This window comes from Sphingomonas albertensis (assembly GCF_014358075.1).
GTDB classification, from domain to species: domain Bacteria; phylum Pseudomonadota; class Alphaproteobacteria; order Sphingomonadales; family Sphingomonadaceae; genus Sphingomonas; species Sphingomonas albertensis.
In genome coordinates this window covers 1-56223 of record NZ_JACONT010000010.1, presented here as the reverse complement: position 1 = coordinate 56223, position 56223 = coordinate 1, and the positions used below count along the sequence as shown (strand labels likewise).

Below are 56223 nucleotides of genomic sequence, written 5' to 3'. Positions count from 1 at the left end.
ATCTTCTCGGCGCGCGCCACGATGGCAGGGTCCGCGACGTCGAGCACCGCAAGGATGGAGTCACCGGTAAAGCCGATCCGGCGCGTGCTGTATGCCCCCGCGACGGTAATCGGCTTCGGCAGATCATATTCGGCCATGAACGAATTAGGCGAGACGATCTTCTTCCATCCCCGCGTCCGCGCGAGCTGTTCATCGCCATCGATCGCCATGGCGAAGCGCATGTAACTGGGGACGTCCAGGCGGCAGCTAATGGCATCTATCTCGGAAACATCAGCAGGGTCGGTCTTCGCGGGGGTCTGCTGGAGCATCGCCGCGAGCATCAGGGCGTAGAGAATGAACATCGGCGGACGTTAGGGTCGCAGTCAGAATTTGCCAATGACATCGCCGCAGCAGGGCCGGTCGGCTTCCTACGGCAGCGGTTCTATGCGGCGACCACCAGCTTGACGAGCGTCCCGGCCTTCAGCGGCTCGTCAGCCGGAAGGCCATTGATGACAATAAAGCGTTCGCGCTTGCTGTCGCCTACTGCCATGCGCTGGCTCAACGTATCGATCGTGTCCCTTGCGCCAACAGTGACGATCCGGATGACCTTGCGACCCTCCTTGCCGTCGGCGTAAGGCAGGCCATCGAGCATGCGGAGGAAAGCCGTATCCTGGGTGGTTGCAAGCTCCGGCTTGCCGGTGGCCTTCGCCAGTGCCTCTGCGCGCTGCACACGATCGGCGCCATTCGGATGCGTCGATGCCCATGTCGGCGCAGACCGTGCGGTGCCGCTGGCCTGCGCCGTCAGCCCGGTCGATTCATCGAGCGCCGCCAGGATGTCGGCCGAGGCATAGGGCGAGTAGCCCGCAGCGGTAATGTAGCGGACGCCAAGAGCATCGGCCTGATATTCCTGATCGCGTCCGTATTTCAGCGTGTACAGCTGCGCGCCCGTCCCGGCGATCCGGGTCGCGAGATCGCTTCTCGTAGCCAGGCTGACGCCACGAGCGAGCAGACCGCCGATCGTCGCACGCGTGTTGCGCGAGGCGGCGTGGCGGGCGGCGACATGGCCTACCTCATGGCCCATCACGGAAGCGAGTTCCGCCTCCGAGGTCATCAGTGCGAGCAACTGACGGGTGACGTAGATGTACCCGCCCGGGATGGCGAAAGCGTTCTCGACCGGGGAGTCCAGCAGGGTGACGGTGAAGTCGCTGCCCGCATTCGACAGGCCGGACTGTACCGCCACACGCTTGCCGACGCGTTCGACAAATGTCGCCTGCGGCCCCTTATACGCATCACCGAACTGCGCGAGCAGTTGCGGATGAGCCTGAGTGCCCTGCGCCTTGTCGGTCGCCGAGATCGAGCGGACCGTGTTCTGGGCGGCGACAGGGGCAACGGGTGCAAGCACGAATGCGCTGGCTAGCAGTACGGTAATGTGACGGCGGATCATGAAGCTCTCCCGGTGACGACGGTATAAAGCGACCTTACACCGTTGTTCCGGAGAAGCATCGATACCGCTCTGCGCCGAACGCGCCCAGCCCCATTCCTGCCGATTAACGAAACTAATGGTGGCGCTACTCTCCGTCGTGCCTGTTAGCTGCCGTTGAAATATCGTTATGCTACAATTATTTAGGTATGCGGTGACAACGTTCCCACCCCAATACGGGGGTAGAAGTCCGGGACGGCCCGGCAGCTCCGATGGAGACTGCTGTGGCGTGGATTGCACTCGTTTTTGCCGGTTTGTTCGAGATTGTCTGGGCTTCGGCCATGAAGCAATCTCATGGGTTCACACGGTTCTGGCCAAGCATCATTACTGGGCTGGGCATGTTGGTCAGCTTTGGCCTTCTTGCGTCAGCGATGCGGGTTCTGCCGCTGGGAACAGCTTACACAATTTGGACCGGCATCGGCGCGGTTGGCGCGTTCGTGGTCGGCATCATGGTCTTTGGCGAGGCTATGACCGCGATGCGCCTTCTAGCCACCGGGCTCATTATCAGCGGCCTCGTCTTAATGAAGTTGTCCACGACTGGGTGATCTTGAACGTCCGCAAGGAGCGCTAGCGCCTGGCCCGATGTTCCTAAAAAGGAACGGCAGTCGAGCCGGTATCGGCGTTCTCGGAATCGATCGTTATAAAGAATCATCGGGAGGGGTACGATCGGTTTGGACGATGCATAAGTCTTCCAGACAACAGTATAAGGCTTACACGCCTTTTCAGCCGCCCCCTGTGAGCGGTCGGCAGGCCGTCTTGGAAAGCGTATAACTGGCGAAAGGCTTCTCAACAGATTTGCGGTCCCGCGTGACAATCTGCCAAGTGAGGTGGTCGCCTAATATGCGCCATCGGTTCACGTAGGCCTTGTCCGGATATTGGTAAGTAATATCGAACCCCTCTGCCTTGCTTTCGCCGCGCCCCGCTACCGCGGACGCCCCGCCAAAACTGTCCGCCCAATATCCGACGATAGGGCCAGCTCCGGTTTTGGAAGGCTTACCGGTTCCTCCAAAAACCAGGTGGGCCGCGTACTGGTCCTGCGGATCGACGAGCGCGCTGCTTGCGGCTTCGACAGCCAGCATCGCATCCTGGACGATCGGATAGGCGTTCACCGCAATAGCGACGGCTTTGCCCATCACCGTACCCTGCCCCTCCCAACACCCCCCAAGTGCGTTGACCGAAGTGGGCACAGGCGTGACACCCGATTCTAGAGCGCTGCCAGTGGATGACGCCGCAAGCATAACCATTGCGATGCAAGGCTTTCCAATCATCAGTCCCTCCGTCCCCCGTTCCTGTCCAAGTGTCTAGTCCAAGCATCTGGTGCATCGGCTTGGCGATGAACCGGTCTGACTCTGACGTCCAGATTTCGGCGATGTATTTGTAGGGTTATACTCCAGATCGTGTAGGCCCATATGCATTATCCGGACACAGTTTCCGCAAACAATCGATTCCGAGAACGCTTTCCCCATCTCAAACGTCGTTCGTTTTCGGAAGCCAACCAGACCGTTGCCGACCCGGGGCGGATCTTGCCGGCAGGTTATTGTCGAAGGCGTTTCTCCCGCACGGTGCCAAGCTGCACGAGTGGTTCGCCACAGTTTCGGGGAAGCTCCCGGGTGGTACCACGCGGCCTTCAGGGCTAATCTGATCGCGTTCGAGCATGCGTAAGCGAGCGCGGGGAAAGCAAGAATATGCGTCATCGACTTGGCACAGTCGCCATTGCCGGCATGATCGCCTTAGCGACCAGTGCGGCTGCACAGGGACTTGCAACCAGAGATCTGACGGGCGTCGGTCAGGCGGCTGCCACGGCGTTGGGCTCCGGCTTCGAGGCAAAAGAGGAACCGCAGCGGGTCACCTTGTTCTGCGCGGATTGTGTGGGCGCACCGGTCGTTGACGTTCTGATTGGTCGTCAGGCGGATGGAACGGAGGAACGGGTTCGGTCGGGCACGACAAGCATCGCCGATCTGCAACAGATCTGTCGCGCACGCAGCCCTCGATGCACCGTCACGGCACTGGAGGTGGCGCCGGCTGTGGGTTGGGTAAGCGGGTATCCGCTGGGCGACCGTGCGGGGGCCACGGCGATCATCATCCGCGATGGCGATCTACTGACCGTTCGCTCGCTTGCACAGGATCCCGCATCGGCCAGACAGGCGATCGATCGCTTGTTGCCGCTGATCCGATCCCGGATCATCGGACCCTGATCAGTGACCCGGACAAAAAAATCCGTGATACCATAAGGGGCGAGCGATCACGTGCCGGGTGCTGCCAACGAGCATGAGAAGCTTTCCCAAAACTCGATCGCTTCTGCGATGGCCGTAACATATACCAAGAGGTTCGACGCCGATGCGGAACACGATAGCAATCCTCGTCGTGATGTCGGCGGCAGGTGCAATCGCCGCGCCGAGGCTTCCGGCGGGGATGGAAGCCCAGCTCCCATTGGGCTACGAGGTACTCGCCAGCGCGCGTGTTTCAGCAGGAGAGCCAATCCGCAGTTTCGAGATCGTCGCAATCGGTCGCAAAGATGAGGAGGCGCTCGCGAAATCGGGTGATGCTCCGGCTCGGCCCCTTATGATCTACGAGCGCAGGAGCGGTCGGTTTTTTCCGGTCGGCCGCAACGATCAAGTCGTGCTCAAGGCGGACGAGGGTGGACAGTGCGATCCGTTCCTCGACGGCGACACGCCGATCGCCACCAAAGGGCGCTACTTTACCGTCCAGAACGGCGTCGCCTGCGGTCAGCACTGGACCGACTATATCACCTTCCGCCTCGACGATCGGACCGGCTTCGTCTTCGACAACGAGCGCACGGAATCATGGACGTTCAATCCTAGCAACGACCCCAATGCCGAGGCGCTTGTCCGCGACGGCCCGCCCCGCGTCTTCCGCGACCGTCCAGGCCATATTACTGCATTCTCCAAGTGGCGTCCCGTGCATTGATTTGGGCGCGTCGGCCACAAGCGACGCTATAGCGTTAGCGTGTTGGGCAACTCCTGTGCGGGTACGGTTAAGCTGCGGTGACCGTGGGGCGCTCGAAGCGTTCGCCGAATTTCAGCATGCGTGCATGATGACGGAAAGCTTGCGCGCAACCGCGATGGCGGCACGCTTGATGGTAGTACCAGGTCGACAAGGGGCCAGTCTTGAACACGACCCGGCTCACGTCCGGTGCGCGCTTGCGGATCACTTCCGTCAGCGCCCGAGGATCAGACGGGCATTTGCCGTGCCAGATCCGCCGCCCGTCATCGCGGACCGAGATGAATGTGTCTTTCAGTGAAACATCCAGACCGATATACTGCGCCACGGCTGTTCTCGGTTCGATGGTTGGGCCCTGCGTCTAGTCGTGAGCCCGTTTCGTCATCTTATCGGGGAACAGCCACTCCCGGAAATACGCAGCTTCTTGCAATGCCGATCAAATTCCAGGCGAATCGCTATCCCCGCGATTACGCATGTTTTCCGATCGTTTTCGAGAAAGGGGCCTCCGTATCGACGGGGCGGCTGGCTGGCGCGGCTAATCTATCGCATTGTCGGTTGATATGACCCGTTACTCTTCCTCAGGCGTCGCGACGCTGCTCGCGTTGGCGCCAGCGGCGCTGGCCGCGCCGCCCGCCGTCCACACGCCAGCTCCGGGAAGCCCGGAACGCACTGCGATCGTCAAGACGCTCCATGCGGGCGACGATAGCACGCGATCGCGTTTCACCTTCCGCGCGTTTCGGGTCCTTTGGGCGGGCCCGGGTGCGGTTGCCTATGTTCGCGCCGAAGGCCCGGTTGGCACCTTCCAGGCCATCCTGAAGCGCGACGGCCAAGCCGGATGGCGCAAAGTATGGGGCGAGGGCGATGGCGGCAGCAACAGCTGCGAAGTCGGCGCGCGGCATTATGCGTGGGCCTTGCAACTTCTTCGGACCTACACGGCCACCCCCGACGCGATCTTCCCGGGCATCGTCGCGCGGGCCGGGGACTTGCAACGCATGGCGAAAGCGGAGCCCGACGTGCAATGCGTCGGTGATTTAGACGGCGGCCCCAGCTGATGGCGGGACATTGATCCCCCACTTGGCGTTATTGATCGGACGCCGCTCTCGATGCCGCCTCCATCACGGCCGAAACCTGTTCCGCCATCTGCCTGCAGAGCGTGCGTTCGGACGACTTCTGCGCGCGGGCGTTGTCGGCCAGCGACATGGTCTGTCCTTCGCGAACCTCTTCGGGGCGGGCGTGGTTGCTCGAGTCCATTAGGCCGATCACCTGCGGCCCGACAATGTCGCCGCGTCGACCGACGGCTTGCTGGGCAAACGCCTTCGGGGTCACGGTCATGCCTGCGATCGTCGCGACGACCGACTTGCGCGTATTGGCGACGTCGACGGCAGTGGCGAACCCCTTGCCCATGCAATATTCCATCAGGCCTAGGTGATTGTATACCGAACCGAACGCGGTCTGCAGTTGTTGGTCGGTCGCCAGCTCCTGCGCCTGCAAAGGGCCAAGCGCCAACGCGCCGGCAAGAATGGCGGCGGTCGTACGCCCGGCGAGCGCGGTGCGAAATCCCTGCATTCGAGTCTCCTAAGCCGGTGAGAGAACACTTTCGATGTTAGGCCGCGGCAGTACCGGCGGCGTGCTGTCAATGTATGTCAGCCAGTGGAGCCAGATGGTGTATGTCCGCATGCGTGTAAGCCGTATCTGGCAATTCAGTGCCATGCTCCCTCGAATGCTGCCACCGATCCAGTTCTCATAGACCGCGCCGCATTCGGATGTTCGATAGGCCACCCATGACCGCTCGGCACGAACAAGCATCTGCTCCGATGCGGTTTCACGCTCTTCCCGAAGGCGCTTGATCGTGGCCTGATAATAGCGGTTCAGCTCGGCATCGGCCTCGTCGAAACGACTTGCCAGGCAAGCGTCGACTTCTTGCGTCGACGACCCGGGGCAATGGCCGGCACCGGGCACTGCTGCAGCGCCTAACGCCAAAGCAAAGATCGCTAACATCATAGGCCTCCAGTCGCGGATATCTGAGCGCCGATCCGGTGCCTGAAGGGGGCGGGCTTTGCAACGCACCCGCGCCGGTCCTGGAGCTTTGCGTCGCTTAACTGTTATAGGCCTACGGTAGAGTCGCGCGTGGGAGACGCAGCGATGACCACGGGATGACCGCCCAATCTGGCGCGTCGCACGGGCGCTGCGCTCTCGGGAAATATGCGCCGAGCCACAGGCCCTTTTCGGAAAGCGCCCATGCCGGAAAATCCCAGACTTCGGGATCAGAATAGTCGCATGCGTCGTCGTCGCCCTTACTCGGCGGTACCATCTCGTCTCGATGAAAGCGCTTTAGCAACGCGACAACGCCCGGCGCGAAGCGGTTGCTGCGATATTTGTACCACTCGTCGCTATCTTCTGCAGGAACTGATTCCGATCCGAAGGGGAGCACCGCATCCAGGACCAACTCTCTGCCAGTAGCCATGTCATAGCTATGGCCATCAGCGCCGAAATCCGGGTGCGCGGTACCCGCGCAGCTCCAGCTTGCCGTCCAGACATAGCTCATATGATCGACCCCGAGCCAGGGCTTGTCCGCCTCCGCAACATCGGTGCCGGGCTGGCCGTCCGATCCGGTGCACGCGAACCAGGTGGAGACGTTCTGCCATTGATTGCGGGCAAGAGTGTGGTTTACCGCGACCATCGCCGCGGTGGAGTAGCCGCTTTCGATCCGGAACAGCCGGATGCCGGAAAGCGGCTCCCGATACCACCGGATTGTCCTGCCGTGGATCGTCTCGGCCGGCTGCGAAGTAAAATGAAGACCGGCGAGACGCCAACGTTCATAAACGCTGAGTTCGGTCGGCAGGTCGGCCGGAAGCGCGGCCGGAACGGCTGCTGGGTGCACGCTTACGGCTAAGCGCCTGCCCTTTGCAGTTGTCAGCGTGCCGTTAAGGTTCGGTCCAATTCGCTTTAGAAGCAGGTGATCGCCGGTCGTTCGCGACTCCAGAGTCAGCGTTGTGCCCGTAGCAGTGCCGGAAAGATCAATGTCGAGCCGCGACGTCTGGTAGAAATAGTGACCATCGACCTCGCCCTTGTCCTCCGTCATCGCGACGACGATGCGCGCGGTACCGGCCACGCCTTCAAACACCGTTTCCGGCGCAGCCGAAGCGCTTGCTGGCAGCATCAGAACGCAGAACGCAGCGGCTAGAGCATGAAGTCGATGCATGGGAAGACGGATCCACAGGAGGGGCGCGAGCCCCGCGTTAAGGCATCTCTACGCCGACGGCGACCGCAGTTGCCATGTCGAGTGGGCTGCAAGTCGGGGCGGACCCGCGCCAACTAATGGTCTGCTCGGCGGCAAGCGGCATCGTATGCAGTGGCTTTTCAGCGCCACTGCAATCACAGGGCTCACCAACTGCACCTGTTGCGCGAAAACGCTCGGGTTATACGCGTTTGGCGTAGCAGGGGAGAAGCACGATCCTGTTGTTCCGCGTTGTAATTTTTACCGCCATCGTTGCCGCGGCTGCGTGGACACCCGTGCGCATTCACGCAGAACCCCGTGCTCAGGCGCGCGGGCGCCTTCTCCCGCTGAGCGATCAGGACGAACGGTCTACGCAGGAGACCGGGTGCACATCGACGTTCACCCTCGGCAGGTACGACTATCTGCAACTAGTCGGCACCGAACTTCTCCTCCGCGACCGGAATGAGCTGCATTCGTGCCGCTTTACGACGGTCGCCATCGAGGATCTGGAGACTGGGCGGGGCAACGTCTCTTGTGCAGGCTATCGGCTGCGGATTCGATCGTTCGGCAAAGCCACCTCGAACCTCGCGTCGGACAGCAGCAGCAGACGCGCCGTCCTGACGATCGACCGGGACGGCGTGGCAACCAGCATGCGCGGTATCTGGGGCGTGGCATGCTGAACGCGACATCTCGATCCTGCGTCCTGAAGACCATCGAGGCTGATCCTAGCTGGAACAGATACGCTCCCACCTCGACTTCGTCCGCGACGTGCGCTTCATTCCTGCCGGTGCGCCCAGCGACGCAACCTACTGCGACACATTTGCGTCCGAGCACCTCGCCACGGCGCTCTTCACCAAAGAGACTGTAACGATGACGTTGCGCTTTGCAGCCTCGACGATGATCCTTGGGGCGTTGGTGTCGCCTGTAGCTGACGGCTCGGCAGCAACAGCGCGAGCCATATCGACGATCGACTTATCAAAACCGTTTGCGACACGATCACCCTGGCGGTTCACCGCTACCCAGGGTGAGGACGTCGAGGGTTTATCGGGCGAGGAAGCACCAGGACCAGTCTCGCTGTGTATCAGCAACGATAACGGTCAATCTTGCCGCCCCGACGCCAACTACATCCTCACGCCAGAAGACGGGAAAGATGCGTTTTCCGAACCCCATGTTCTGGGCAACGTGGCATTGGTGCATCCCAGTGACGCAAGGACCCTGCTGCTCGTCGAGATCGGCAGTCTCTCGGCCATGAACGGCGATCGACGGGTCGCAACGCAGCTGTTCGGATATGATCGCGGGCGGGATGTGTTTACTCGGGTTTACGCGCACGTGACCCGCAGGAACAACAATCAGGAAATACGGTACATCGCCAAAGGCGTGCTTAGAGGATTCGTCATCTCGGCCGAACCAACCAGCGACGCACCGTTCGGTTTTTGGATCATCGTCAACCGGTCCGTCGCGTCGGGCGTCTACAAGCAGGTGTTGCGCTACCGCAGCGCGACGACGTACGGCGACGGAAACCGTCTGGCGGTGATCGACTCCGAGATGCCAGGTATCCAACGGCGACTCGGCTTGTGGAGGGTGGGACAGCCCTTGCCGCTGCCGCAGTCCGGCTGCGCCAATCCCCATATGCGGCATGGTGCATTGTGGTGTTAATGCCGTTGCAGTTTCCATCGCCTTTCGCCCGGTCGGATGGACGGTTGACCGCATTGCCTGATCAGAAATGCTAGGAGGAGAAAGATTGAGTAGGCTATCCCGTAGCGTAGTTGGGACGACTGCTTTGATCGGACCCATGGGGGTTGCAACAGCAGCCTCCGAACACTCGCGACACGGGGACGAGAGAAAGGGCTCTATCCGTGCCCCGACCGCGCACTCGACGCCGATGGACGCCCTTGCCGAAGCGATCCTTGCGTTTAGTCCTGAGGCCCGCTCGACCCGCTCTCCGACCATCGCGATGCTTCGGGCGAAGGCCTCTTAAGTCCGGTGGACGGATCCCCGTTCTCATACGGATAAAGACGGCCGGCAGGTCGGAACCTTGGCAGGCGGTACGGTGACAATTCCCCGGAAAGCGACCGTGCCGGAGATGACTTTCGAATGGTACGCGCCGGAGGGGCAGCCGCTGACCTTCAATCCCGTCCAAGCCTTCAGAAACGCGGGGTTCAAGGTACAGGCCTTGTACTGCGCACCGATGGTTTCTGACGGAACGAATTATTTCTTCGTGTCGGCACCTGGTAAGCGGCCAGGCCTCCTGTCGGTCTATGCATTCGACGCGCCGACGGCCACCTCGGTAGCAAGCTGGTCGATCAGCTACAGGCTGGACGGGTACATCCCGTCGCTTGCCGAGGTGCAGAGCGGTGGTGACCTGCTCGCGACCAGCGATTGTTCAACGGAAACCTTCGGGCGTGTCGAACAGATCAGTCATTCTGGCGCAGTCGCTTTGATGAAGAGCATGACATTGGGCTCTGGCACCAGGGCGCCGCGATGACGCGACGCCTGGCGAACAGAACCGATCGCATGGGAACTGGCTAGGCAGGATTAGTCCGCGACCCCCGACGATCTGATCGGCAATGACGCTTACCGCATGCGGTAAGTATGCTGTCAGGCGATCAATAGGATCGCCGCAACACGTCCCTTTTCAGCTGTCTACACACGGCGCCAGTTGCCAAGCGCCATGCGCTTGATCGAGGCACTTAGGAGTGTGCGTAAGCCCGTCCTGATTGTATCAGCCTCTGCCGGGAGGTGTTGCCCGGCACCGCGATGTGGGTGGCCGGGTCGTATTCCTTACCGATCCCGGGCGAGTCCGTCGGCACCCAAATCTCGACGACGGTGTTCGAATAACTGTTGGGCAAATAGCGAATCCAGTAGCCGTCGGGATGGTGGCTCCACCGCCCGGTAGGCACGCCGATGCTTCCCTCACCTAACGGCGCCATCCCAGCCAACACTGCGACCCGCTCCAGTTCACCGTAGCTGGTTCCTGGCGTCACCAACATACGGCGCAAGTCAGCCTCAGCCTGCATCACGGCGCGCACCTCTCGTGGAAGGTTGTCCGCGATCGGGCCGGTTGCCAGCATATCGAACACACCGCGGTTTAGTCCGGCGAGCTGGCGGGGGGGCAGCAATTGTGCTGCAGCGATCTTCTGCTCGCTCGATAGATCCTCAATCCTGGCGCGAGACAGGATTGCCCACAGCAGCGCTTGTATCGTGTGCTGATCGATCTCGGGATGCTGAACCGAGTTCCGAACGATCGTAATCACAGCATCCTTGGCGGCACCAAGCGTTGGCCCGTACAGGTAGCCATCGCCCTTTCCTGGACCGTGCGTCCCGGCATGCAGGCAATAGCTCTGACCGTTGAAGCTGAAATATCCCGGTTCTAGAACAAAACCGCCGTTTGGTGTATGTTGCAACCTGGACAACTCGCGCTTCGCCATACGTGGAACGAAGCTGTCTTGGCTGGGGTCGCCCCACCGGGCATCCGCCAGGCTGGTGGAGATAGGCTCCTTGCGAAGGCTTGGCATCGAGATGCCGGCTTTCTTCGCCAGACCTCCCAAAATACCGAACTGAGCATCGACTGGTGTGGCACTCACGGCGATCATTGAAATCGACGCTGCTGCTGCTACCCAAGCGGTACGTAAAGTCATTCGCCCCCAGTTCCCCAACCATAAGATCGCATTGTCGTAACGGCATCGAACTGACGTGGGAAGCCGGGGCATGCGACAGCAAGGCCTAAATTCATAAAATATTGGCCGATGGCGCAGGGCTAAGGGCAGGCAGAGCGATCGCTGTGAAGGCGAGTGTATTAACATCTGACGGCAAGGCCTATCGGATTTGTGCCGCATCTGGCCTATCAGCGGGAACCTCTTGGCCACCAGCCCCTATACTGCTGCAGAAAGCAATGTTGTTCCCACTACTCTTGCAGAAACCTTCTTAGCCCGACCAGCGTATCGGTCAGGTCGAGACCCGCGCAAAGCATTTTGCGTTGTCTCTCCCTTGAACTGCGAACCGGCAAAGCCCAGCGGGGCATATGTGCTGCACCGCTGGGCTTCGAACCTCATCGTCTCAAACGCGACCTTACGACTTGAGCGACTTGGCCATGTTAAGATGAGCGGCAACCGTCGGTGCCAAGCCCGAGGCGAACGTCTTCAGCTCGGGCACACCACCGGTTGCTGCATAACCCTTGAGCGTATCGAGGGTCTTCTGATGCCCTGCCACCTGAGCAGCCGCATACGCCGTGTCAAAGGCGGTGCCCTGCTTGGTCTTCAGGTCAGCAAGCTTCTGCTGCTGCTCAGCGTTGAGTGCCGGGTTGGGTGTCAAGGCTGGCGACAGCGTTGCCGTCAGTGCCTTCAGCTTCGCTGTCGAACCCTCATGAGCGGTGATCATCTGACCAGCGAACTTCTTCACTGCAGCAGATGCTCCGTTGGTTTCAGCCAGCTTCGAGCTCTCGATCTCGAACGCATCGCTTGCAGCCGCCATGTTTACGAAAGCCTGCCCACCCGAGGCGGGTACTGCCATGGTATCATTGGTATTAGCCGCGTTCACGTCCATGGCAGTCGTGTTGGCATAGGTGCCGTTATCGACGGCGGTCGAATCTTCGGCCTTCTTGCCGCATGCGGCCAATGACAGTGCCGCTACCGATACCAGTGCCAGGGTCTTGAAGTTCATCATCGTCTCCATCTGCTCGCATATTGCCGCTGCCCGCTCAACGCGTGCCTTCGAGGGACCGTTCCGGCCCAGCAACAAGCTCCGGACCGATCGTAACGCGCGTTCGTTCTGGATGTCTGCCGGCACAGCTGCCGGCCTTATTGGGATACGGCAATGAGCATCTTCAGCACGATCATGAACAAGGTTTTTCACCACAAGGCCGCGCCGGCTGCTGCGCCAGCTCAGTCTCCTGCAGCTGCACCGCAGGCTGCACCACAAGCCGCGCCAACCGCTACCGCTCAGCCCGTCCCAACGGCGCCTCAGCAGTCCGTCGATGTCGGCGCGGTCCTTTCCGAGATGGCGTCGATGAAGGATGGCGGCGGCAACTATCAGAGCTCGATTGTCGACCTTCTGAAGCTGCTGGACCTTGATTCCAGTCTGACGGCACGCAAGGAGCTCGCGAGCGAACTGAACGTCCACGCCGCAGCCGACGGCTCGGCTGAGCAAAACATCGCCCTTCACAAGGCCGTGATGCAGAAGCTCGCTGAGAACGGCGGTATCGTTCCAGACAGCCTGCGTAACTAACTCACACAATCCGGAGGGATCTGCACGCTGTGCGGTTCCCTCCGGACTTGGATCGACACGCTCCCGACATTAAGGGGCAGACCCCGTTTCCGGGGGCGCCGTAGCTACCGTTCCTTGCGCCGCTTGTGCTTGGAGTGTCTGACTACCTCGCGGCGGGCCGTTCGGTTCGTTCTGGACGCTCTTTGCGACCAGCCAGCAAATCGTCACGACGAGAACCACGATCATCGCGAAGATGATAATCGCCACAGGGCCGGCCCGCTTGTTTCCTCGTCTCCGCATCACATGCGTTCCCCGGTTAGGCTTCCAACGTCGGCGCTCTGTTGGAACCACCTTGCTGCGATGTTCCGGCTTTTTTAGACACGCCGGCTCGATCGGCCGCAGCCGTCTCGGACCGGACAGCCCTATCGCCGCTCGCCAAAGACGGAACCAAGAATACCTCCCAGACCGCCACCAAGACCGCCCCCGGGCGCCGTGTCAGCGGCTCCAGCACTGCCAAGGCTACCAAGTACAGATCCCAGGATCCCGCCTAGACCGCCCTGCTGCCCGCTGGAGCGCCCCGTGAGATGACCTGCTACGAGCATCACCAGGATCGGTAGCATCTGCTTCAGAAGCTCGGGCGTCAGGCCGCTGCCCTGCGCTGCGTTGTTGGCGACCTCACGGCTACCGTCCTTCGATCCGAAGATACCGCCGAGGATCTGATTACCGCGATCGATCGCGGTTGGCTCGTTGCCCAGCACATTAGTTGCGAGATCTGCGCCGCCGAGTGAGTTCACACGAGTATCCAACTGCTCCGCGTTGTTTCCCATGCCGCCTAGAACCGACGGCAGCAACGCCTCAGCGCCACGCTGGGCTTGGTCACGCGGTATGCCAAGTTGGGCAGCAAGTGCATCGATGCCACCATCCGGCAGTATGTCATTGAGGTTCATGTGGGGTTCCTTGTCGTGAAGCGTACCAACACATGCTAACGCCCATAGGTCCGATGGTCTCAAGGTGGGGTATGGCAACCGGATTGGCAGACGTTGGCAACCTGCGCGGTTTCGATCAGACAGCTCAGTTGCACGGGAGCTTTTCGGTAACCCTGGAAGCGGATTTAGCCCCCCCAATGGCAAGCAGCCCTGCCCATAATCGCCTTGTCACGGCGTCGAAGGCGGAGAACATTACCGCTGCTTCGGTTCGCGCGCAGAAAATGACCACGTAGGAATCGATCTCGCCAGTATGAGACCGATGCAAGGGTGCGCTGGGAACAAACGTTCCACGCATTCCGAGATGCAATAATTCTTAATCCATGTTACACCGAGATATTGCCGCCCCATTTCATGGCGTGACGGCAACCGAGGGCACTTGGAAAGTCTTCGCCTTTCGGAGATCTCAATGGAAAACGCAAAAGCGCTGCTTGCGCACCTTCAGGTTGCGCTCGACATAGCCGATACACAGGAAGATCATCTGATTAGCGCTCACCTGAGTTTGCCGATGCAGATTCTGGCTGACCGCATCGCACACGGGGAACCGCCAACCGAGCCCGACTGACCAAAGAACCACGCCTGATAACCTAGACTCTCTAACAACCGAACGGCTTGCGTAGCCAGCCAATTGTCCCAGACCGATAATAGGTCCTCACCGGTCCTTTTTACGATACCCCGTCGACATATCTACGAGTTGATTGAGATCACGGGTTAGAGCGTTATCATAAATGAATTCGAAAGATGTCTCACTTAGGAGCGGCCCCAAGGAATTAAAAATATTATGCGCGATTGGCTGTCTAGCTTAGTGCCGAATAAAAGGCGGCATTCGAGTGAACTTTTAATCGAGCAATACGCCACGTTACGTCGTCAGATTCCACTGATGTACGCGCTGATGTTCATCAATGTACTCTTCCTAGGGATCGATACCTTTCGCGACGTCCCGCTGGGAATGAGCTTTGGTATTCCAGTGGCGTTGTCGGCCGCGATCGTCGCTCGCGCCGTGATATGGGTACGCCGCAGAGCAATCGTTGCGACGCCTGAGGATGTTCAATCGTACCTTCGAGGTACTATAATAACTGCCGCTCTTTTGAGTATTATATTTGGGAGCTGGGGAGCGCTGCTTTTCTCCGAAGGCGATCCTATTCGCAGCGTATCAATCGCGCTTTACGTATTTGTCGGCGCAATCAGCTGTTGCTTCTGCCTGCAGGCCCTTCCCCTCGCCGGGTATTTCGTAGTCCTTTTTGGCATTATGCCCGTAACCCTCCGTCTATTATCTTCCCCGAGCTGGTCATTGACCAGCATCGGTATAAACTTTCTTATTGTAACACTGCTGATCTTACGAACTTTGTCGACGAGTCATGCCGGGTTTAAGCATGGCCTGCAGGCGCGATCCGACATGCGGTTTGAACAAGACCGAGCACGCTCTGCGGAACGCACGGCGCAGGAACTGGCATACCAAGACCCATTGACAGGTCTACAAAACCGTCGCGCGCTTATTGAGCAACTAGATATGTTGACGTCGCGACAGGAGCATGCCTCGAAGACGCACCTTCTACTGCTCGATCTTGATCGTTTCAAAGGTGTAAACGACGCCCATGGCCACGGCGCTGGGGACAAGCTTTTGCAGGGCGTCGCAGGCCGATTAAGGGCAATCGTCGGGCAGTCCGGCAGCGCTTTTCGGTTGGGCGGTGATGAATTCGCTGTGGTGTCGGAGATTGCGAATAACCGGGCCGCACGAGATCTGGCAGACCAACTGATACAGGCTATGTCCACGCCGTTTTCGATCGATGGATTCCTGCACCACATCAGCGCCAGTATCGGAATCTCCCAATTTCCGTTTGACGCTGACGGCCGAGAGAGCCTGATGCAGTACGCAGACATTGCCATGTACGACGCCAAATCGCGCGGCCGTTCCAGGTACAGCATCTTTGAACCGAGCATGGGGCAGTCGCTTGCTGATCGCGCTGCCCTTGAGAGTGACATGCGCATTGACCTGTGTAGCGATGCGTTTCGGCCATATTATCAACCGATAGTGAATCTTGCCTCCGGATGCATTGTAGGTTTCGAAATGTTGGCGAGGTGGGAGCGTGCCGACGGCAAAATCATCGGTCCAGGGCAGTTCATTCCGATCGTCGAAGAATGTGGCTTGATTGGCGAATTGATGCTGAAGCTTCTTGAGCAGGTATGCGTCGATGCTGCGAACTGGCCGTCTGAATTGACAATCGCGATCAATGTCTCCCCGGTACAATTCCGCGATCCATGGCTGTCAGAAAAGGTCCTTGCGGTACTTACACGACGCGGGTTTCCATCGCGTCGGATTAGTCTGGAAATAACCGAGAACGCGTTGATTTCTGATCCGGTCGCGGCACAACGAATAATCGAGTCATTAAAGAACCAGGGTATGTTGCTCGCGCTCGACGACTTTGGAACTGGTTACTCTTCGCTTCAGCATCTTGGCATGCTTCCGTTCGACAAGCTCAAGATCGATCAGTCATTTGTGCGCAACGTAGACACCGACGAGAACGCTTACCGTATGGTTATGGCCATGATCCGTCTTGCGGACAGCCTGCATTTGAGCGTGGTCGCTGAAGGCGTGGAAAGCCGTTCGGTCCTTGAGACACTACAGAAACTAGGGTGTCGGGATGCCCAAGGCTATTTCCTTGGAAAACCGATGAGCATGGCTGACACAACTATCCTGCTTCGCTCCAGTCAATCCAAGACCGATTGGCTAAAAGCCAGGCTTCGGTGAGCCAGTATAGCGTTGTGAGATCAATCAGGGCCTATGCAGTGGGTGCCGAACAGTCCGCGCTTTGAGTAATGAGACCGTCATTAGATAGAGATTTCAAGGTGCGATTAACGTGCACAGCCGTCAGGCCGACAGCGTCGCCTATCTGCTCTTGAGTCATGGGCAAGTTGTAGATTCCTCCATGATTAATACCAAGAGCGTCTGAACGGACGGCAAACTCGCACAGTATATGGGCAATTCGTGCCCGGGCGTCTCGCCACCCGTTATTCAGTATCCATTCCCTGTAAATGGATGCTTCCACCATACTTCTTATAATGAATGCCGCATATATTGGCGGTCTCGCGAATATCAGAGACCGTAAAGCTGATATTGGAATTAGGACTACACTGCATCTGGCAAGCGCTTGCAGGTTGTGATCCATTGCCTCGAGGAAAAGGCTTTGTAGGTTAATAACTTCCCCTGCAAGGTGAATGGATACTATCTGGCGCTTGCCATCCTTGCTGATTTTGTGGCGGAAGGCGAAGCCGGAAATAAGAACGATGCATTGCGTCGAATGATCGTTGTCACGGTTCATATAGCTGCCGGGTTCGAACGATCGCACCTTCTTGGCAGGTTCAACAAGACGGCACGATCATCATCGGTCAGCCTCGAGTGCGTCGCCAGCTTTTGTACCATTCGCGCTAGCGACACCGAATTATCATCTGGCATTAACGCCCCCTGCAAAATGCAGGGCAAAATTGCGCGCACTTCAAAGGATACTGTTTCAAGCATCCACTGCTAAGATATAGTGCGCGCCGATACGATAACAACTATCATAGGATATGGTTTAGTATTACGTTTTATACCAAGAGCTTACAAATATGTCTATGCATGGGATATACATAACAGATAGTCAAGCGCCTGAAATAAACACTTAATGCCTGTTGAAAAGGTGCGGTTCTTTACATCAGCATAAGTGACCTATTTTTCACCGCCAACAATATTGCGCGATTCATCAAGAAACGTTCGTAAATTCGTCAGGGCATCATTCGACAGAGCTACAACGTCGTTAGTCTGTCTTGGCTCAATTTGTCCTTCTTCAACTAGATGCGCTATCCATCTACTGCCCGATGCCGTGCTGACCTCAGCGCGGGTCATCAAGGCTTGCTCTGAAATTATCTCGTTTTTGACGTAACCGACGAACAAGATGAGCAGCATGCTCCACGCATGCTCGTCGAATATATCGCTTGGGAATAGACGTTTGCGTAGAGCGCAAACCGCCAAAATGTCTTCAGCGGCCAAGCCGCGGTCCTGATCGTTTTTCATGCCGATAGTACCGCATTAAACAACGCGGTTGGACCAAACATATGTTTCCAGATTTAGTGTTTCGTATAGAGCGAGATTGTTGCGCAAGAAAAATATAGCGCTTCCATAGCGTAATGGAAAAACCCGAAGATCAAGACGCGCTATCACTCTACGCAGCGATAGCGTGGGCGCTGCATTTGGCAAATGTGCGTGGAGAGAGCCTAATCGGTGCTTTTTTAGCCGACGCTCTTCATCTTGCTGAGCAGATAACTGGAATATAGCAGGCGGTACCAAGCGCCCGCGGTCCGCGAACAGTCGACCAGCCGCTTTTATGTGAGTAATCTAAATTAGGTTCCGGGTGTCCGGTTGGCCAAAACGTAGTATTGTCGAGATAGCACCAGCGGGCCGCCAGCTCTCCGTGTGCAGAAAAGTTATGGAACGCTCAAGTTAGCGCGAATGCGGCAGCGGTGGTGCCGTTCCGCTGGCGCGGCGGATCAGGAAGCGGCATGCGGATCAGTAATTCCGAGGCCGGTGCAAGCGCTTCCCGACGCATGGAGGCCCCGTCGATCGGACGCTCGATGGAAGGCTCCAATGCCAGTCCCATGTCGCTCAGCGCGTATTTTACCCGCTTCCTCAGGAGCAGGTGGTCCGCATCCTTCCCAGTATCGCTATTCCGCAGTCCGATGTGCGGAAAACCGGTCGTGATCACAGCTGTTCGACAAACAGGTGATTTCGGACGGCAGCCTCCTGATCGTCGCAAAACGCAGTCGCCAACCCCGATTGGCGACTATCGGGCGTTTTGCGCCGCCTGCGCAGACCGGGCGGCGCTTAGACATCAAAGCGCTCTGGATGGGTGTGTCGGGTTGCACTTGGACGGACACCCGCTCAAGCCGCATCGCGGAAGAAATCAATCCCCAGCTCCACGGCGATCACGATGCACTCCACGACGCGCTGTACCAAGCCGAGCTCTTTCGGTTGATGCGGAGCCGGGAATCTCGCCTCGGTCGCGCTTTGTAACCGAACCATCCCGAAACCCGCCGAGGCCCTGTCTTCCTGCGCCACACTACGCCGATCGCGGTTAAGAACTTCCATCGTCGCACGACATTCGCTTTCAGTCGCTGACAATCCCAACGATTGCGGAGTCGACCCATGGAAATGCCTGGAAAAGGGACGTTCACCCGGACCATCCGACGCCAACAACTCAGAGAAATGGTGCCGCTCGCCGACAGCACTATCTTCGGCATGGAACAGCGAGGCGAGTTTCCACGGCGGTTTGCGCTCTCGTCCCGGTGCGTGGTTTGGGACCTCGCCGAGGTGGAGGCTTGGCTCGCATCGAGGAGAGCTCGCCCGATCCATCGCGGCCAACAGGTTGACGTCCGCTATCGGCGGACCCGCCCAGTCAAAGGCTAGGATCGGGTTCGAGCAGCGGCATCGCCGGCGGTATGATAACCGGCGCATATTTTCGGCCATCGATCCAGGCGCCGACGGTGTTGGACCATTCCTGCATCATATGGCGGCGCTGCACTTCGTACTCAGCCTTATTGTAGACGCCCCGCGAGGATCGACCGTCCTCATGTGCCAGGCATTTCTCGATCCAGTCGCTGTTGAAGCCGAGTTCATTAAGTAGGGTCGATCCCGTGCGGCGAAGGTCGTGGACCGTGAAGGGGTCCAGCGGCAGCCCATCCTTCTTCGCCTGATCGACCACCGAGTACGTGACGCGGTTGAAGGTCGCACGGGACATGGGGGCGTCGGCGTCATAGCGCGATGGCAGGAGGTATTTCGAATTGCCGGCACAGGTCTTCAGCGCGATCAGGATGTCCAGCATCTGCGTCGATAGGTAGACGTTGTGCGCCTTCGAGCGTTTCATGCGCTCCTTCGGGATGGACCAGACCGCGTTCTCGAAGTCGACCTCGTCCCATACGGCGTCCTGCAGCTCGCTCTTACGCACCATCGAAAGCAGGAAAAACTTCATGCCGAGCCGGATCGTGGGCAGGGTCGCCACCTTCTCGATCATTTTGAAGAGGACGCGGATCTCCGAGGGAGACAGCGACCGGTCCTTTGGCGCGAAGGTTGCGATCGACGCCGGGCCGACCTCGTCGGCAGGGTTAGCGATCTTCTCGCCGTGCAGAATCGCAAAGCCGTAGATCTGTTTGACGATATCGCGGACGTGGATTGCGGTCGCGGGCGCGCCGCGATCCACGATGGCAAGGCAGTGAGCGCGGAGGTCGCCGGGGGTGATCTCCAACAGGAGCCGATTGCGCCACGCAGGCAGCAGCTCACGCTCGAAGATTGAGCGGCGCATCGCGCGGGTGCTGTCGGCCATAGGCGCCGCAGCCAGCCACTTCTCGCCGAATTGGCCAAAGCTCTTGGCCTCCTTGATCCGGCGCTTGTCCCTTTGCTTTTCAATCGAAGGCGATAGCCCTTCCTGGACCATGCGCTTGGCGTCGATGCACTTTTCTCTCGCACGGGCCAGCGACAGGCCAGAAGGCCCGTATTTTCCAATGGTCACGGTCTCGCGCCTGCCGTTCAGACGGTAATCCAGGCGGAAGGAAATGGTGCCATTCGTCCCAACGCGCACATACATGCCGTCACGGTCCGAAACCTTGTAGGCTTTCTCTTTCGGTTTCAGATGCTTGAGTGCTGCATCGGTCAACATTGCCAGGGCCTCCGATCATTTTTACCGTCACCCCTAAAACGCACCTCTCCCGATCCGAAAAGCGCACTGCTTCCAGTAGCTTAGGCGGAAAAGATGACCGTCAGGGGCTGTTGTATCCCTGACGGTAACGGCGATTTTGGCGATGGACAAGAGGAGGCGATACCGTCAGATCGCCTGACGCATTCGAATGCTACCCACCGAATGTCGTTGAATGTCGCTGCGATAAGAATAAGTTTTATCAGATACTTACGGTGTATTGTGGCGTAGTCTTGGCCCCCTCTGGAGGGGCCTAAATCATTCCCACTCGATCGTGCCGGGGGGCTTCGAGGTGTAGTCGTACGTCACACGGTTGATGCCCTTGACCTCGTTGATGATCCGGGTCGCGACGTGCGGCAGGAAGTCGCCGGGGAACTGGAACGCCTGCGCGGTCATGCCGTCGGTCGAAGTCACCGCGCGCAACGCCAGCACGTTGTCGTAGGTGCGGCCGTCGCCCATCACGCCGACGCTGCGCACCGGCAGCAGCACCGCGAACGCCTGCCAGATCGTGTCGTACAGCCCAGCCGCGCGGATTTCCTCGAGGTAGATCGCATCGGCCTTGCGCAGGATGTCGCAGCGTTCCTTGGTGACTTCGCCGGGGATGCGGATCGCGAGGCCGGGTCCGGGGAACGGGTGACGGCCGACGAAGATCTCGGGCAGCCCGAGCTCGCGGCCGAGCACGCGGACCTCGTCCTTGAACAGCTCGCGCAACGGCTCGACGAGCTTCATGTTCATGCGCTCGGGCAGGCCACCGACATTGTGGTGGCTCTTGATCGTCACCGACGGGCCGCCGGTGAAGCTGACGCTCTCGATCACATCCGGGTACAGCGTGCCCTGTGCAAGGAACTCCGCGCCGCCGAGCTTCTTCGCCTCGGTGTCGAACACGTCGATGAAGGTCTTGCCGATGAACTTGCGCTTCAACTCGGGGTCGGTGATCCCGGCCAAGCCACTGAGGAACAGCTCCTCGACGTTCACGTGGATCAGCGGGATGTTGTACGCGCCGCGGAACAGGCTGACGACCTGCTCACTCTCACCCGCGCGCATCAGGCCGTGGTCGACATAGACGCAGGTGAGCTGCTCGCCGATCGCCTCATGGATCAGCACCGCCGCGACCGCCGAGTCGACACCACCGGACAGACCGCAGATTACCCTACCCTTGCCGACCTGCGCCCGGATCTCGGCGATCTTGGTCTCGCGGAATTCGGCCATCGTCCAGTCGCCGCTGAGCCCGCAGACGTGGCGCGCGAAGTTCGCGATCAGCTTGCCGCCATCGGGGGTGTGGACGACTTCCGGATGGAACTGCACGCCGTAGAAGCGCCGCGCCTCATCGGCGACGATCGCATAGGGCGCGCCGGTCGAGGTGGCGACGGGGGTGAAGCCCGGCGGGATCGCGTCGACCTTGTCGCCGTGGCTCATCCACACCTGATGACGTTCGCCCTCGGCCCAGAGGCCGTCGAACAGCGCGCAGTTGGACTTGACCTCGATGAACGCGCTGCCGAACTCGCCGCCATCGCCCGAGACGATCACGTTGCCGCCGAGCTGCGCGGACATGACCTGCTGGCCGTAGCAGATGCCGAGGATCGGGATGCCCGCCTCGAAGAAGCGCTGCGGGACGCGCGGGGAGTTCTCGGTGGTGACCGAGGCGGGGCCGCCGGAGAGGATGATGCCCTTGGGCTGCATCCGGTCGAACGCGGCCTCGGCAGACTGGAAGGGGGCGATCTCGCTATAGACGCCGGCCTCGCGCACGCGGCGGGCGATCAGCTGGGTTACCTGGCTGCCGAAATCGACGATGAGAATGCTGTCTGGGTGCTCCATGTCGGGCGCATAGCCGGATGAGCCCCGTAACGAAAGAGGCCGCGCCTCCCGTATGGGAAACGCGGCCTCTGATCGGACTAAAATCTGATCCTCCCCCGCCAGGGGGAGGTGGCGCCGAAGGTGACGGAGGGGGAGGATATGCAACCGAGGTTGTCGCCGCCTCCCCCTCCGTCAGGCTGTGCCTGCCACCTCCCCCTTGCGGGGGAGGATTGGGAGGTCAGCGCTTCGGCGAAAACAGATTATGCCGCTTCGTTGTAATCCTCGTCGGACATCACCGGACCCGAATCCTGGCCCTTCGCCGAGACGTCGCGGTCGACGAACTCGATGACGGCCATCGGCGAGGCGTCCGACATGCGGATACCGGCCTTGATGACGCGGGTGTAGCCGCCGTTGCGATCCGCGTAACGGGTCGCGAGCGTGTCGAACAACTTGATCAGCTGCGCATCGTCGAGCAGCTTGCCGTGCGCGAGACGACGGTTGGACAGGCCACCCTTCTTCGCCAGCGTGATCAGCTTTTCGACGTAGGGACGCAGTTCCTTCGCCTTGGCGACGGTGGTGGTGATCTGCTCGTGCTTGATGAGCGCGGCGCTCATGTTGCGGAACAGAGCAAGACGGTGGGCCGAGGTCCGCTGAAGCTTACGGCCGCCTACGCGATGGCGCATGTTTAATACCTTTTCGTTCGTTCAGGGGCCGTATGAGGTACCCGGGAGCTGGTGGCATTTAGGGCTGCCACCGTCACCCTAGTTGTCTCCCCGCGAAGGCGGGGATCCAGTCTGGGCACCCGCCTTCGCGGGTGAACAAGAGGTCGGGGCCGATATTACTCAGCCCCGAACCACTTATCCCATTATCTCTTGTTCAAGCTTCTTGGCCATCTCTTCGATGTTCTCAGGTGGCCAGCCGGGGATTTCCATACCCAGGCGAAGACCCATCGACGACAGCACTTCCTTGATTTCGTTCAAGGACTTGCGGCCGAAGTTAGGCGTACGCAGCATCTCGGCTTCGGTCTTGCCGACCAGATCGCCGATGTAGATGATGTTGTCGTTCTTGAGGCAGTTCGCCGAGCGCACCGACAGTTCCAACTCGTCGACCTTCTTAAGAAGGTAGCGGTTGATCTGCTGGGTGTCGCCAGCCGGCTCCGCACCACCGGCAGCGGGTGCTGCCTGGCCGATCGGGGCCGACGAACGCGTAACCGACGAATCGTCGAAGTGGACGAACAGCGCGAGCTGGTCCTGGAGGATGCGCCCTGCGTAACCCACAGCGTCTTCCGGAGTGATCGTGCCGTCGGTTTCGATCGTCAGCGTCAGCTTGTCGTAATCCAGGTCCTGACCGACGCGGGTCGGGTCGACCTTGTACGAAACCTGACGTACCGGCGAGTACAGCGCATCGACCGGGATTAGACCGATCGGCGCATCGGCCGGGCGGTTTGCGGTCGCGGGCACGTAACCCTTCCCGATGTCGGCGGTCAGCTCCATGTTGAGCGTCGCACCCTCATCGAGGTGGCAGATCACGAGATCCTTGTTCATGATCTCGATGTCGCCCGAGACGGCGATGTCGCCGGCCTTGACTTCACCCGGACCCGTTGCCGAGAGCTGGAGGCGCTTGGGCCCCTCGCCCTGCATGCGGATCGCGATCTGCTTCACGTTGAGGACGATGTCGGTCACGTCCTCGCGGACGCCGGCCAAAGACGAGAACTCATGCAGCACGTTCTCGATCTTGATCGAGGTGACGGCCGCGCCCTGCAGCGACGAGAGCAACACGCGACGCAGCGCGTTGCCGAGCGTCAGGCCGAAGCCACGCTCGAGCGGCTCGGCGATGAAGGTCGCCTTGCGCTTGGTGTCGCCACCGGCCTTTTTCTCCAGGCCGCTGGGCTTCTTGAGTTCCTGCCAGTTCTTTGCGTTGACAGACACATGCTTCCCCTAATTTGGGGGCCGACGAAAAGGACTTCCGCCGGCCATTAAAATGCATCCGCGACGCGCGTTCGACCTGATCAGGGTCAACCGTGCGCGGACAACGTCGGAGAAATCAGACGCGACGACGCTTCGAAGGACGAACGCCGTTGTGCGGGATCGAGGTCACGTCGCGGATCGACGTGATCTGGAAACCGACTGCCTGAAGTGCGCGCAGTGCCGATTCGCGACCCGAGCCGGGGCCCTTGACCTCGACTTCGATCGTGCGGACGCCGTGCTCGGCGGCCTTCTTGCCGGCGTCTTCCGCTGCGACCTGGGCCGCATACGGAGTCGACTTGCGCGAGCCCTTGAAGCCCATTGCGCCGGCCGACGACCACGAGATCGCGTTGCCCTGGGCATCGGTGATCGTGATCATGGTGTTGTTGAAGCTGGCATTCACGTGAGCGACGCCAGAGGTGATGTTCTTGCGCTCGCGCCGCTTAATGCGCTGAGGTTCGCGTGCCATGGTGTATTTCCTGACCTGTATCTGCGTGACGCCGGGCGGTCGCTAAGGACCAGCGCCGGCGGAGTAATCCGTTGAAAAGCGGATTACTTCTTCTTGCCGGCGATCGGCTTGGCCTTGCCCTTGCGGGTACGCGCATTGGTATGCGTGCGCTGGCCGCGGACCGGGAGGCCCTTGCGATGACGCAGGCCGCGATAGCAGGCGAGATCCATCAGGCGCTTGATGTTCATCGAGGTCTGGCGGCGCAGATCGCCCTCGACGGTGTGATCGGCGTCGATCGTCTCGCGGATGTGCAGGACTTCCTGGTCGGTCAGGTCCTGAACGCGTGCGGTGTCGGCGATGCCGAGCTTCGCGACGATTTCCTTGGCCTTGGTCGAACCGATGCCGTGAATGTAAGTCAGCGCGATCACCACGCGCTTGTTGGTCGGGATATTAACACCCGCGATACGTGCCATGAACTTGGTTCTCCTGCTCCACGAGGTCCGGCATGGCTGCACGAACCTCATCTCTTAGCGATGAACCGAAACGCACGATAGCGACGAACGCAAACAAGCGCCGCCGGAACCGTCGTGTCGGGGAGAGTTCGAATAAGCGCGCGCCAACGCGCTGTCAAGCGAGCGGTTCCGCTTGGGGCGGCACGGCTTGGCGCATCTTGAGCCAGCGGCGGAACGAGACGACCGTCCAGATGATTTCGACCACCCCGAACGGCCACGCACCCTGGAGGAAACCGTAGATCGAGCCGAGCACGCACCCGAACGCGAAGCCGAGCGTCCACCAGTGCGAGCCGGCTTCCTTGGCGTAGCATAGCAGGGTGAAGGATACCGCGGCTAGGCCGAATAGGGAGAGGGAGTCCATGGGAAGGTCATGCCCTGCGCGTCGCAAAGGCGCTACCCCGGCACCGTGATCGTCGCGCAGAAACGCGATGATCGTGGGGCAAGGATCTTGAGGTCAACGGCCGTCTAAACGGATCATCGGCCGAAGGTCTCGCCAGAGCGCAAGCCGCACCGGCGCTGTCTGGCGGGGGCGGTGGCCAAGCGCTACCAGCACTGGAGAGCCGCACGCGCTTTCGGTCCGGACGGGTCTCCTACCAGCCATCGGAGCATGCATGATCGTCCGCTTTGGCATCCTTGCCGCAGTGCTGTCCGCGGCGCCTTCCACCGCTACCCCGCCCTCAGCCATCCCCGCGCTGCGCCACGCATGGCCGGGAGACGCCCTCGGACGGGTCGAAGGCCTTGCAGCGCTCCAGACCCTCGAGATCGAATTGCTCACCCGCGACAGCGCCACGCTGGCGCTCGACGACTGGTGCGCGGCCCATCGGATCGATGCGCCGGGCAGCAAGATCGTCGCGGATCGCGACTATTCGGTCACCAAGGCCCCGACCGCCGATCAGCGACGCCAATTGGGCGTTAGCGACCAGGAGCCGATCCGGTATCGCCGGGTACGCCTGCGATGCGGCAGCCATATCCTGTCGGAAGCCGACAATTGGTACGTGCCGTCGCGGCTCACCCCGGCGATGAATGCCGCGCTCGACCATAGCGACATCGCCTTCGGACGCGTCGTGCAGCCGCTCCACTTTCGCCGCCAGACGCTGTCGGCACGGCTATTATGGTCGCCCCTGCCGATCGGCTGGGATCGCGGCACGCCGATCGTGGGCGCGACTCCGACGCTGGAGATCCCTGAACACGTCATAGAGAACCGCGCGCTACTCGTAACGCCGACGGGAACGCCATTCAGCGAAGTGGTCGAAACCTACACGCGCACCGTGCTCGATTTCGCCCCGCCGACGCTGAAATGAAGGCTGGCGACACGCGAGGAATGCGACATCGTCCATTCCTGGATGTTAGCACCGCAGCGTCCGCCCGCTGGGCGTAAGCGGTCGCTCGTCCGCGCTCGACGCAAACCATAGGCGCTATTTCATCGGCTACTTCCGCCCGAACAGCTTCTCGATGTCGCCGTGTGCGAGCTTTACCCAGGTCGGGCGGCCATGGTTGCATTGGCCTGAGTGCGGCGTGACTTCCATTTCTCGGAGCAGCGCGTTCATTTCGGGCACGGACAATATGCGGCCGGCGCGGACGGAGCCGTGGCAGGCCATCGTGCCGGCTACTGCGTCCAGGCGCTCCTTCAACGACAGCGCTTCGTCGAAGGCGGCGAGTTCGTCGGCTAGGTCGGTGACCAGGCCTTTGGGGTCGCTTTGGCCGAGCAAGGCTGGGGTGGCGCGGACCAGCATGGCGTGGGGACCGAAGCGTTCGAGGTCTAGGCCGAATTCGGAGAGTTCTTCGGCGCGGGCTTCGAGGCGGTCGCAGGCGGATTCGTCGAGTTCGACGACTTCGGGGATCAGGAGGGCCTGGGACGCGATGGTACCGCCGATCAGGGCTGCGCGCATGCGTTCGAGGACGAGGCGTTCGTGCGCTGCGTGCTGGTCGACCAGGACTAGGCCGTCTTCGGCCTCGGCGACGATGTAGGTTTTTGCGACCTGGCCTCTGGCCACGCCCATGGGGAAGGCGGTGGTCTGAGGTGGAGGCGTCCAGGCGGGTTCGGCTCTTGCCTGTGGGGGTGACGCGAAGAAGGTTGGGCGGGAATCGTTTACCGCGCCGTAGTGGCGATTTTCCAAGGGGAGTCTTTGGGGCGCGCCCTCACCTTCCCATCCGCTTTGCGGACGGGCCCCTTCCTCTCCCCCGGGGGGAGAGGAGATGTTTTCCGGTTGCCACATCGAGAGGGCGGACTCGCTGGCGCGTTGGCTGCGGTGACCGGCGGCGTCCAGGGATCGGCGGAGGCCGGAGACTATGAGGCCTCTGACCATCGCGGGATCGCGGAAGCGGACTTCGGTCTTGGCGGGGTGGACGTTGACGTCGACCTGATCGGTGGGGATGTCGAGGAACAGTGCCACCACCGCGTGGCGATCACGCGGGAGCATCTCGGCATAGGCGCCGCGGATCGCGCCCATCAGCAGGCGGTCCTTCACGGGCCGTCCGTTGACGAAGAGATATTGGTGGTCGGCGATGCCGCGGTTGTAGGTCGGCAGGCTGGCGACGCCGCCCAGCACCAAGCCTTCGCGTTCGAGGTCGATCGCGACCGAATTGTCGGCGAGCGCGCGGTCGGTGAGCGTGGCCACCCTGCCCGGCCGGTCCTCCACCTGCGTCGCCGATAGCGCGCGGCGGCCGTCATGTTCGAGCGTGAAACCGATATCCGGGCGCGCCATCGCGAGGCGGCGGACGACGTCGAGGCAGGCGGCGTACTCGGCGCGAGGGGAACGGAGGAACTTGCGGCGGGCGGGGACGCGGGCGAAGAGGTCCTCGACCACCACCCGCGTACCGGGCGGCAGCGCGGCGGGGCCTTCGCGCTCGACGCGGCCGTTGTCGACCGTGCGCGCCCACCCTTCGGCGCCGCGAATCCGGCTCTCGATCGTCAGCCTGGCGACGCTCGCGATCGAGGGCAACGCCTCGCCGCGAAAGCCCAACGTCACGACCGATTCGATAAACTCGTCGGGCAGCTTCGAAGTGGCGTGGCGTTCGAGCGCGAGCGCCATGTCTGCAGGCGTCATTCCGCAGCCGTCGTCGGCGACTTCGATCCGCGAAGTGCCTCCTTCGACAAGGAGAATCGCGATGCGGCCGGCGCCTGCGTCGATCGCGTTTTCGACTAACTCCTTCAACGCGCTGGCGGGTCTTTCCACCACTTCACCGGCGGCGATGCGATTGACCAGATGCTCGGGGAGACGCCGTATTGACATGGGTTTGCGTCTAGACCAAGCGACGGCATCCCGCGACCCGCAAACGCCACTTAATATAGTATAGGCACCCGGTGCTCGAAACCACCGGCGGGCTCCGCGAGATGATGTGTGTGCGCATGTTTTGCTGGCGGTCCGCCCGTCCGGCGGACAGGATTACGGGACCCTGATTGAATGGCCTTCTACTCGCGTTTCTTCAAGTTCATGTCGCACGACATGGCGATCGACCTCGGCACCGCGAACACCGTCGTCTACGTCCGTGGCCGCGGCATCGTCCTGAACGAGCCGTCGGTGGTCGCGGTCGAGACGATCAACGGCATCAAGCGCGTGAAGGCAGTCGGCGACGACGCCAAGATGATGATGGGCAAGACGCCGGGCAACATCGAGGCGATCCGGCCGCTGCGCGACGGCGTGATCGCGGACATCGACGTCGCCGAGCAGATGATCAAGTATTTCATCCAGAAGGTGCATGGGCCGCGCAAGTTCGCGCGCTGGCCCGAGATCGTGATCTGCGTGCCCTCGGGCTCCACCAAGGTCGAGCGCCGCGCGATCCGCGATGCCGCGTCGAACGCCGGCGCGTCGCAGGTCTGGCTGATCGAGGAGCCGATGGCAGCCGCGATCGGTGCGGACATGCCGGTCACCGAGCCGATCGGTTCGATGGTCGTCGACATCGGCGGCGGCACCACCGAAGTCGCGGTGCTGAGCTTGCGCGGCCTCGCCTACACGACGTCGGTGCGCGTCGGCGGCGACAAGATGGACGAGGCGATCGTCTCGTACGTGCGCCGCAACCATAATTTGCTGATCGGCGAAGCGACGGCGGAGCGTATCAAGAAGGAGGTCGGCATCGCCAAGCCGCCGGTCGACGGCATCGGCATGATTATCCAGATCAAGGGCCGCGATCTGGTCAACGGCGTGCCGAAGGAGATCCAGATAAACCAGGGCCAGATCGCCGAGGCGCTGAGCGAGCCGGTCGCGACGATCGTCGAGGGCGTCCGCGTCGCGCTGGAGAACACCGCGCCGGAACTAGCCGCGGACATCGTCGACCAAGGCATCGTGCTGACCGGCGGCGGTGCGCTGCTGCAGGGTCTGGACGAGGTGCTGCGCGACGAGACCGGGCTGCCGGTGACGGTCGCCGAGGACCCGCTGACCTGCGTCGCGCTCGGCACCGGTCGCGCGCTCGAGGATCCGTTGTTCCGCGGCGTGCTGATGAGCGGCTAAGAGGTTGGTTTTGCTTTAAGACACGCGGACACGAAATCGCGTCGTCCGAGTCGCGGGGGATCTGGCCCCTGCGCTTCGGCGGCGCCCGAGACAGGGGGACAGGCGCATGGCGCCAGCCCGCGACCGGCGCACGGGGTTTTCCCGACGTCGGCAATATGGTGTGTTCATGGGCTATGTGCTCGCCGTCGCTGGTGCGGTGGTGGGCCTGGTGCTGCTCGTCGCGTCCACGTTCAATCCGCCGGCGTTTTCGGCGCTGCGCATGGGTGTCGCAGGGGTGACCACGCCGGTCTCGACGGGCCTTGCCAAGGTCGGATCGTCGATCTCGGGCATCCCCGATGCGACCGGCAACTACTTCTTCGTGAAGCAGGAGAACGTCGCGCTGCGGGCGGATCGCGCGCGGACCCGGGCGCTGCTGATGCGGGCGCGGACGATCGCGTATGACAATCGACGGCTGCGCAGCCTGCTGGCGATCCGCGACCGTTCGCCCGAGCCCGTCGTGACCGCGCGACTGGTGAGTTCGAGCGCGTCGAGCGGACGGCGCTTTGCGCTGCTCAACGCGGGCCGGTGGAGCGGCGTGAAGCCCGGCATGCCGGTGCGCGGTCCCGATGGCCTGATCGGACGCGTGGTCGAGACCGGGCCGAACGCGGCGCGCGTGCTGTTGCTGAGCGACGGCGACAGCATCGTCCCCGTCCGCCGCACCCGCGACGGTCTGCCCGCGATCGCGGCGGGGCGCGGCGACGGGATGATCGACATCCGCTCGGTCAACGCGACCAACGTGCGCTTCAATGCGGGCGACCTGTTCGTGACGACCGGCACCGGCGGCATCTACGGCCCCGGCGTACCGGTCGCCCGCGTGACCAGGGCCGGCTCGGATTCGGTGATGGCGCGTACCTTCGCCGATCCCGATACGCTCGACTTCGCGCTGGTCGAGAAGGTGTTCATGCCGGTCCCGCCGCCGCGCCCGATCGCGCAGCAATGAGCATGCCGCGATGAGCCGCCCCCGCGTCGTCGACAGCGTCGACTACAAGCCGTTCGAGACCAAGCTGCCCGCCAGCCGCGCACGGGCGATCCCCTGGGCGACGGTCATGGCCGGATCGCTGGTCACGATCATTCCGGTGGTCGCGACGATCCCCCTCCTTCCGCCGTTCGGGTTCGTCATGCTGCTGGCGTGGCGGCTGCTCGCGCGGTTCGCGTTCCGGCCCTGGGCGGCGGCCCCGCTCGGGCTGTTCGACGATCTGGTCAGTGGCCAGCCGCTCGGCAGCGCGGTGCTGATGTGGTCGCTCGCGTTCGTCGGGATCGACATGCTCGAACAGCGCCTGGCGTTCCGCGATTACTGGCAGGACTGGCTGATCGCGAGCGGCCTGATCGCGGCGTGCATCCTGGGCGGCCGGTTCATCGCGGTGCCGGTCGGCGCGCATGTCGATACCGTGCTGATCGCGCAGATCGTCGTCACGATGCTCTGCTTCCCGCTCGCCGCGCGGATCGTCGCGTTCATCCAGAACAAGCGGGGCGGCGAGTGAGGAATACCCCGCGGATCGTCACCGAGATGTCGCAGGCATACACCTTCTCCAGGCGCGCCTGGATGCTGGGCGCGGCGCAGGGCGCGGTCGGCCTTATGCTCGCCGGGCGGATGGCGTGGCTGTCGGTCGCGCAGAACGAGCGCTACACGATGTTGTCGGAGAGCAACCGCGTCAACATGACGCTGCTGCCGCCCCGCCGCGGCTGGATCGTCGACCGTCACGGCGTGCCGATCGCCAACAACCGCACCGATTTCCGCGTCGACATCATCCCCGATCGCCTCCGCGACAAGGAGCGCGTGCTGCCGCTGCTCGGCCGCATCCTCCAGTTGCCGCCCGAGGAAGTCGAGCGGATCGCGATCGACCTTGAGCACGCCGCGGGGTTCCAGCCGGTCCAGGTCGCGGAGAATCTCGACTGGGAGCGGTTCGCCGCGGTCAGCGTCCGCCTGCCCGAACTCCCCGGCGTCGCCCCCACCCGCGGGTTCGCGCGCAGCTACCCGGCGGGCGCCGCGGTCGCGCATCTGACCGGCTATGTCGGCGTGCCCAATGCCGAGCAGTACAAGAAGACGCGCGACCCGCTGCTCGTCACGCCCGGCTTCAAGCTCGGCAAGGACGGGCTGGAGAAGATGCTCGAGCCCGAACTGCGCGGCATCGCCGGGGCCAAGCGCGTCGAGGTCACCGCGCGCGGCAAGCTGGTCGCCGAACTCGCCACCAAGCCCGACGTGCCCGGGAAAACCGCGCGGCTGACGATCGATGTCGGCTTGCAGGAGTACGCGGCAAGGCGTCTCGGCACCAACTCCGGATCAGTCGTGGTGATCGACACACGTACCGGCGAGATGCTGGCGATGGTGTCGATGCCGGCCTATGATCCGAACAGCTTTTCGGACGGGATCAGCCATCTCGAATGGCAGATGCTGAGCGACGACGATCACGTGCCGCTGATGAACAAGGTCACGCAGGGGCTGTATCCGCCGGGATCGACCGTCAAGCCGATGAACGGCCTCGCGCTGATGAACGCCGGCGTCGATCCGTCGACCCGCATCAATTGTTCGGGCGCGATGCGGCTCGGGACCAGCGTGTTCCATTGCCACAAGAAGAGCGGCCATGGCCCGCTCGACCTCAAGAACGCGATCATGCAGAGCTGCGACATCTATTTCTACGAGATGGCGCGGCGGGTCGGCTACAACGCGATCGCGCCGGTCGCGCGCGTGCTGGGGCTCGGCCAGAAGTTCAACCTGCCCTTCTCGACGCAGCGCTACGGCACGGTCCCCGATCCGGCGTGGAAGCTGAAGAAATACAAGCACGACTGGACCGTGGCGGATTCGCTCAACGCGTCGATCGGCCAGGGCTATGTGCTCGCCAACCCGCTGCAGCTCGCGGTAATGGCGGCGCGGCTCGCATCGGGGCGAGCGTTGCAGCCAAGCATATTGGCGAACCACGTCCACCGCGACTCCCCTGCCCTCGCGATCGATTCCGAGCATCTCGCGCGCGTCCGCGACGCGATGTTCGGGGTGATCAACCAGGGCGGCACCGGCGGCGCGGCCAAGCTGCTCATTCCCGGCGTCGCGATCGCGGGCAAGACCGGCACCGCGCAGGTCCGCCGCATCACGATGGCGGAGCGGCGCTCGGGCGTGCTGAAGAACGGCCAGCTGCCGTTCAAGATGCGGGATCATGCGCTGTTCATCGGTTTCGCCCCCGCCGACAATCCGCGCTATGCGCTGGCGGTGGTGCTCGAGCATAACGGCCACACCGTGCGCAACCTCGACACACCGATGATCGCCCGCGACATCATGACCTATATGCTCGACCGCGAGCGTGCTCTGAAATCGCTCGCCGAGGTCGAACCGACCTGGGGCGGCGATATCCGCACCCGCATGGCGGCGACCGCGGAGACGTACCGCAAGGCGCAGTCCGCCCCGCCCGCGGCGATCGCCACCAAGACCGACGCGATCGTGCCCAGCGACGCTCCGGCGGTGGTCAATGCCACCGACATGGCCAACGCGACGCAAGAGGCGCTCACCACGCCCGGCAGCACGGTTGCCGAGGACGATACGCGGGACCGCCAGCAATGACTCCCGACCGAATGATCCCCATCAGGCGCACGCGATGAACCGTATCGTCCCCGAACCGCTCGCCAAGCTTCCCTGGCTGGTGATCATCCTGGTCATCGCGATCGGCTGTTTCGGGCAGATCGTGCTGTATTCGGCGGCGGGCGGCTCGCTGCGGCCCTGGGCGCTGTCGCAGGGCATCCGTTTCTTCGTGCTGCTCGCCGGCGCGATGGGGCTGTCCTACATCCCCGAGCGCACGTGGAAGGCCGCCGCGCTGCCCGCCTATGCGCTGATCGTGCTGTCGCTGATCGCGGTCGAGATCCTCGGCAAGGTATCGGGCGGGTCGCAGCGCTGGCTCGACCTCGGCTTCATCCGCCTCCAGCCGTCCGAATTCATGAAGCCCGCGATCGTGCTGGCGGCGGCGAAATTCTACGACATGCTCCCGCCCGGCGAGACGCGCCGGTTCGGCGGGATCTGGCCCGCCGCGCTGCTGATCGCCGTTCCCGCGGCGATCGTGATGAAACAGCCCGATCTCGGCACCGCGCTGATGATCTGCTCGGGCGGCGCGACCGTCATGTTCCTTGCGGGCGTTCCCCTGCGCCTGTTCGTTGGCGGCGCGATCGCCGCGGCGATCGCGATCCCGCTCTCGATCAACTTCCTGCTGCACGACTATCAGCGCAACCGCATCCTCATCTTCCTCGATCCCGAGAGCGATCCGCTCGGCACCGGCTATCACATCAGTCAGTCGAAGATCGCGATCGGCTCGGGCGGAATCTGGGGCAAGGGCTTCCTCCAGGGCACGCAGAGCCATCTCGACTACCTTCCCGAGGGCCATACCGACTTCGTCTTCGCGACGATGGCGGAGGAATGGGGGCTGGTCGGCGGCTGCCTGCTGATCCTCGCCTTCCTTCTGGTGATCCGCTGGGGGATCGAGGTCGGCCAGCGCGCCAACAGCCGCTTCGCCAGGCTGACCGCGGCCGGCCTCGCCACGACGATCTTCTTCTACGTCGCGATCAACCTGATGATGGTGATGGGCCTTGCGCCGGTCGTCGGCATCCCGTTGCCGCTGGTGAGCTTCGGCAGTTCGGCGCAGATGACCGTGCTGCTGTGCCTCGGCATCCTGATGTCGATCGACCGCCAGAACCGCAAGACGGTCGGCTGGTAGGCCGGATAATTCGGCTTATTTCGCGAAAAAGCGGCTGGATCGACGAAAACGGACTCGGATCGACGAAAAGGGGGTTGCGGCCCCCGATGAGTCTGCTAACAGCGCGCCTCCAGCAGCGGGGCGCCACACCAGGGCGCCACTCAAAACCGCCCCGGAATGGACGCATAGCTCAGTTGGTAGAGCAGCTGACTCTTAATCAGCGGGTCCTTGGTTCGAGCCCAAGTGCGTCCACCATTCTTTCTTTTGCGTATAAGGCATTTAGCTCGGTTCCACCTACACGTCTGGGGCCGAACGGGCTCGTACTGTGACCAGTTTTGTGACCTCGACCGGGGCCTTCTCTCTCGGGCGCAGCGTGACCCGATTTGCCTCCGAAAATCAGCAGGTCTGCATAAGGCTGCAAATGCTTCACCGACATGTGCGCGTAACGACGCACCATCGCCTCTGATTTCCCGCCACCCAGCGCCTGCAGCCCCCATGGGGGCACGTCATCCTGCCCGAGCCAGTTCGTCCAGCTATGCCGCAGGTCGTGCCAGCGAAGGCTTTGCCGACATCCGTAAGCCCCTCTTCGTTTCGCTACTTCGGGCACTCCTTCATATCCGCGCGAGAGCTGGCGTGTATGAGTGATCGGACACTATTTCAGCAGGCGAGCGGGATTGCCCGCGACGGTCACGCCATCGGGGACATCGCGTGTCACGACACTGCCTGCGCCGACGATCGCGTTGTCGCCGACGGTGACGCCGGGCAGGATCAGCGCGGCACCGCCTATCCAGACGTTTCGACCGATCGTGACCGACCGCCCGAACTCGAGCATCTGGCCACGCTGAGCCGGGTCGCGCGGATGATCGGCGGTGAGGATCTGCACGCCCGGACCGATCTGCGTGCCCGCACCGATCCGCACGGGCACGACATCGAGCACCGTGCACCCGAAATTGAGAAAAACGCCCTCACCGAGATGAATGTTATAGCCATAGTCGCAGTGGAACGGCGGTCGGATCGTCGCACCACGCCCCGCGTGACCAAGCCCTTCCACCAGCAGCGCATGACGCTCCGCCGCGGTTGCTGTCGACGCGCGATTGTAGCGGTCGAGCCACTCAGCGGCGCGCGCCGCGTCCGCGACGAGTTCCGGGTCGTCGGCGACGTAGAGCTGGCCCGCCAGCATCCGTTCCTTCTGCGTCATCGCGATCAACTCAGGTCGTGGAGGTCCTTGCCCAACGGCGCGGTGATGCTCAGGTCGGAGAAATGCACCTCCAGTCCGGCACGTTCGGGCGTGCAGGCCATCGGTCCGACCTGATAGGCGGAGGCGATCGGAAAGGGCGCCAGTCTGACCAGCGGCCAGGTCTTGCCGTCCGCCGAGACCTGCAACCGCAGGACGCCCTTTGCCACGGTCGCACGCATCCAGAAGTCCTGCGCATCATGCTCGTAGGGGCCGGTTGCCCAATCGGACTTGCCGTCGGTCAGCACGCTGCTCAGCATGGCGCGCCCGTCGGACAATTCGATCCCCGCCTTGACCCAGCGTCGTTCGTCGACCCGCACCATGATCCCGGCCTGATCGTAGAGTTTCTGATACTGGCCGCGAATGCGCAGTTGGGCGGTAAACGCGGCAGGTGCTGTGAAGCCGAGAAAATGGCCGCTGTCCCGGGTGAAGCCGTAATGCGTCTCGCGCCAGAAATCGCTGCCCTTGTCGGTGACGAGCGTCAGGTCTCCGCCGGGTGCGACCTTCCAGGCTTTGGGCGCATTCAGCCAGCGACCGTCCCGGCGGCCAAGTGCCGCGGTTCCCGAGCCCTGCGCGGCCGCGACGCTGGCATTGCCCGCGATGGCAAGCGCCGCCACACCACCGATCACCGTCCGCCTGCTCACCCGATCCTCCGTCATGGCCGCTACCTTCCAATCATCCGCTATGTTATGTACATATGTACACATGCCGAGATCTAGGTAAAGAGGCGATGACCCAACAGTCCCGGCGCAACGATCCCGCTCGGCGGCAGCGCATCATCGATGCGACGCTTTCGGTCATTGCGGATCACGGAACCGCGGCAACGACCCATCGCCGCATCGCCGAGGCTGCGCAGGTGCCGCTCGGGTCGGTCACCTATTATTTTGCGACGCTGGAGGAGTTGCTCACGGCGGCCTTCCTGCAATTGGCCGCGGAATCCTCCGCTGCCTTTCGCGCCCGCCTGGAGGTCGCGACGGACCGCGCGACGGCGCGTACGGCCGTCATCGACATCATCGCGAACCAGGTCTGGGCGGAACCGCGCACGCTGTTGTTGAGCTACGAACTATACGCCTTTGCCGCGCGTCATCCGGCAGTCGGCGCCGTCATGCAGCAATGGATGGACAGCAGCCGCGATGCGCTGGGCCGTTTCTTCGATCCGCTCACGGCGCGCGCGCTCGACGCGCTGATCGAGGGTATCGGCATCCACAATTCGATCGATCGCGCGCCCCTCGACCGCGATGCAGTCAAGATCATCGTCGAGCGGATTGCCGGGCGTTAGCCGGGCCGATCCATCAGACTGCCCCAGCAAAACGGCACGACGGTCAGGATCAAGACCATGCCGAAAGCATCATTGCCGCATGATCGCGATCGGCCGCTGTTCCACGGTCTATCGGTCCTATGCCAGACCAAAGCAGCGCGCAGGGATTTAGCGGCATGTTTCGACACGAGCCATCAGAACACGATCTCGCCCCCCGAAGGACGCAGGTTACCCGCACATTGCCATAGCGCGGCTAAAGACTAAAATGTCGTAACATCGGTCACTTACTTGGCAGAGCGGTGCATATGCTCGCCAAAGGAAGCATCGGCGGCATAGCGTCCGCGTTTCACTGGGAAAAGCTACCAAAGGCTTAATGCTATTGATAATCTATCGCAGATATATAAGAGCGCCCACAGCGGAATGAGACGAAGGGGCGGAATATGGGGAAGTTGATTGTCGTGGCCGGTATGGCGAGCGTGCTGGCCAGTTCTGCGGCCTGGGCGCAGGATGCCGAGCCGGTTTCGCCGGAGAATGAAATCGTGGTGACCGGCGCCATTGCCGGCACGAAGACCGAAACCCCGCTGATCGAGTTGCCGCAGCCGCTGACCATCATCCCGGCGGACCAGTATCTGTCGCAGGGCGCAATCAACATCAGCGACACGGTAAAGTATGCCGCCGGCGTCCTCGCCAATCCCTATGGCCGCGATACGCGGGTCGATGGCTTCAACGTGCGCGGCATCAGCGCGCTGCAGTTCCGCGACGGCATGCGCGACATCTTCTCCTATTATGCCAGCATCCCCTCGGACCCGTATAATTTCTCGCGGGTCGAGATCGTACGTGGCCCGGCATCGGTGCTGTTCGGGCAGGGCTCGATCGGCGGTCTCGTCAACCTCGTTTCCAAGACGCCCGAGTTCCGCACCGGCGGCGAGTTGAACCTCGTCTATGGCAGCTATGACCGCAAGGAGGCGCTGGGGGATGTCAACCTGGCGCTCGGCGACACGCTGGCGATCCGTGCGGTCGGGCGCGTGCGGGACGCCGATACCTTCATCGATCATGTTCCCGACGACCGCGTGATGTTCGCGCCGTCGATCCGCTGGCAGCCGACGCCGGATACCGACCTGATCCTGACCGGCCTGTACCAGAAGGACGATACCGGCTCGACCTCGCAGTTCCTGCCGATCGTCGGCACCTTCGCGCCCAATCCCGACAATCCGGGCGGGCGGCTCGATCCCTACACCTTCGTCGGCAAGGCCGGCTGGGACCGGTATGCCGGCCGCTCGCTCCAGGGTGGCGGGTCGCTGGTCCACCGCTTCTCCGACAATCTCCGTATCAGCCTGAAGGCACGATACATCGACAGCGACCTCGAATATTTCACCCATTACGCCGACAGCTATACCAACCCGACCAATCCGTTCGCGGTCTATGGCACCGATGGTCGCACCATCGGGCTGTACGCCGAGGCCAGCGATGCGCGGATGAACGTCTTCTCGACCGACAACAACGTCCAGCTCAAGTTCAACACAGGCGCGAACATCGAGCACACGCTGCTGGCCGGCCTCGACTATAGCTGGAACAAGGTCGGCAAGCGGTTCGCGACCACGGCGCTGGAGACGGTCGATCTCTACGACATCGATTATGATTCGCTGCGGACCTACGACCCCAGCGGCCCGTTCGCCTATGATTCGCAGAAGCAGCTCGGCGTCTACGTACAGGACCAGATCCGCCTCTTCGACCGCGTGTCGGTGATCGTCGGCGCCCGCCGCGACCATGTGACCAACTCGTCGGGTCAGGAGGACAACGCCACCACCTTCCGCGCCGGCATCATCGGAGAGGTCGGCGCAGGCTTCTCGCCCTTCTTCAGCTACACCGAGAGTTTCCTGCCGATCGCCGGCCGGCTGACGGGCCCTGGCGGCGTCCCGACCGACCCCTTCAAACCGCAGTTGGGCACGCAATATGAGGCCGGGGTGAAGTGGCAGCCCGATCTCCGGACGCTGGTCACCGTGACCGGTTTCAAGATCAAGGAGCGCAACCGCGTCCTCTATCTGGCGAACAACGTGACCACCCAGTCCGGCGAATTGTCCACCAAGGGCGTCGAGTTCGAGGCGAGCCGCGTCCTGCCGGGCAATTTCGAGCTGCTGGTCAACTATGGCTACAGCCAGCTCGATTCCGAGGTGAACACCAGTCTCGACTATATGCCGCGCCACACCGCGTCGATCTGGTCGACCAAGACCTTTGGCGACACCAGCGGACCGCAGCTGAGGCTCGGCGCGGGCGTAGTCTATAGCGGCGAAAGCAAGTCGACCGGAGCGCTCGATCCCTATGGTCTCAACGCCGCGATCGCTCCCGGCACGCTGTACACGGTCGTCACCCCGTCGCGCACGACGGTCGATGCGCTTGCGGAGATCAGCTGGGACAAGTGGCGCCTGGCGATCAACGCGACCAACCTGCTGGACAACCGTGGTTTCGCCTCCTGCCTCGCGCGTGGGGACTGCTTCATGGCCGCCCCGCGCAACGTCATGGCGACGCTGGGCTTTCGGTTCTAGCAGGCGACGGCGTGGCATCACTGTTCGGGGGCATCACCGTTCGGCGGCATGGATGCCCGCCGGGCCGTCCGCCTCAGCCAACCTTGCTCCAGTGGTGCAGGGCCATGGCGTTGTAGCGGACCATCGCGTTCACGAGCGTGCCGCGCAGCTCCGTATCGACGAAATCGGCGGGCAGCAGCGGGTCCGAGTTGATCGCGCGGATGACGGATTGCCCGAGCAGGAAGGTTTCGCGCGCCGCCTCGGTGACCGGCATCCGCGCGGTCCTGGCCTGGCTGGCTTCCAGCTCGCCGATCCAGAAGCGATAGCCGTCCTCGAGCAGGTCGGGTGACCACAAGGCGCGGAACCGTGCATCGTCCGCCGACTGCGCGACGCATCCGGCGAGGATGGTCGCCTGCGCGTCGAGCCCCAGCCCCGCGAGTTCGCCGGCCAGCGACGCCGTATCGCGCCGCAGATTGTCCGGCCGCACCCAGGCGCCGGTATCCGCCTCGACAAAGCCGGTAAGCCGCAACGCCCGCTCGCCCGCCTGGAGCCGCGGCCGGTTGATGCGGCCCAGATGGTGCGTCAGCACGACGATCCACGCTCCGTCCCACGGACGCACGCCATCCTCGACGCGCGACCACTGGCGCGCCTTTGCATGCAGCGCGGCCGCGTTCGGGCCCAGCGAATAGACGCCTCTCTCGGCCTGGTCGGCGAGGCCCTCCCGCACCAGCCGCCCCAGCGCGACGCGCACCGCAGCGGGCTCGATGTCGATGATGCGGGCACGATCGATCAGCGTCCCGGCGCGCAGCGGCGCGGGCGCGGCTGTGGACAGGAACCACAGCGCGAGCGACTTCGGCGTCACCGGCGCGCGCCAATCATGTAACATCTTTTGACTCATACTGCGTTATCGTGTTACTCGGGCTGCGGAAGGATCGCCAGCATGAAGGTAACCGATTTTCTTGCAAGGGACGAACTGGCCGCATTGACGCGCCGGTCTAATCTGCGGGCGTGGTGGGCGTTCGCCGTGAACTGGGGGTTGATCGCAGGCGCGTTCGCCGTCGCGATCATCTGGCCCAACCCGCTGACGATCCTCGCCGCGATCCCGGTCATCGCCGCGCGCCAGCTCGGGCTCGGCATCCTCGTGCATGATTGCGCGCACAACGCGCTGTTCACCGACCGGCGCACCAACGAGGTCGTCGGGCAATGGCTCGCGGGGACGCCGATCAACCTGTCGCTCCAGGACTATCGCACCTACCATCTGGCGCACCATCGCCATGCCGGAACCCCCGACGATCCCGATCTCGGCTTCGTCGCCAGTTATCCGATCACCGCCCAGGCGCTGCGTCGCAAGCTGATGCGCGACGTGACCGGCCGCACCGGCTGGCGCGATCTCGTCCAGTCGCTCGCGCGCTTTACGATCGCCAAGCAATGGCCCTGGGTCGCCTTTCATATCGGCCTGTTCGCCGTGCTCGCGCTGGCGGGCGGCTGGTGGGCGTACGGTCTGTGGTGGGTCGCGCAGATCTTCGCCTATCCTGTGATCGCGCGCCTCCGCCAGATCGGCGAGCATGGTGTCGTGCCCGATCGCGGCGATGCAGATCCGCGCATGAACACCGCGACCACGATGGTATCCTGGTGGGAGCGGCTGCTGGTCGCCCCGAACCACGTCAATTATCATGTCGAGCATCACGTGGCGGCGGGTGTTCCGCCCTACCGGCTCGCGCGGATGCACCGCCTGCTGAAAGCGCGAGGCTTCTATGATGGATTCGATTCGCTGTCGCACGGCTATCGCGACGTGGTGCGCCGCGCGACCCGCCGGGCCGCCTGACAATCACGACCGCCGTGCACGACCGCCGTGCACGACCGCCGTGCACGACCGCCGTGCACAACCATCGTGAGATCCGGACCGCGAGATTGACGACGCATGCGGACGCTCTAGACATCGCGCATGGGGTCGGAGGGGCAACGCGCGCCGGAGTCGGGCGACAGGACGACGATCCTGCGTACGCTCGTCGATGCGTATAGCCGGCCACTCAGCCGCTATTTCAACCGTCGCGTCTCGGCACAGCACGACGTTCCCGATCTCGTCCAGGAGGTTTTCCTGCGGCTCAGCCGGCTCGCCGACCCGAACGATATCCGCCAGCGCGACAGCTTCATCTTCGTCACAGCCGCAAATGTGCTGAAGGATCAGGCGCGCCGGGATCAGGTCCGTGGCGCCGGCTTGTCGGACCCGATCGATGATTTTTCACTCGAAGGTTCGGATTTTGCGCCCGACCGCGTCTTGGCAAGCAGGCAGGTCGCACTTGCGTTGCGGCACGCGCTTGCCGAACTGCCCGAGCGCACGCGCGACGTGTTCGTGCTGCGGATGCTTGAGGGACTTAAGATGGCCGACGTCGCACATGCTCTGGCCATCTCGACGCGCGCGGCCGAGAAGCATCAGGCACGCGCACTCGCGCATGTCGCCGAGCGGCTGAAGGACTGGCGACCGTGATCGGGCCGCATCAGGGCGAGGCGGTGATGATCGAGGCCGCCGAATGGGCCGAGCGTCTCGACGACGATCCCAGCGACGCTACGCGCGTTCGGTTCGAAGACTGGCGGGCGCACGCCGGGCACGAGGCGGCGTTCGCGGCGGTTGCCGAGGCGCGCACCATGAGTGCCGCGCTGGCAGATCACCCCGAGATGCTGGCGCTGCGTCACGCCACGGTGGCGCGCATCGCGCTCGCGCGCGAGCCGCGCCGCGCTGCGCCGTGGATGCTGGCGGCGGCGGCCTGTGCCGCGGTGGTCGCGCCGATCGCCTGGTTACGTCTCGCCGACGATGCGACGACGACGGGACAGGCGGCGCAGATCGCAGAAGCGCCCGTGTATCGCACCGCGACCGGGCAACGGCTGATGGTGACGTTGACCGACGGGTCGCGGTTGACGCTCGATACCGACAGTCGGGTGCGGATTGCCTATAGCGATGCCGAGCGGCGACTGGTGCTTGAACGCGGCCAGGCGCTGTTCGAGGTCGCAAAGCATCAGCGACGTCCGTTCGTCGTCACCGCGGGATCGCAATCGGTGACCGCGCACGGCACCGCGTTCGACATCAGGCTCGACCCCGGTGCGGTACGGGTCGCTCTCGTCGAGGGGTTGGTGAGCGTTGCCTCCAAGGGCGGACACGCGAAGCCGGTTGCGATGGTACCCGACGACGTCCTGACAGCGTCCGCTGGCGGCGTATCGCTGCGCCATGTGCCGGGCATCGCCTTGGCGCTGTCGAGCTGGAGCGAGGGCCGGCTGGTGTTCGAGGACACGACGCTGCGTCACGCGGTCGCCGAAATGAACCGCTATGGCACGCCGCGGATCGCACTCGCCGACACGCAGGCCGGCGATGTCAGAATCAGCGGATCGTTCCGCACCGGCGAGATCCAGCCCTTCCTCGATGCGTTGCAGATGGGCTTTCCCGTGACCGTCGCGCGGAGCGCCGACGGCATCACGATCGCCACGAAAAAATAAATTCGGACGAGGGTTCGGGATTTAGGGACGCCTGCGTCTTTATCCTCGGATCGACCCCGGCAGAGGGATCGTACACACAGGGAGGGTTGCATGACATCCACAGGCAGGACCGTGCTGTTGCGCGGCATGATGATGACCGCATTGGCGCTAGGCGCAGGCGGCATCCCGATCGACGTGACCGCGCAGGCGGCCGTCGGCGTCCGGATTGCCCGACAGGACATGAGCACCGCGTTGCTTGCCTTCTCCCGCCAGAGCGGCAAACAGATCCTGTTTTCGCCGACGCTTGTTCGTGGGAAGACTGCGCGCGCGGTGACCGGCCGGATGGAGGTGGGCGACGCACTGGCGACGATCCTCAAAGGCTCGGGGCTCGGCCACAAGCTGACGCCGAGCGGCGCCTATCTGATCGTCGATGCACAGGATCAGTCCACCGGTGACGTCGCGACGGCGCGCGCCGTTGCGCCCACGCAGGATACGACCGCGACGCAAGCCGCACCCGAAGAGCCCGCTCCGGACATCGTCGTGATCGGCACCGCGGGCGCCGGCACGCGGCGGCAGGATGCAGCGTTCGCGGTGACCACGATCGACAGCACGATGGCGCAGCGGCTGGGCACCGCCAGCACCGCCGAGGTGCTGCGCGCGGTACCGGGCGTCAGCACCGAAAGCTCGGGCGGCAAGACCGGCGCGAACATCTTCGTGCGTGGCTACCCATCGGGCGGCGATGCGGAATACGTCACCTTCCAGACGCAGGGCGTGCCGTTCTTCCCGCCGCCGACGCTGTCGTTCCTCGAGAACACGCAGCTGATCCGGATCGACGAGACGATCCAGCGCGTCGAGGCGGTCCGCGGTGGCACCGGCGCGCTGTTCTCGAACGGCCAGCCTGGCCTGACCGTCAACCTCGTACAGCGCGAGGGCAAGCAGACGCCGGCCGGACTGCTGAAACTCAGCGGTACCGATTTCGGCGAGTTCCGCGTCGACAGCTATGTCTCCGGCCCGATCAACGACAGCACGACCTACATGGTCGGTGGCTATTACTCGACCTCGCGCGGGATCCGCGACGCGCAGTTCGAGGCGGAGCGCGGCGGTCAGATCACCGGCAACATCCGGCATGATTTCGACAAGGGCTCGATCCTGCTGTTCGGCCGCTATCTCGACGATCGCGGCCAGTGGCTGCTGCCGATCCCGGTCGTCCAGGACGGCGACAAGATCCGCGAATATCCCGGTTTTGACGCCGGTACCGGCACGCTCGTCGGGCGCGACACGCGGATCAGCGTGCGCAACGACGGCAGCCGGGTCGACTTGGCCGACGGACGCAGCGCGAAGACCTATAACCTCGGCGGCAATTTCGATTACGAACTCGGCAGCGGGATTACGGTCCGCGACCGCGGCAGCTGGATGGAGGGCGATGCCGACACGATCGGTCTGGTCCCCGGCGGCACCCCACCGATCACCGCCGCCGCCTATGCCGCCGGCAAGGGCGGGACGATCGGATCGCTCACCTACGCCACCGGCGGTGCCGCGGCGTCGCCCAACACCGCGGTCGTCGAGGCCGGGCTGTGGAGCGTCGAGAAGCATATCCAGGCGTTCGTCAACGATTTCGCGCTGGAGTGGAAATCGGGCGGCAACACGCTGACCGGTGGCGTCTATTACACGCGCTACAAGTCGCGCGACCGGTGGAATCTGGGCAACAGCATGCTGCTGACCGCCGAACCCAATGCGCGTCGGCTCAACCTGACGCTGGCGGATGGCCGGATCGTCACGCGCGACGGCTTCTCGGGCGGTTCGACGTTTAAGGTCAACGCGCGCTACACCGGCGAGGACGTCGCGGGCTATGCGGTCGACGAACTGCAGATCACCGACAAGCTGCGGATCGATGGCGGCGTCCGCTACCAGCATCACTCGGTCGACGGCACGCTCGAGAACCTTGCCGGCACGGTGCCGGCAGCGGGCGCGGACGGCAATCCGTTGACGCTGTACGACAATGGCGACGCGCAGTTGAACGGCACGTTCCGCACGATCCGCTATCGCGGCGATGCGTGGTCGTGGACCGGCGGCGTCAATTACGACCTGACCCGCCAGATCGGTGCGTTCGTCCGCTACAGCCGCGGCAACAGCTTCCCGTTCTTCGACAATCTGCGCGACGGCATCGACGTGGCGCCACAGGTCGACAGCTACGAAGGCGGCGTGAAGGTCTCGGCCGGGATCGCGAACCTGTACGCGACGCTGTTCCACAACACCTTCGACGGGCTCGCGACGACGGTCATCACCAGCGGCGCGCCGATCGCGTCGATTGGCGGCGCCAAGGCGACCGGCGTCGAGTTCGAGGGGCAGTTGCGGCCGTTCGCCGGCTTCACGCTCAGCGGCTCGGCAACGTATCTGGATGCCAAGTACCGCGACTTCTTCACCGATGGCGGCCTGACCGATCTGACCGGCAACCGCGTGCAGCGCCAGCCGAAATGGCAGTGGCGCGTCACGCCCGCCTACGATCTGGAGCTCGGCGGCGACACGAAGGCCGGCGTGTATGCGACGATCGGCTATGTCGGCGACCGGTTCTCCGACGTCCAGAACGCGCAGGTCCTGCCGGGCTATTACAAGCTCGATGCAGGTGCCACGCTCGACCTGACCCCGCAGATCCAGTTCCAGGTGATTGGCGACAATCTGACCGACGAGATCGGGCTGACCGAAGGCAATCCGCGCACGCTTGGGTCACAGGGTAGCGGCACGATCCTCGCCCGGCCGATCGTCGGCCGCTCGATCCGGTTCGCCGCTGCGTTCAAGTTCTGAGATACGCCGGATCGATCCCGCATCGCGCGGGATCGATCCGCTTTGCGGGGTATTCGTGACGTCATGAAAAATGTTCTCCGTTTTGCCGCGCTGGCATCGGTCGCGGCGATCGCGCCCGCGCAGACCGGCCCCGCTTCCGCTCCCTCATCGGTACGATCACCCGCCGACATCTATGGTCCGTTGTTTCGCGCGGTGCAGCAGGGCCATGTGTTCGCGGACGGCAAGACGTTCGTCGACGCCGTGCCGAAGCGCGCAGCCGATGCGATCATGGCGGATTACGCGCGAGCCAAGCCGGTAGGTGCGGCGCTGAAGGCGTTCGTCCTCGCCAACTTCACGGTGCCCGGGGAGAATGATCGCGGCGCGGACGATCTCAGGGCGCATGTCCGGGCCTTGTGGCCGCAACTGGTGCGCCAGCCGGTCGTCGCCGTCGCGGGCAGTTCCGCGCTGCCGCTGCCCGCGCCCTATGTCGTGCCGGGCGGGCGCTTCCGGGAAATCTATTACTGGGACAGCTATTTCACGATGCTCGGGCTTAAGGTCGACGGCCAGCAGCCGCTGGTCGAAACGATGCTCGACGATTTCACCAGCCTGATCGAGCGCTACGGCCATATCCCGAACGGCACGCGGACCTATTATCTCAGCCGGTCGCAGCCGCCTTATTACGCGCTGATGCTCGACCTTTCGACGAATACCGATCCACTGGTGGCAAAGCGCCGGTTGGCGGCGTTGCGCGCGGAACATGCGTTCTGGATGAAGGGCGAGGCTTGCCTGACCCGCCAGCCAGCATGCCTGCGTGTTGTGCGGATGCCCGACGGCAGTGTGCTCAACCGCCATTACGACGACCGCGACACGCCACGCGACGAATCCTATGCCGAGGATGTCGAGACCGCCGCCAAGGCAGGCCCCCGCCCCGCCACCGAGACACAGCGCGACCTGCGCGCCGGTGCGGAAAGCGGGTGGGACTTCAGCTCGCGCTGGCTGCGCGATCCGCAGTCGCTAGCGACGATCCATACCACCGACATCGTACCGGTCGATCTCAACAGTCTTTTATGGGTGATGGAACGCCGCATAGCCGAACGCTGCCGAACCGCCGCCGATACACTCTGCGCCACCACATTCACCACACTCGCGGCAAGGCGCAAGGCAGCGATCGACCGCTATCTCTGGCAGTCCTCGAGTGCGCGCTACGCAGACTGGAACCTGTCGACGCGCAAGCCGACCGCCAGCATCAACGCGGCGATGCTGCATCCGCTATTCGTCGGTCTCGCTTCGCCCGCACAGGCGAAGTCGGTGGCGACGACGGTCCGCAATTCGCTGGTCGCCGAGGGCGGCCTGCGGACGACCACGCTCAGGACCGGGTTGCAATGGGACGAACCCAATGGCTGGGCGCCGCTGCAATGGGTAGCGATCGCGGGACTCGAGGCGAACGGCGAGCCTGCGCTCGCGAAGGATATCGCCCGCCGCTGGCTTGGCACGGTCGGTGCGGCCTATGCCGAGACGGGCAAGATGCTTGAGAAATATAATGTCGAGCAGCGAACGCCGGGCGGGGGTGGCGAATATCCGGTGCAGGACGGCTTCGGCTGGACCAACGGCGTCACCAGCGCGCTCCTGGATCGTTTTCCCGACCTCGCACGGCCTTGAACCCTATTCTGCACGATGATGACGGATCACCGCTAGTTTTGCGCGCGACGGAGGAGCGGCGTCTTCCGCTCTGACGTCGCTACCAGCGCTGATTGATCGGCCCCGGTGGCGAACACCGGCAGCTATCGAACTTACCAAGGGTGATCAGCCGATCGGTCCGACGCTCGATCGGCTGGCGAAGCGCTGATCCCCCGCCCCTAACCCCAGAAAGTCTTGCGATCGAGAAGATCGTCATACGCCTCGGCCGCGGCGTCGATGATCTTCGATTTCTTACGATGCGCCAGCAGGCCCTTCGCCCCGGGGTCGTCGCGCAGGCCAACCCGGTCCAGAACCACCGGCGCCGTCGCCATATCGTTCAGTGCGCCAAGCTCGTCCTGCAGCGTCTCCAACGATCCCACGAACTTCCCATAGCGACGCGAACGCTTCTTGCTCGAGAATACGGAGCCGAGAAACTCCGCGCCATAGCGGAGCCGTTTGGCGGTCTTGCGGACTTCATGGCGTTCCTCGTCTGCCAGCGTCGCAAGCGACCGACCACGCTTCCTGATGCGACGACGCAACGCGTGCAACGTCTCCACCGCGAACTGCCGTGCCGACGCGTCCCGTGCGTCGCGCGTCGATGGCGCGGTGCGCCACGTCCCGCACGCCAGCCACTCCGTCAGATCGAGCATCAGGGCGCGAACCCGGTCCGAGCCCAGCACGGTGTCGACTGCGGCATAGGCAGCATCGCGAGCCTGGCTCAACCGCTCGAACAACGAGCCGCCGGGCTTCGCCTTGGCCAGCAACACATCCAGGTCACGCGCGTCGCCCAGCACCGAACCCAGCCAGCGCAGCTCGCTCTGGAAATGCGGCACCTCGTCGCCGTCGAGCAAGGGATTGAAGATCGAAAAGGCCGACCGCAACCGACGCAACGACACGCGCGCCTGATGCAGGGCCTCGGCATTGGCCTGATCGAGCAGGATAGTCTCGTTCAGGCGATATTGGCGTATGCAAGAGCCAGCGACTGCCTCGAAAGCATTCGCCGCGGATGCGTCCCGGCTCAGCGCGATCCGCTCCGCCTTGAACGCCCTGGATACGGGACGAAGCAGGTCGTAGCCGCGCTCGGACTTGGTCACTACGCCCAGGCGGACCGGAAACTGCGCCGCCAGCGTCCTGGCCAGCACGAACAGAGCGGCCGGCTCTCCCTGCTTCAACTCCAGCTCGAGCTCGCAGATCGGCGACTGGCGGTCACCCGCAGCAACATGACCACGGTCCAAGACCAGCTCGATCGACGCCTCGCCGCTGGCGATCATCCACGTCAGGCGCTCGACCGCGACGGTGAAGATCGGCGCGATTGTGCCGGCCTCGTTGCAGAGCAGCGCCGAGATGGGCGTCCGGTCGTCGACGACCGGCGTCATGCCGGCCACCTCGATTTCCCATTCCGATCGCGCGAAGAGACCCGCCGCCTTCGCATCCGCGACCTTGATCGTCTGCGTCCGCGTGTCGCCGGACTGCCGAATGCGCAACGAGACGCCGCCTTGTGAAAGCGCGAGATCGGGCGTGTCGAAATACACCGCCTGCATCTGCCGCATGCTCGCCGGAGCGCCGAACAGGTCGGACTCGGCAAAGACATCGGCCGCGGCGACGTCCAATACCAGCTTCAGCTCGACTTCCTGCGACACTGGCTACCTTCCCGTAAGCCCATGACACTTCATGCTCATGGCAACCGGCAATAGTCCTTCTGGTTCCCGGTGAGCCGCCCGCAAGACCTTGTTCGCTTCACCGCATTTGCATGAAAAGCGCGAGTGCGTTGCGGACGCTATCCGCGAAGCGATCGTAGATCACGCGTGCGACCTCGGCGATGACAGGCTGACGATCGCGTCCACCTCGCGCGAATATAGCGACTGCCACCCGGCGGCCGTCAGGCATTGTAATGAACCCGACATCGTTGGTGATACCGTCCAGCGTGCCGGTCTTGTCCTCTACTCGAGTACCCACGGGAAGCAGAGCGCGGATGCGGCGGGTTCCCGTCGCGCATCGGCTCATCAGTTCGAGCAGAAACGCGCGGCTTTGCGCCGTTAGAACGGTACCATTGTCGAGCTTGTTCAACAGCGTGACCATGGCAACCGGCGTGGCAACATCCTTGCTGTCGGCGAGGTGGCCGCGCTCTCGAAGCAACTGGGCTATGGTCCGGTCCATCCGGATGCCGGGTATCTTTTGGGAAGAAAGCCACTGCTGGATCGCGACGGGCCCGCCTAGCGCGGCAAGCAGCTGGTCGGTTGCCCGGTTGTCGCTGCGGACGATCATAAGCTCCATGACTTTCGCCGCGGGTCGGCCAACGATCATGTCGCCGAGGCTGCGTCGCCCTTGATCGACATCGGCGAGGTAGGTCGCTGCAACGGCAATCTTGACCGTGCTCGCCATCGGGAATTGGGTGTCGCCGTTGATGGAAACCATCGAGCCATCGCGAAGGTCGAGCGCTGCAATGCCGTAGTCTCCCGAGCGTTCCGCGACCAACTTGCCCAGCGCGCGCTCGAGTCCGATGAGTTCAGGGGAGCTTGCGGCCGCCGGTGCCGGGACAAGGATGCTTGCGGCGATACTCGAAAGGAGCAGGCGGAAAAGCAGGGACGCGCGCATCGATAGTCCTCGAATGTTGTCTTTCAGCGACCTGCTCATGGTAGACCGAAAAACCTGAACGCGTCATGTTGCATGCCGGTGAAGTTCGGACAACGGCGGCTCGCGACGCCGGTTGGTTATACCTCCGGCGCTGCGGCTTTTCGGGCACGCTGCGATTGCTGCAGATCGGAGAAACGAATTGCCGATCTCGCGGCGCAATGGAATGATGCCATCATGCAGATCCTCAAAGCGGCCGGCCTCGTCCTCCTCGCGTCAGTGCCCGCCAATGCCCAAATTGTCGCGCAGCCCTCGGCAGGAACATACCAACGCGCGGTAGCGGCCGGTTACAAGGCGGCGCTATACTGCTCCGGCATCTTCAACGCCGGTCGCACGCCTGCGCAGATCGATGCCGATGAACTGGCCGGCATCTACCCCGAATATGCGACGATCGTGCCGACTCTGACGGCGAGCGTCGACCGTGGTCTCCAGTCCGTTTCCGTAACTTTCGATCCCCAGCTACCGCCAAGACGCGCAGCCTGGACCAGCGGACGGGGTTGCGTGACGCTGCCGATCGGCAGCACGGCACCGTCTGGCCGCAAGTTGACAGCGGCACCGTCGATCACGGCGGCGGATTCCCGGCGCTGGCCACAGGGTGACGCTGGCATCGCACCGCACCCGACAGCCGCGCTGACCGGCGCCGTCGGCAAGGCATTCGGAACAACATATGGCGTCGGCACCAAGACGGTCGGGGTGATCGTCGTGAAAGACGGCGAAGTTCTTGCCGAGCAATATGGCCACGGCTTCGGGCCGTTCGTGTCCAACAGGACGTGGTCGGTCGGCAAGTCGATCGCTGGCACACTCATCGGCCTCAGCAATGCGAGCGCGTTGAAGGCTCCCGCAGCCGTGCCGCAATGGAAGACGGGCGATCCGCGTCGGGCGATCACGCTCGACAATTTGCTACGGATGGGATCCGGCCTGCACAGCGACACCGCCGGCAATCGCACCGACGCCATCTACTTCGGCGGCACCACTGTAGACGAACAGGCGGTGTCATGGCCTTTGGAGGCGCTGCCCGGCAAACGCTTCCGCTACGCCAACACCGATATCCTGCTCGCGGTCTACGCCACACGACAGGCAATTGGCGAGGCCCGGTACCGCGCATTGCCGGGCACCCTGTTCGGCCAGCTTGGCATGACGCACACCGTCGCCGAGACGGACTGGCACGGCAATTACATCCTCTCCAGCCAGGTCTGGTCGACCGCACGCGACCTGGCGAGGCTGGGGTTGTTCTGGTCGCAGGACGGCGTCTGGCAGAGCAAGCGCCTGTTGCCGGCAGGCTGGATGCGCATCATGACGACGCCGAGCGGACCGCAGCCCGCTAGCGGACCGGGCTATGGCGCGACGATGTGGCTGTTCGGCCCCAAGCAGGGCTTGCCCGAGGGCAGCTTCGCCGCACAAGGCAACCGGGGCCAGTATGTGATGGTTATCCCGTCCCGGCACCTGGTGGTGGTCAGGCGCGGCGAGGATCCCGGCGCCGCGCGCTTCGCCATCGCGCGCTTCGCGGCCGACGTTGCCGCCGCGTTGCCTTAGGCTTCTTACCCGAACGGCATACGCGGCGACCTAAGGGACAGGCGTAAGCCGTGGGCGCTAGCGTTTCGTGAACACCGCCTTGGGCAGGACGACGTGGACGCCCTTGTTGCGGTCGACGAGCTCGGTGATCTCGACATCGCCCGCGACGCTGATCAGCATGTAAGCGTCGTCGTGCGTCATGCCTTTTTCCGCGACGAGGAAGTCGATCATGTTGCGCAGCGCCTTGCGGGTCGCATGGCTGAGATCATCGTCGAAGCCCATCGCGATATAGGCCTTGGGCGTCTCGGCGCGCGGATAGCTGATCGCCGCCTTCTTGTGCAGCACGAACTGGAACGTGCCGGTCAACGAGGTTTCGAGGGCGGTGATATCGACCTCGCCATTGCCCTGCGCGGCATGACCGTCGCCGGCCTGGAACAGCGCACCGGGGGCAAATACGGGGAGGAACAAGGTCGTCCCGGCGACGAGCGCCTTGTCGTCCATATTGCCGCCGTTGATGGTCGGCGGCGCGCTGTCGTAGCGGCCGAATGCCGGTGGCGGCGCGACCCCCATGCTGCCGAAGAACGGCGCCAGCGGCACTTCGATGCCGGGCGCGAACAGGCCGACCATGCGCTTGGCATCCAGGGGCACGATCTTCATCCGCGCATAGGGGAAATCGTCGGTCAGGAACCCCGCCCCGTACCGAAACGCATTATAGGCATAGGGGATCGCCAGATCGACCTTGCGGATGCGCACTTCCAGCATGTCGCCGGGTTCCGCCCCTGCGATCGCGATCGGTCCGGTCAGGATATGGCCGCCGGGACCGCGCGCGCTGGCGGGTACGCCGTCATACACGGCACGCAGCGCCGGTTCGATCTGCGCGGGCGCAACGCCGGCCTTTTCCAGACCCGCCGGACTGTTGGTCAGCAACGTGTGGATCACCACCGTGTCGCCCGACCGGATCGTCAGTACAGGCTTATCGGTGGCGTCGTAATGACCCCAGGCGACCGTCTGCGGCGTCGCTTTCAGTTCATAGGTCGCAGCGCCCGCGGGCGTCGCCATCGCAGCCAGAGCGACCAGGATCAGGTGGCGCATCGTCATCCTCTCAATAGGCCAAAGCGCAGCCGTCGGCGCGCATCTCGCTCGCCGCGGCATAGACCCGCGTTGCACCGTCCATGCGGTGTTCGACGCATTCGTAGCGGCCGAAGCCTCCGTCGGGCTCGCCGATCGTCCAGCCGATGTCGGCAAGGCGCTGCTTCGTGGCGGCAGGCACACCCGATTCCAGCCGCAGCAATCCACGCGGCCCCAGCCCGGCCGAATCCTCCCCCATCGACTGCGACGAGCCCTCGTGGTGCCAGCGTGGCGCATCGCCCGCCGACTGGACCTCGAGCCCGTAGTCGACGCGGTTAACGATGATCTGCGTCTGCCCCTGCGGCTGCATGTCGCCGCCCATCACGCCGAAGCTCATCCAGGGATCGCCGCCTCGCGTGGCGAAGCCGGGGATGATCGTCTGGAACGGCCGCTTGCCGGGCGAGTAGATGTTGGGGTGACCGTCTTTCAAGCTGAACAACTGCCCCCGATCCTGGAACATGAAGCCGAGACCATCGGCGACCAGCCCCGACCCCATGCCGCGGAAGTTCGACTGGATCATCGACACCATCATGCCGTCCTTGTCGGCGCAGCTGAAATAGGTGGTGTCGCCGTGGCTGGGCGCCTGCCCGGGATGGACCGGATCGAGGATCCGGTCGCGACGGATCAACTTGGCACGCTGGCGGGCATAGTCCTTGGAGATCAGCCACTCGACCGGGACCTTGCTGAAATGCGGGTCGGCATAGAAGCGCGCCCGGTCTTCATAGGCGAGCCGCTTGGCTTCCGCCTGCAGATGGATCGACAGCGGCGACTGAAAGCCTGAATCGCCGAGATCGAAGGTCTCGAGAATGTTGAGCATCTGCAGCGTCGCGATGCCCTGCGTGTTCGCACCCAGCGCATGAACGTCGACGCCGCGATAGCCCGTCTTGTGCGGCGCGATCCATTCCGATCGATGCGCGGCCAGATCCTCGAAACGCAGCCAGCCGCCGATCCGCTTGAAGTAGCGATCGACGACACGGGCGATCTCACCGCTGTAGAACGCGTCACGCCCGCCCGCGGCGATCGCCCGATAGGTGCGCGCGAGATCGGGATTGCGGAACACCTGCCCGGTCGCCGGGCCCTTGCCGTCCACAAGGCCATAGGTCCTGAGCGCGTTCGCGGTTTCCTCGATGCCGTTACCCGGCCGACGGAATGCCGCCATGCTGCGTCGGATATAAAAAGCGATGATGTCGGGCACCGGCGCGCCCGCCTCGGCATGCGCGATCGCCGGCTCGAACAGCTGCGCCCAGGGCAGCCGGCCATAGCGTTGGTGCATCGTCCACCAGGCATCCACCGCACCAGGCACCGATACGGACACGGCACCCAGCGGCGGCAGCGCTCCGCCGCGTGCCCGCGACCGCACCGTTTCCAGGCTAAGGCCGCGCGGCGACGCGCCCGATCCGGCCAGCCCGACGACCTTGCGCTGCTTGGGATCCCAGATCATCGCATAGGCGTCGCCACCGATTCCGCTCGACGTCGGCTCTAGGAAACCAAGGCAGGCGTTGATAGCGATCGCGGCGTCGACCGCCGATCCGCCTCGCCGCAGGATGTCGATCCCGGCCTGCGTCGCCAGCGGATGTGCGGTCCCCACCGCGCCGTTGAGACCGTAGGCGGCGGTGCGCGAGGCGAAACTCGCGCCGACCGGGCGGTCCCCCGCGGCTACGTCGGGACGAAGGAAGCGGTCCTCTCCGGCGATCCAGCGCGGCGGCAGCGCGGCGGTCGCCGGCTGAGGCGCGCCACCCTGTCCCGGTCCCGGGACACCCTGCTTTCCTGCAACCCCGCGTTCGGGCTGACTACCCTGAGCCATGCCAAGGCCCGGCAGCAATGCGGCCCCTGGCAAGGCGGCGATGAAAGTTCGACGACGCATGATAGACGCTCCCGGTGCTGATGCCCGATCTTCGCTGGCTCCGTGAGCGAGTACAAGGGGTTGATGGGCGGTGCATCGCCGCAGCGCCCGCTCACCCAAGGTGGCCAGTCGCGATAGCTAGGTCGATCGTCCTTCAGTCGCGGGGAGCGCGGGCGAGCACGGACTGCGCCGAACGAAGACGGGCTTTCCATATCTTCACCGACGGATGCCCGGACGCCAGCCCGGCAAGCCGCCCTTCGATCTGAGCGACCTCTCGCTTTGCGGCATCGAGCTCGGCGGCCGTCGGTGCAGGTTGGATATTGGCGCGCGCGTGCGCGCCGGTGCGTCCCTTGCTCTTGGTCATGGACAAGGCGATGGTCTCAAATGCTAAGCGCCGTCAATCAGAGACGGCATGGCAGTTCGTCGTGGCGGCTGCCCGGAATGCGCCCCTCCCGAAAACGAGCAGATGCGGAACAGACCGATTGGCGGGCGTGTCGCCACAGTGCGGCTCGCATGGGACCGCCCGTCGGACGTCCGCTTGTCACGGCTGTAGAGCCTCTTCAGAATGCATCCGCTGGTCTGGTCTCTGAAGAAAGAGCCGGCCGATCGCCCATGCGTTCGCCGAGCCGCACCGGGCGCGTTGGCAGCCAGCTTGGATCGAACGCGATCGTTCCCGGCCGGAATAGCATCACGACCGTCGAGCCCAGCAGGAAGCGGCCCATTTCCTCACCCTGTTCGAGAACGATCTCTCGATCGGCGTAGCACCATTCCGCCAGCTTGCCGGTACGCTTCGCATTGACGGCACCGTGCCAGGCCGTGGCTATGCTGCCGACGATGGTGGCTCCGACCAGCACCATGACGAAGATGCCGTGCTCCGAACTTTCGAATACGCACACGAGGCGTTCGTTTCGCGCGAACAGATTGGGCACGCCGCGCGCCGTGACGGGGTTCACGGAAAACAGGCTGCCCGGAATGTAGCGCATACTGATCAATCTGCCCGCGCAAGGCATATGGAGACGGTGATAGTCACGCGGCGATAGATACAGGTTGGCAAAACTGCCGTGACGGAACTCCGCTGCCAGCGTGCCGTCGCCGCCGATCAGTTCGGTCGTGGTGAACCGGTGCCCCTTGGCCTGTACGATGTGATGGTCGTCGATCACCCCGACCTGGCTGATCGCGCCATCCACCGGGCAGACGAAATCGGCATGCGCCAGAGGGCGGATCCCCTTGCGCAGGGGTCGCGAGAAGAAGTCGTTGAAGCTGGCGTAGCTGGCGATGTCCGGATTTTCGGCTTCGCTCATATCGACCCCGTATCTGGCGACGAACCAGCGGATCAGCCGGGTGGTCATGGCACCGCCCCGCGCCCGGGCGATGCGACCGGCCAGACGGGTCAGGCGCTGTTTTGGCAGGGCATGTTGAAGCAGGATGGTGAAGCGATCGGACATCTTGGACCCTCGAATAGTCGCCAGCGGCTGTAACGGTCGATTGTTCCGCTACGCGAGCGTTTCATCAAGCAGATCCCTGCGGCACCCTCGAGCGGGTGCATTTTCAACAGCACGCGGAACCATCATAGTGCGAGCATCGGCGGTCGCGTGGAACGGCTCTGTGCTGGTGTCTCCGACCTGCCACCGTACCGCGCATGCCTTTGCGGCCAACCGCGGGTCTAGAACGCGTGCGACGCCCTCATGGGTCGTCGTCTGGATATTGGCTTCGATCCGAGCCCTGCCTGCGCAAGACGTGGCGTGGGGCG

At 63.2% G+C, this 56223-nt stretch carries 56 protein-coding genes, 1 tRNA gene and 1 pseudogene (1 of these 58 only partly in view); 26 read left to right on the top strand and 32 right to left on the bottom strand.

Annotated features, from left to right (window positions below; genetic code table 11):
- Together H8S47_RS06735 and H8S47_RS06730 are read right to left on the bottom strand one after the other, a co-directional pair.
- Nucleotides 1-341: the 5' portion of a hypothetical protein gene (locus H8S47_RS06735; protein ID WP_187503150.1), read on the bottom strand. The gene continues 271 nt to the left of window position 1, outside the view; the window shows 341 of its 612 coding nt (coding positions 1-341); it begins with the start codon at nt 339-341; its stop codon lies beyond the left edge, outside the window.
- A gap of 80 nt (nt 342-421) precedes the next feature.
- The gene (locus tag H8S47_RS06730; protein WP_187503149.1) at nt 422-1423 is read right to left on the bottom strand and encodes a M48 family metalloprotease; all 1002 of its coding nucleotides are present in this window, start codon (nt 1421-1423) and stop codon (nt 422-424) included.
- A 260-nt stretch (nt 1424-1683) separates the two neighbouring features.
- Here H8S47_RS06730 and H8S47_RS06725 point away from each other — a divergent pair, with 260 nt between their 5' ends.
- On the top strand, nt 1684-2004 hold the full coding sequence (locus H8S47_RS06725; protein ID WP_187503148.1) for a DMT family transporter: 321 nt from the start codon (nt 1684-1686) through the stop codon (nt 2002-2004).
- Between the two features lie 177 nt (nt 2005-2181).
- Here the strand turns inward: H8S47_RS06725 and H8S47_RS06720 are convergent, their stop codons facing one another.
- The gene (locus H8S47_RS06720; RefSeq protein ID WP_235982659.1) at nt 2182-2592 is read right to left on the bottom strand and encodes a hypothetical protein; all 411 of its coding nucleotides are present in this window, start codon (nt 2590-2592) and stop codon (nt 2182-2184) included.
- Nucleotides 2593-3144: 552 nt separating this feature from the next.
- On the opposite strand from H8S47_RS06720, the gene H8S47_RS06715 reads away from it, so the two are divergent.
- Both H8S47_RS06715 and H8S47_RS06710 read left to right on the top strand, forming a co-directional pair.
- A complete protein-coding gene (locus tag H8S47_RS06715; RefSeq protein ID WP_187503146.1) occupies nt 3145-3654 on the top strand; it encodes a hypothetical protein in 510 nt (169 codons plus the stop codon).
- Nucleotides 3655-3826: 172 nt separating this feature from the next.
- Nucleotides 3827-4387 carry a hypothetical protein gene (locus H8S47_RS06710; protein WP_187503145.1) on the top strand — a complete coding sequence of 187 codons (561 nt, stop codon included), beginning with the start codon at nt 3827-3829 and terminating at the stop codon, nt 4385-4387.
- Nucleotides 4388-4556: 169 nt separating this feature from the next.
- Here H8S47_RS06710 and H8S47_RS18805 read toward each other — a convergent pair.
- Nucleotides 4557-4748: pseudogene (locus H8S47_RS18805) on the bottom strand (IS110 family transposase); the annotation flags it as partial.
- A gap of 232 nt (nt 4749-4980) precedes the next feature.
- On the opposite strand from H8S47_RS18805, the gene H8S47_RS06700 reads away from it, so the two are divergent.
- Nucleotides 4981-5472 (top strand): hypothetical protein, encoded by a 492-nt coding sequence (locus tag H8S47_RS06700; RefSeq protein ID WP_187503144.1) that lies wholly within the window; start codon nt 4981-4983, stop codon nt 5470-5472.
- Nucleotides 5473-5500: 28 nt separating this feature from the next.
- On the opposite strand, the gene H8S47_RS06695 is transcribed toward H8S47_RS06700, so the two are convergent.
- The 3 genes from H8S47_RS06695 to H8S47_RS06685 form a co-directional block, all read right to left on the bottom strand.
- On the bottom strand, nt 5501-5986 hold the full coding sequence (locus H8S47_RS06695) for a hypothetical protein (protein WP_187503143.1): 486 nt from the start codon (nt 5984-5986) through the stop codon (nt 5501-5503).
- A gap of 9 nt (nt 5987-5995) precedes the next feature.
- Nucleotides 5996-6418 (bottom strand): lysozyme inhibitor LprI family protein, encoded by a 423-nt coding sequence (locus tag H8S47_RS06690; RefSeq protein WP_187503142.1) that lies wholly within the window; start codon nt 6416-6418, stop codon nt 5996-5998.
- A gap of 112 nt (nt 6419-6530) precedes the next feature.
- Nucleotides 6531-7580: a hypothetical protein gene (locus H8S47_RS06685; RefSeq protein ID WP_187503141.1), complete on the bottom strand. Its 1050-nt coding sequence runs from the start codon at nt 7578-7580 to the stop codon at nt 6531-6533.
- 299 nt (nt 7581-7879) lie between these two features.
- Here H8S47_RS06685 and H8S47_RS06680 point away from each other — a divergent pair, with 299 nt between their 5' ends.
- From H8S47_RS06680 to H8S47_RS06670, 3 genes are all read left to right on the top strand, one after another.
- Nucleotides 7880-8317 (top strand): hypothetical protein, encoded by a 438-nt coding sequence (locus tag H8S47_RS06680; RefSeq protein WP_187503140.1) that lies wholly within the window; start codon nt 7880-7882, stop codon nt 8315-8317.
- A gap of 88 nt (nt 8318-8405) precedes the next feature.
- On the top strand, nt 8406-9293 hold the full coding sequence (locus tag H8S47_RS06675) for a hypothetical protein (RefSeq protein ID WP_187503139.1): 888 nt from the start codon (nt 8406-8408) through the stop codon (nt 9291-9293).
- A gap of 379 nt (nt 9294-9672) precedes the next feature.
- Nucleotides 9673-10122 (top strand): hypothetical protein, encoded by a 450-nt coding sequence (locus H8S47_RS06670; protein ID WP_214654978.1) that lies wholly within the window; start codon nt 9673-9675, stop codon nt 10120-10122.
- 205 nt (nt 10123-10327) lie between these two features.
- On the opposite strand, the gene H8S47_RS06665 is transcribed toward H8S47_RS06670, so the two are convergent.
- Nucleotides 10328-11275: a hypothetical protein gene (locus H8S47_RS06665; protein ID WP_187503137.1), complete on the bottom strand. Its 948-nt coding sequence runs from the start codon at nt 11273-11275 to the stop codon at nt 10328-10330.
- Nucleotides 11276-11705: 430 nt separating this feature from the next.
- The gene (locus tag H8S47_RS06660) at nt 11706-12296 is read right to left on the bottom strand and encodes a DUF4142 domain-containing protein (protein ID WP_235982657.1); all 591 of its coding nucleotides are present in this window, start codon (nt 12294-12296) and stop codon (nt 11706-11708) included.
- A 153-nt stretch (nt 12297-12449) separates the two neighbouring features.
- Between H8S47_RS06660 and H8S47_RS06655 the strand changes: the two genes are divergently transcribed.
- Nucleotides 12450-12860, top strand: coding sequence for a DUF3597 domain-containing protein (locus H8S47_RS06655; protein ID WP_187503135.1), 411 nt, complete (start codon nt 12450-12452; stop codon nt 12858-12860).
- 401 nt (nt 12861-13261) lie between these two features.
- Here the strand turns inward: H8S47_RS06655 and H8S47_RS06650 are convergent, their stop codons facing one another.
- A complete protein-coding gene (locus H8S47_RS06650) occupies nt 13262-13786 on the bottom strand; it encodes a DUF937 domain-containing protein (RefSeq protein ID WP_187503134.1) in 525 nt (174 codons plus the stop codon).
- A gap of 445 nt (nt 13787-14231) precedes the next feature.
- Between H8S47_RS06650 and H8S47_RS06645 the strand changes: the two genes are divergently transcribed.
- Both H8S47_RS06645 and H8S47_RS06640 read left to right on the top strand, forming a co-directional pair.
- Nucleotides 14232-14387, top strand: coding sequence for a hypothetical protein (locus H8S47_RS06645; protein ID WP_187503133.1), 156 nt, complete (start codon nt 14232-14234; stop codon nt 14385-14387).
- A gap of 216 nt (nt 14388-14603) precedes the next feature.
- Nucleotides 14604-16571: a putative bifunctional diguanylate cyclase/phosphodiesterase gene (locus H8S47_RS06640; protein ID WP_187503132.1), complete on the top strand. Its 1968-nt coding sequence runs from the start codon at nt 14604-14606 to the stop codon at nt 16569-16571.
- Between the two features lie 31 nt (nt 16572-16602).
- Here the strand turns inward: H8S47_RS06640 and H8S47_RS19200 are convergent, their stop codons facing one another.
- From H8S47_RS19200 to H8S47_RS06620, 4 genes are all read right to left on the bottom strand, one after another.
- Nucleotides 16603-17169, bottom strand: a complete 567-nt coding sequence (locus H8S47_RS19200) for a Crp/Fnr family transcriptional regulator (protein ID WP_398456492.1) — start codon at nt 17167-17169, stop codon at nt 16603-16605.
- 359 nt (nt 17170-17528) lie between these two features.
- Nucleotides 17529-17873 (bottom strand): hypothetical protein, encoded by a 345-nt coding sequence (locus H8S47_RS06630; protein ID WP_187503130.1) that lies wholly within the window; start codon nt 17871-17873, stop codon nt 17529-17531.
- 421 nt (nt 17874-18294) lie between these two features.
- Nucleotides 18295-18561, bottom strand: coding sequence for a hypothetical protein (locus H8S47_RS06625; protein WP_187503129.1), 267 nt, complete (start codon nt 18559-18561; stop codon nt 18295-18297).
- A gap of 176 nt (nt 18562-18737) precedes the next feature.
- Nucleotides 18738-18944, bottom strand: a complete 207-nt coding sequence (locus H8S47_RS06620; RefSeq protein ID WP_187503128.1) for a hypothetical protein — start codon at nt 18942-18944, stop codon at nt 18738-18740.
- A 57-nt stretch (nt 18945-19001) separates the two neighbouring features.
- On the opposite strand from H8S47_RS06620, the gene H8S47_RS06615 reads away from it, so the two are divergent.
- Nucleotides 19002-19262 (top strand): helix-turn-helix transcriptional regulator, encoded by a 261-nt coding sequence (locus H8S47_RS06615; protein WP_187503127.1) that lies wholly within the window; start codon nt 19002-19004, stop codon nt 19260-19262.
- Here the strand turns inward: H8S47_RS06615 and H8S47_RS06610 are convergent.
- The 7 genes from H8S47_RS06610 to H8S47_RS06580 form a co-directional block, all read right to left on the bottom strand.
- Complete coding sequence (locus tag H8S47_RS06610; RefSeq protein ID WP_187503126.1) at nt 19252-20508, bottom strand: tyrosine-type recombinase/integrase; 1257 nt, start codon at nt 20506-20508, stop codon at nt 19252-19254. The genes H8S47_RS06615 and H8S47_RS06610 overlap by 11 nt on opposite strands.
- A 294-nt stretch (nt 20509-20802) precedes the next feature.
- Nucleotides 20803-22359, bottom strand: coding sequence for a glutamine-hydrolyzing GMP synthase (gene guaA / locus H8S47_RS06605; RefSeq protein WP_187503125.1), 1557 nt, complete (start codon nt 22357-22359; stop codon nt 20803-20805).
- Nucleotides 22360-22598: 239 nt separating this feature from the next.
- Nucleotides 22599-23021 (bottom strand): 50S ribosomal protein L17, encoded by a 423-nt coding sequence (gene rplQ / locus H8S47_RS06600; protein ID WP_056047937.1) that lies wholly within the window; start codon nt 23019-23021, stop codon nt 22599-22601.
- Between the two features lie 174 nt (nt 23022-23195).
- Complete coding sequence (locus H8S47_RS06595) at nt 23196-24266, bottom strand: DNA-directed RNA polymerase subunit alpha (RefSeq protein WP_031395236.1); 1071 nt, start codon at nt 24264-24266, stop codon at nt 23196-23198.
- A gap of 115 nt (nt 24267-24381) precedes the next feature.
- On the bottom strand, nt 24382-24771 hold the full coding sequence (rpsK, locus tag H8S47_RS06590; protein WP_031395237.1) for a 30S ribosomal protein S11: 390 nt from the start codon (nt 24769-24771) through the stop codon (nt 24382-24384).
- 83 nt (nt 24772-24854) lie between these two features.
- A complete protein-coding gene (gene rpsM, locus H8S47_RS06585; RefSeq protein ID WP_056015521.1) occupies nt 24855-25223 on the bottom strand; it encodes a 30S ribosomal protein S13 in 369 nt (122 codons plus the stop codon).
- A gap of 154 nt (nt 25224-25377) precedes the next feature.
- Nucleotides 25378-25623 carry a hypothetical protein gene (locus tag H8S47_RS06580; RefSeq protein WP_187503124.1) on the bottom strand — a complete coding sequence of 82 codons (246 nt, stop codon included), beginning with the start codon at nt 25621-25623 and terminating at the stop codon, nt 25378-25380.
- A 250-nt stretch (nt 25624-25873) separates the two neighbouring features.
- Between H8S47_RS06580 and H8S47_RS06575 the strand changes: the two genes are divergently transcribed.
- Nucleotides 25874-26563, top strand: coding sequence for a hypothetical protein (locus H8S47_RS06575; protein WP_187503123.1), 690 nt, complete (start codon nt 25874-25876; stop codon nt 26561-26563).
- Between the two features lie 126 nt (nt 26564-26689).
- On the opposite strand, the gene mutL is transcribed toward H8S47_RS06575, so the two are convergent.
- Nucleotides 26690-28495: a DNA mismatch repair endonuclease MutL gene (gene mutL, locus H8S47_RS06570; protein ID WP_187503122.1), complete on the bottom strand. Its 1806-nt coding sequence runs from the start codon at nt 28493-28495 to the stop codon at nt 26690-26692.
- Between the two features lie 171 nt (nt 28496-28666).
- On the opposite strand from mutL, the gene H8S47_RS06565 reads away from it, so the two are divergent.
- The 6 genes from H8S47_RS06565 (at nt 28667) to H8S47_RS06540 (ending at nt 34674) form a co-directional block, all read left to right on the top strand.
- Nucleotides 28667-29710, top strand: coding sequence for a rod shape-determining protein (locus tag H8S47_RS06565; protein WP_055878614.1), 1044 nt, complete (start codon nt 28667-28669; stop codon nt 29708-29710).
- 106 nt (nt 29711-29816) lie between these two features.
- Nucleotides 29817-30689 (top strand): rod shape-determining protein MreC, encoded by an 873-nt coding sequence (locus tag H8S47_RS06560; protein ID WP_187503121.1) that lies wholly within the window; start codon nt 29817-29819, stop codon nt 30687-30689.
- Nucleotides 30690-30699: 10 nt separating this feature from the next.
- On the top strand, nt 30700-31230 hold the full coding sequence (gene mreD / locus H8S47_RS06555) for a rod shape-determining protein MreD (RefSeq protein WP_187503120.1): 531 nt from the start codon (nt 30700-30702) through the stop codon (nt 31228-31230).
- 26 nt (nt 31231-31256) lie between these two features.
- A complete protein-coding gene (mrdA, locus tag H8S47_RS06550) occupies nt 31257-33299 on the top strand; it encodes a penicillin-binding protein 2 (RefSeq protein ID WP_187503190.1) in 2043 nt (680 codons plus the stop codon).
- A gap of 34 nt (nt 33300-33333) precedes the next feature.
- A complete protein-coding gene (gene rodA / locus H8S47_RS06545) occupies nt 33334-34440 on the top strand; it encodes a rod shape-determining protein RodA (protein ID WP_187503119.1) in 1107 nt (368 codons plus the stop codon).
- A gap of 158 nt (nt 34441-34598) precedes the next feature.
- Nucleotides 34599-34674: transfer RNA gene (locus H8S47_RS06540), tRNA-Lys, on the top strand.
- On the opposite strand, the gene H8S47_RS19195 is transcribed toward H8S47_RS06540, so the two are convergent.
- From H8S47_RS19195 to H8S47_RS06530, 3 genes are read right to left on the bottom strand one after another with little or no spacing between them, the layout of a single operon-like run.
- Nucleotides 34637-35026 (bottom strand): tyrosine-type recombinase/integrase, encoded by a 390-nt coding sequence (locus tag H8S47_RS19195; RefSeq protein ID WP_398457785.1) that lies wholly within the window; start codon nt 35024-35026, stop codon nt 34637-34639. The genes H8S47_RS06540 and H8S47_RS19195 overlap by 38 nt on opposite strands.
- Nucleotides 35027-35071: 45 nt before the next feature.
- On the bottom strand, nt 35072-35617 hold the full coding sequence (locus H8S47_RS06535; protein ID WP_214654977.1) for a sugar O-acetyltransferase: 546 nt from the start codon (nt 35615-35617) through the stop codon (nt 35072-35074).
- A gap of 5 nt (nt 35618-35622) precedes the next feature.
- The gene (locus tag H8S47_RS06530; RefSeq protein WP_214654976.1) at nt 35623-36297 is read right to left on the bottom strand and encodes a DUF1349 domain-containing protein; all 675 of its coding nucleotides are present in this window, start codon (nt 36295-36297) and stop codon (nt 35623-35625) included.
- An 86-nt stretch (nt 36298-36383) separates the two neighbouring features.
- Between H8S47_RS06530 and H8S47_RS06525 the strand changes: the two genes are divergently transcribed.
- A complete protein-coding gene (locus H8S47_RS06525; RefSeq protein ID WP_187503117.1) occupies nt 36384-36932 on the top strand; it encodes a TetR/AcrR family transcriptional regulator in 549 nt (182 codons plus the stop codon).
- A 419-nt stretch (nt 36933-37351) separates the two neighbouring features.
- Nucleotides 37352-39454: a TonB-dependent siderophore receptor gene (locus H8S47_RS06520; protein WP_187503116.1), complete on the top strand. Its 2103-nt coding sequence runs from the start codon at nt 37352-37354 to the stop codon at nt 39452-39454.
- 73 nt (nt 39455-39527) lie between these two features.
- Here the strand turns inward: H8S47_RS06520 and H8S47_RS06515 are convergent, their stop codons facing one another.
- Nucleotides 39528-40319, bottom strand: coding sequence for a hypothetical protein (locus H8S47_RS06515; protein ID WP_187503115.1), 792 nt, complete (start codon nt 40317-40319; stop codon nt 39528-39530).
- Nucleotides 40320-40373: 54 nt separating this feature from the next.
- Here H8S47_RS06515 and H8S47_RS06510 point away from each other — a divergent pair, with 54 nt between their 5' ends.
- From H8S47_RS06510 to treF, 5 genes are all read left to right on the top strand, one after another.
- The gene (locus H8S47_RS06510; RefSeq protein ID WP_187503114.1) at nt 40374-41258 is read left to right on the top strand and encodes a fatty acid desaturase family protein; all 885 of its coding nucleotides are present in this window, start codon (nt 40374-40376) and stop codon (nt 41256-41258) included.
- 120 nt (nt 41259-41378) lie between these two features.
- The gene (locus H8S47_RS06505) at nt 41379-41921 is read left to right on the top strand and encodes an RNA polymerase sigma factor (protein ID WP_187503113.1); all 543 of its coding nucleotides are present in this window, start codon (nt 41379-41381) and stop codon (nt 41919-41921) included.
- Nucleotides 41918-42922, top strand: a complete 1005-nt coding sequence (locus H8S47_RS18800) for a FecR family protein (protein ID WP_187503112.1) — start codon at nt 41918-41920, stop codon at nt 42920-42922. Before H8S47_RS06505 ends, H8S47_RS18800 begins: the two co-directional genes overlap by 4 nt.
- Before the next feature lie 90 nt (nt 42923-43012).
- On the top strand, nt 43013-45703 hold the full coding sequence (locus H8S47_RS06495) for a TonB-dependent siderophore receptor (RefSeq protein ID WP_235982656.1): 2691 nt from the start codon (nt 43013-43015) through the stop codon (nt 45701-45703).
- A 63-nt stretch (nt 45704-45766) separates the two neighbouring features.
- On the top strand, nt 45767-47341 hold the full coding sequence (gene treF / locus H8S47_RS06490; RefSeq protein WP_187503111.1) for an alpha,alpha-trehalase TreF: 1575 nt from the start codon (nt 45767-45769) through the stop codon (nt 47339-47341).
- A 197-nt stretch (nt 47342-47538) separates the two neighbouring features.
- Here treF and H8S47_RS06485 read toward each other — a convergent pair whose 3' ends face one another.
- Together H8S47_RS06485 and H8S47_RS06480 are read right to left on the bottom strand one after the other, a co-directional pair.
- Nucleotides 47539-48999: a CYTH and CHAD domain-containing protein gene (locus H8S47_RS06485; protein WP_187503110.1), complete on the bottom strand. Its 1461-nt coding sequence runs from the start codon at nt 48997-48999 to the stop codon at nt 47539-47541.
- 97 nt (nt 49000-49096) lie between these two features.
- Entirely contained in the window at nt 49097-49993 is an 897-nt protein-coding gene (locus H8S47_RS06480) for a serine hydrolase (RefSeq protein ID WP_235982655.1), read from the bottom strand.
- A 174-nt stretch (nt 49994-50167) separates the two neighbouring features.
- On the opposite strand from H8S47_RS06480, the gene H8S47_RS06475 reads away from it, so the two are divergent.
- Nucleotides 50168-51523 (top strand): serine hydrolase domain-containing protein, encoded by a 1356-nt coding sequence (locus tag H8S47_RS06475; RefSeq protein WP_187503109.1) that lies wholly within the window; start codon nt 50168-50170, stop codon nt 51521-51523.
- A gap of 57 nt (nt 51524-51580) precedes the next feature.
- Here H8S47_RS06475 and H8S47_RS06470 read toward each other — a convergent pair whose 3' ends face one another.
- The 4 genes from H8S47_RS06470 to asd form a co-directional block, all read right to left on the bottom strand.
- Nucleotides 51581-52594, bottom strand: coding sequence for an acetamidase/formamidase family protein (locus tag H8S47_RS06470; RefSeq protein WP_187503108.1), 1014 nt, complete (start codon nt 52592-52594; stop codon nt 51581-51583).
- A gap of 10 nt (nt 52595-52604) precedes the next feature.
- On the bottom strand, nt 52605-54494 hold the full coding sequence (locus H8S47_RS06465) for a gamma-glutamyltransferase family protein (RefSeq protein WP_187503107.1): 1890 nt from the start codon (nt 54492-54494) through the stop codon (nt 52605-52607).
- 133 nt (nt 54495-54627) lie between these two features.
- A complete protein-coding gene (locus tag H8S47_RS06460) occupies nt 54628-54837 on the bottom strand; it encodes a hypothetical protein (RefSeq protein WP_187503106.1) in 210 nt (69 codons plus the stop codon).
- 196 nt (nt 54838-55033) lie between these two features.
- Complete coding sequence (gene asd / locus H8S47_RS06455; protein WP_187503105.1) at nt 55034-55918, bottom strand: archaetidylserine decarboxylase; 885 nt, start codon at nt 55916-55918, stop codon at nt 55034-55036.
- Between the last annotated feature and the right edge of the window lie 305 nt (nt 55919-56223).

Coding starts and splice junctions, on each gene's coding strand:
- H8S47_RS06730 (WP_187503149.1), bottom strand. CDS start 1,423: ATGATCCGCCGTCACATTACCGTACTGCTAGCCAGCGCATTCGTGCTT.
- H8S47_RS06720 (WP_235982659.1), bottom strand. CDS start 2,592: ATGGGCAAAGCCGTCGCTATTGCGGTGAACGCCTATCCGATCGTCCAG.
- H8S47_RS06715 (WP_187503146.1), top strand. CDS start 3,145: ATGCGTCATCGACTTGGCACAGTCGCCATTGCCGGCATGATCGCCTTA.
- H8S47_RS06710 (WP_187503145.1), top strand. CDS start 3,827: ATGTCGGCGGCAGGTGCAATCGCCGCGCCGAGGCTTCCGGCGGGGATG.
- H8S47_RS06700 (WP_187503144.1), top strand. CDS start 4,981: ATGACCCGTTACTCTTCCTCAGGCGTCGCGACGCTGCTCGCGTTGGCG.
- H8S47_RS06695 (WP_187503143.1), bottom strand. CDS start 5,986: ATGCAGGGATTTCGCACCGCGCTCGCCGGGCGTACGACCGCCGCCATT.
- H8S47_RS06690 (WP_187503142.1), bottom strand. CDS start 6,418: ATGTTAGCGATCTTTGCTTTGGCGTTAGGCGCTGCAGCAGTGCCCGGT.
- H8S47_RS06685 (WP_187503141.1), bottom strand. CDS start 7,580: ATGCTGCCAGCAAGCGCTTCGGCTGCGCCGGAAACGGTGTTTGAAGGC.
- H8S47_RS06665 (WP_187503137.1), bottom strand. CDS start 11,275: ATGACTTTACGTACCGCTTGGGTAGCAGCAGCAGCGTCGATTTCAATG.
- H8S47_RS06660 (WP_235982657.1), bottom strand. CDS start 12,296: ATGAACTTCAAGACCCTGGCACTGGTATCGGTAGCGGCACTGTCATTG.
- H8S47_RS06655 (WP_187503135.1), top strand. CDS start 12,450: ATGAGCATCTTCAGCACGATCATGAACAAGGTTTTTCACCACAAGGCC.
- H8S47_RS06650 (WP_187503134.1), bottom strand. CDS start 13,786: ATGAACCTCAATGACATACTGCCGGATGGTGGCATCGATGCACTTGCT.
- H8S47_RS06645 (WP_187503133.1), top strand. CDS start 14,232: ATGGAAAACGCAAAAGCGCTGCTTGCGCACCTTCAGGTTGCGCTCGAC.
- H8S47_RS06640 (WP_187503132.1), top strand. CDS start 14,604: ATGCGCGATTGGCTGTCTAGCTTAGTGCCGAATAAAAGGCGGCATTCG.
- H8S47_RS06630 (WP_187503130.1), bottom strand. CDS start 17,873: ATGAAAAACGATCAGGACCGCGGCTTGGCCGCTGAAGACATTTTGGCG.
- H8S47_RS06620 (WP_187503128.1), bottom strand. CDS start 18,944: ATGGAAGTTCTTAACCGCGATCGGCGTAGTGTGGCGCAGGAAGACAGG.
- H8S47_RS06615 (WP_187503127.1), top strand. CDS start 19,002: ATGGAAATGCCTGGAAAAGGGACGTTCACCCGGACCATCCGACGCCAA.
- H8S47_RS06610 (WP_187503126.1), bottom strand. CDS start 20,508: ATGTTGACCGATGCAGCACTCAAGCATCTGAAACCGAAAGAGAAAGCC.
- guaA (WP_187503125.1), bottom strand. CDS start 22,359: ATGGAGCACCCAGACAGCATTCTCATCGTCGATTTCGGCAGCCAGGTA.
- rplQ (WP_056047937.1), bottom strand. CDS start 23,021: ATGCGCCATCGCGTAGGCGGCCGTAAGCTTCAGCGGACCTCGGCCCAC.
- rpsK (WP_031395237.1), bottom strand. CDS start 24,771: ATGGCACGCGAACCTCAGCGCATTAAGCGGCGCGAGCGCAAGAACATC.
- rpsM (WP_056015521.1), bottom strand. CDS start 25,223: ATGGCACGTATCGCGGGTGTTAATATCCCGACCAACAAGCGCGTGGTG.
- H8S47_RS06580 (WP_187503124.1), bottom strand. CDS start 25,623: ATGGACTCCCTCTCCCTATTCGGCCTAGCCGCGGTATCCTTCACCCTG.
- H8S47_RS06575 (WP_187503123.1), top strand. CDS start 25,874: ATGATCGTCCGCTTTGGCATCCTTGCCGCAGTGCTGTCCGCGGCGCCT.
- mutL (WP_187503122.1), bottom strand. CDS start 28,495: ATGTCAATACGGCGTCTCCCCGAGCATCTGGTCAATCGCATCGCCGCC.
- H8S47_RS06565 (WP_055878614.1), top strand. CDS start 28,667: ATGGCCTTCTACTCGCGTTTCTTCAAGTTCATGTCGCACGACATGGCG.
- H8S47_RS06560 (WP_187503121.1), top strand. CDS start 29,817: ATGGCGCCAGCCCGCGACCGGCGCACGGGGTTTTCCCGACGTCGGCAA.
- mreD (WP_187503120.1), top strand. CDS start 30,700: ATGAGCCGCCCCCGCGTCGTCGACAGCGTCGACTACAAGCCGTTCGAG.
- mrdA (WP_187503190.1), top strand. CDS start 31,257: ATGTCGCAGGCATACACCTTCTCCAGGCGCGCCTGGATGCTGGGCGCG.
- rodA (WP_187503119.1), top strand. CDS start 33,334: ATGAACCGTATCGTCCCCGAACCGCTCGCCAAGCTTCCCTGGCTGGTG.
- H8S47_RS06535 (WP_214654977.1), bottom strand. CDS start 35,617: ATGACGCAGAAGGAACGGATGCTGGCGGGCCAGCTCTACGTCGCCGAC.
- H8S47_RS06525 (WP_187503117.1), top strand. CDS start 36,384: ATGACCCAACAGTCCCGGCGCAACGATCCCGCTCGGCGGCAGCGCATC.
- H8S47_RS06520 (WP_187503116.1), top strand. CDS start 37,352: ATGGGGAAGTTGATTGTCGTGGCCGGTATGGCGAGCGTGCTGGCCAGT.
- H8S47_RS06515 (WP_187503115.1), bottom strand. CDS start 40,319: ATGTTACATGATTGGCGCGCGCCGGTGACGCCGAAGTCGCTCGCGCTG.
- H8S47_RS06510 (WP_187503114.1), top strand. CDS start 40,374: ATGAAGGTAACCGATTTTCTTGCAAGGGACGAACTGGCCGCATTGACG.
- H8S47_RS06505 (WP_187503113.1), top strand. CDS start 41,379: ATGGGGTCGGAGGGGCAACGCGCGCCGGAGTCGGGCGACAGGACGACG.
- H8S47_RS06495 (WP_235982656.1), top strand. CDS start 43,013: ATGACATCCACAGGCAGGACCGTGCTGTTGCGCGGCATGATGATGACC.
- treF (WP_187503111.1), top strand. CDS start 45,767: ATGAAAAATGTTCTCCGTTTTGCCGCGCTGGCATCGGTCGCGGCGATC.
- H8S47_RS06480 (WP_235982655.1), bottom strand. CDS start 49,993: ATGAGCAGGTCGCTGAAAGACAACATTCGAGGACTATCGATGCGCGCG.
- H8S47_RS06475 (WP_187503109.1), top strand. CDS start 50,168: ATGCAGATCCTCAAAGCGGCCGGCCTCGTCCTCCTCGCGTCAGTGCCC.
- H8S47_RS06470 (WP_187503108.1), bottom strand. CDS start 52,594: ATGCGCCACCTGATCCTGGTCGCTCTGGCTGCGATGGCGACGCCCGCG.
- H8S47_RS06465 (WP_187503107.1), bottom strand. CDS start 54,494: ATGCGTCGTCGAACTTTCATCGCCGCCTTGCCAGGGGCCGCATTGCTG.
- H8S47_RS06460 (WP_187503106.1), bottom strand. CDS start 54,837: ATGACCAAGAGCAAGGGACGCACCGGCGCGCACGCGCGCGCCAATATC.
- asd (WP_187503105.1), bottom strand. CDS start 55,918: ATGTCCGATCGCTTCACCATCCTGCTTCAACATGCCCTGCCAAAACAG.